Raw genomic sequence first — 52,206 nt, forward strand, 5'->3', positions numbered from 1 at the left:
GCGCATGCTCGACGGCCTGGCAGGCTTCATGGAGCGCGGGGCGCAGCAGGGCCTCTTGCGGCCCGCCGTGCCCGTGCGCCTGGCCGCGCAACTGCTGCTGGATGCCGTGGAAAGCGATGCGCTGCGCTTTGCGCTGGCGGTGACGCCGCAAGAAGACGCGGGGGCGGATGAAGGGGTCGATGTGCTGCATCCCGCCTTGCTGGCCTGCCTTCTTGGAGGCGAGGCACGGGGGGACGCGACATGAGGCACGCCACCGGCAGGGGCGCCCGCCTGGCGGGGCTGGACCTGGCGCGCTACCTGGCGCTGGCAGGCATGGTGTTCGTCAACTTCAAGCAGGCCATGCATCCTGCGCTGCAGGAGCCTGGCTGGCTGCTGTCGTTCTTCCATTTCCTGGAGGGCAAGGCCTCGGCCACCTTCGTGGTGCTGGCAGGCCTGGGCCTGGTGCTGGCCACGCGCTCGCTGGAGCCGGCCACGGCGCGCCTCTGGACGCTGCGCCGCGCGCTGTTCCTGCTGGTGGCCGGTGGCATGAACCTGCTGATCTTTCCGGCCGACATCATTCACTACTACGCGGTGTATTTCGTGTTGGCCATCGCCTGGCTGCAGGCCGGCGCACGGGCGCTGCTGGCCGGCATGGCGGCCGTGGCCTTGCTGTCCGCCTGGGCCTTGCTGCAGCTGGACTACAGCCAGGGCTGGGACTGGGCGAGCCTGTCCTACCAGGGCCTGTGGGAGCCGGCCGGCTTTGCGCGCAACCTGCTGTTCAACGGCTTCCATCCGGTGCTGCCCTGGTTTGCGTTCTTCCTCTGCGGCATGCTGCTGGCACGCCTGCCGCTGGCCGAGCCGCGCGTGCAATGGGGTCTGGTGGCTTGCGGTGTTGCGATGGTGGGCTTGGCCTGCGCCGTCTCGGCAATTGCGGCACAGAGTGAATGGGCTGCCTGGCTGGCCACCGGCCCCATGCCGCCCGGCCCGGCCTACCTGCTGATGGGCCTGGGCTGCGCCAGCATTGCCATAGGCGCCTGCCTGCGGCTGGCCGACCGCTGGCCCGCTGGCCCGTGGCGCGGCCTGCTGCCGGCCGGGCGCATGACGCTGACCCTGTACCTGGCACACATCCTCATCGGCATGGGCCTGCTGGAAGCCATGGGCGCGCTGGACGGATCACGCAGCCTGCGCGAAGTGGCCGTGGCCGCCGCGCTGTACGTGATCATCGCCAGCCTGGCCGCCTGGGCCTGGAGCAAGAAGGTGGCGCAGGGGCCCGTGGAGTGGGTGATGCGGCGGCTGACGGCACTGGATTGATCCACAGTCTGGAAATTGCGCTCGAATGAAGTCATCGTTTTGATGGCCGCAATGCCTTGTTTGTCTACACTTGCCTCCATTCAAAAATGGGGGAGATTCAATGGCTGAGGCGGTTTGCAAGAAATGGCTCAGGGCTGTGATCGGGCTGCAATGCCTGCTGATCCTGGCCTTTGTCTTTCGGGGGTGGCTGTTGCCCGACCCATTGGGCCCCAGGCTTCCCTCAATCCAAGGCAATACAGTGTGGATTCAAAGCCATGGCGCTTTGCATCAGTTTGATCGGCAGGGCACACGCCTGCAGCGTCTGGAGTTGGCGCAATTGGGTTTGACCCCATCGGTCAGCAGCCTTCAGTTCATTGGAGAGAAGACGCTTTGGGCGCATGACCAGGGACGTGTGCATCGCTGCGATCTGGCAATGCAGCGCTGCGTGGCGCTGGATCTGCCCGATTTGTCCACACGCGGTGGCTATCGCTGGATGCGGGTAACGGCCGATGAAGCGCAGATTGTGGTCTCCGACGCATCCAATCACCGCGTTCTCGTTTACCAGCGCGACGCCGCTTCCAGTGCAGCGCAAGCCTATGTGCTGCTCAAGACCTACAGCGAAGGCCTGCGCTTTCCGAATCAGACGCTGCAGGTAGGCGAGCGCATGTGGGTGGCCAATACCAACCGCCATCAGATTGCGCAAATCGATACGGCACAGAGCACCCAGGCCGCGCCTGCCGTATTTCCCGTGGAATATGCGGGCCTGCGTTCCGGGCGCCGCTTCCCGTTCGCCATGCAGCTGGATGGCCAGCAGCGTCTATGGGTGCTGGTCGCAGACTCGGGCATGCGAGGAGCAGATCTGCTGTTGATGGATTCCCAGTTGAGGCCTGAACGGGTGCTGCCGCTTTCGCCCGACCAGGACCCGAACGCCATCGCCATGGTGGGTCAGGAGTTCTTGCTGCCGGACATGACCCAATTCATCGTCCATCGCGTGGATCTGGACGGCCGCGTGCTGGAGCCTTTCGGGGATGCTCCATTCCGCGGCGAGCTGGCGTCTGCCCGCTCGTCCTATGAATGGGGCAGGCGGTTGCCTTCGTTCCTGCTGGGCAGCATCGGGGTATTGATGGCTCTGGGACTATGGCTTGCCTGGAAGGCGGGGGAATTGCGCCAATTGGGCGGCAAACGCTGGCAGGAAGTGGGCGACACCGAAGCCTCCAGCGCGGCAGTGGCTCCCTCACCGTCCCAGCACGCCGCGCAGGCTTCTCAAGCCTCGGAAGGAAAACCGCTGGTCACTTCGGTCACGGCGCTTGCGGGCAGCACCGTGAAGCGCAGGCGTGCGCTTGCCATGGTTGGCGTTCTGCATTGCCTGGTCGCTGGCGGGATGGTCTATTGGTTCTTGCCGCTTTTGCACCAGCGCGACTGCGGTCCGGACAAATCGTGCGATCCAACGGGCATGCTCGGTGTCCTGCTGGTGCTTTTGGCCGTGTTGCCGCTGTGTCTGTATGCATGGCTCTGGCGCAAGCTCAAGCAGCTGGAGACCATGCGCATAGCCACGGACGGGCATCGGATCGCGGTACGCATGGCACGCAGGACCCGCAAATTCGATGCCAGTCGCGTCACCTGCACGCGCCAGCATCTGTGGATGGGCCTTCGCGCCATTCCCCTGCGACTCAATGGCAGTCCCCTGTTCGACGAGGCCGCGTTCAGGCGCGAGATCCTGGCGCGGTTGCCGCAGCTGCAGGTGCGCGATGGCGCCTGGGACTTCGCCGTGGCACGCCACTTCTGGTCCAACAGCGGTGTGCTGGGCAAGGCCTTGGTGCTGCTGTACGTCGCGACCTTGCTGGGTTTTGTGGTTCGCCTGCTGGCCTGACGGGGTTGGCGACCCTGCTGTAAGATAGCCCTCCGCTCCGGGGTGCACGCCAGTGCTGAGATCCACACCCGAGAACTTGAACCGGGTCATTCCGGCGGAAGAAGAGCTTGCACCCCTGCGTGGCCGCCCATGCGCCACGGGCGGGGGAGCCTTCGGAGCATCACGTCCCAGCTCTCGAAGGAATTCCATGGACAAGGCCCGGCCCCAGGCGGCTTCTCTGGTCGCAGACCTGCTTGCATTCATCGCCATGGACGGCTGCACCGACGAGCAGTTCGATGCACTGGCCCTGCGGCTGTTTGCCTACCAATACGAATCGAATGCGCCGTTTCGCAGCTTCTGCCAGCGGCGCGGTGCCACGCTGCGCAATGTGAAGACCTGGAGCGACATTCCAGCCGTGCCCATTGACGCGTTCAAGGCCATGGAGCTGCGCAGCGAGCCGGCCTCGCCCGCGGAGCGCGTGTTCATGACCAGCGGCACCACGGGCCAGGCCAAGGGACTGTCCGCGCGCGGGCGCCACTTCCATCCCGCGCTCGATGTCTACGATGCGTCGATGACGCGCAACTTCGCGCAGCGCTTCATGGCCGGGCACGAGCGCCTGCCCATGGGCATCCTCTTTCCCGACGAGCAGGCCATGCCCAACTCTTCGCTGGCCCACTACCTGGCGCTGGCCAAGACGGAATTCGGCACTCCTGACAGCCGCTACTTTCTGACGCCCGACGGCCTGGACATGCCCGGCCTGTGCGCCGTGCTGGAGGAGTCCGAGCGCAGCGGCCGCCCCTATGCGCTGCTGGGCGCCAGCTTCAGCCTGGTGCATGTGATGGATGCGCTGCGCGAGCAGGGCCGCAGCTTTTGCCTGCCGCCGGGCAGCCGCATCCTGGACACGGGCGGCTACAAGGGCCAGTCGCGCGAGCTGCCGCTGGAGGATTTCTACGCCGACCTGTCCCGGCTGCTGGGCGTGCCGCGCAGCCACTGCATCAACATGTACGGCATGACCGAGTTGAGCACGCAGTTCTATGACGACGGCAATGCCACGCTGCCCTCGGTCAAGTCGGGGCCGCACTGGATACGCTCGCGCCTGGTCGAGCCCGTCACCGGCCGCAGCGTGGCGCCCGGCGAGCGCGGCATTCTCGTGCACTGCGACCTGGCCAACTACAACGCGGTCACCACCATCCTCACCGAGGACGTGGGCCTGTGGGCCGGCCATGGCGAGAACAGCGGTTTCCTGTTGCTGGGGCGTGCCGAGGGCGCAGCGGCCAAGGGCTGCTCGCTGGCGGTCGATGAATTCGTGAAGGCCGCTGCTGCATGAACATCGAGCGGATCACGGCCGGCTACCTGCCCGAACTGCCTGGTTTGCGCGAGGACGAGGTGCAGTGGCATGTGCTGCCCTTCGAACGCGGCGGCGTGCGGCTGGAAGTCTCCGTGCCCCTGCTGACCGGCCCGCAGATGCATGCGCTGGCAGCCCATGTGCGCCGTGCCGCCGACCGCCACCTCAGGGCCATGCCCGTGGCCGAGATCATCGACGCCATCGACCGCGCCATTGCCCGCCTGCTGGACCGCAGCGATCCCTATCGGCGGCAGGCCGAGACCTGGCTGCCCGTGGTCAGCGGCTATGACGCCGACATGGTGCGCCTGGGGCTGACGGGCTTCTTCAAGACCTTTCGCGCCGCGCAGCTGCGGCGCTTCGTGGCCGAGGACTTTGCCAACCCGGCCGTGCTCGACGGCTTCCAGCCCGCACCCAAGGGCGGCGCGGTGCGTGCCTTCGGGCCGGATCTGCTGATGCACAGCTGGGCGGGCAATGTGCCTGCGCTGTCCCTGTGGAGCCTGGTCTGCGGCCTGCTGGTCAAGGCGCCCGCCATTGGCAAGCTGGCCAGCGCCGAGCCGCTGTTCGCGGGCTGGTTCGCACGGCTGCTGGCCGAGGTGCACCCGCCGCTGGCCGATTGCCTGGCCGTGGTGTGGTGGAGCGGTGCGGGGGGTGTGGATGGGGCGGATGGCGGTGGAGCCGCCGCGCTCCACGCCGAGGCCGACACCGTGCTCGCCTACGGCGGCAACCAGACGCTGCAGGCACTGCGCCAGCGCCTGCCCGTGACCACGCGCTTTCTGCCGCACGGCCACAAGCTGGGCTTCGGCATGGTGGGCGCTGCCGCGCTGGACACGCTCAAGGCGCCCGCCGTGGCGCGGCTTGCGGCCTGGGACGTGATGCGCTACGACCAGCAGGGCTGCTACTCGCCCCATGTCTTCTACGTGGAGCGCGGCGCCCCCGTCTCTGCGTGTGCCTTTGCCGACTATCTGGCGGCCGAGCTGGCCAACCTGCAGCGGCGCTTTGCGCGCCGGCCGTTGGAGCTGGAGGAGGGCGCCGCCGTGGCCCGCTGGCAGCAGTCCGTGGAATGGTCGGGCGACGCGCAGCAACTGCTGGGCCCGGTGGATGCGCCCTGGAGCGTGGCGTACAGCGACAGCTTGCAGCCGCTGGCGCCCACGGCCCTGTACCGCACGATTGCCGTGGTGGGCGTGGACCGCCTGGATGACGCCGTGCCCGTGGTGGCCGCGCAGCGCGAATACCTGCAGACGGCCGGCATTGCCGCCTCGCCCGAGCAGCTGTACCGGCTGGCCGGTCTGCTGGGCGCGGCCGGCGTCACGCGCATCAGCGCCATCGGCTCCATGAGCATGCCCGAGGCCGGCTGGCACCATGACGGCCGCTTCAACCTGCTGGACCTGGTGCGCATGACCGAGATCGAGCAATCTGCCGAGGCGGCGGCGCAGCCGTTCGCCCCGTATGCGGATTGACATCCATGCACACCGGCACGACGGGCATGACAGGCGGGACTGACGGCATGGCGTTCCTCGATATCGAACAGGTGGTGTTCACCTACCCGGGCCGCTCGCCGGTGGTGGACGGCGTGGACTGGCGCGTGCAGGCCGGTGAGATCCACTGCCTGCTGGGCCGCAGCGGCTGCGGCAAGACCACCTTGCTCAAGCTGGCGGCGGGGCTGCTCAGGCCGCAGTCGGGCCGCATCCTGCTGCGCGGCGCCGAGCTGGCCGAGCCCGGTCCGCAACTGGGCTTCATGTTCCAGGCGCCCACGCTGCTGGAGTGGCATACGGCGCTGGGCAATGTGCTGCTGCCCGTGTCGCTGCAAAGGCGCCCCGCGCCGCAGGACGAGCAGCGCGCCCTGGCGCTGCTGGAGCAGCTGGGCCTGGCCAGCCACGCGCAACGCCATCCGCGCCATCTCTCGGGCGGGCAGCAAAGCCGCGTGGCGCTGGCACGGGCGCTGGTGCTCGATCCGCCCCTGCTGCTGCTGGACGAGTCCTTTGCCGCGCTGGACGCCATCACGCGCGCCGAGCTGCAGGACGACCTGCTGCGCACCTGCCGCGAGCGCGGCACCACGGTGCTCTTCGTCACCCACGACATCAACGAGGCCGTCTACCTGGGCGACCGCATCGCCCTCATGCACGGCGGGCGCATCGTGGCCGATATGGCGGTCGATCTGCCCGCGCCGCGCACCCAGGCCATGCGCCACGGGCCGGCGTTCAACGAGCACTGCGCCCGCGTGCGCGCAGCCATGGACAGGACGGCGGCATGACGGTGTCCTTGTTCCATGCCCGCCTGCTGGCCGCCGCGCTGGCGCTGGTCCTGCTGGGCCTGTGGGAACTGCTGGTGCGGCAATGGGGCCTGTCCGCCCTGGTGCTGCCGGCGCCCTCGGCCATTGCGGCATCGCTGTGGACGGGGCTGGCCACGGGCTATTTCTGGCCGCACATCCGGGCGACGCTCCAGGCCCTGCTGCTGGGGCTGGCTGTCGGCAGCGCGATCGGCCTGCTGGCGGGCATGGCCCTGGCTGAATCCGAGCTGCTCGAGCGTGTGCTCAAGCCCTATGTGGTGGTCAGCCAGGTCGTGCCCAAGCTGGCGCTGGCGCCGCTGTTCGTGCTGTGGTTCGGCTTCGGCATGCTGCCCACGGTGCTGATCACCGCGCTGATCTGCTTTTTCCCTCTGATGGAAAACACCCTGACCGGCCTGCGCCAGGTCGATGCCCAGCGGCTGCAGCTGTTTCGCATGCTGGGCGCCACGCGGCTGCAGACGCTGCTGCGCCTGAAGCTGCCCACGGGTCTGCCCGCCATTCTTGCGGGCCTGCGCGTGGCCGTGGTGCTGGCCCTGGTCGGCGCCGTGGTGGCCGAATTCATGGGCGCCAGCCGCGGCCTGGGCGCCGTGGTCATTGCCGCCCAGGGAATGATGGACACCACCCTCATGTTTGCGGCCCTGGTGCTGATCGCCGCCATGGGCCTGCTGCTGTACCAGGCCTGCCTGGTGCTGGAGCGCCGGCTGCTGCGCTCGCGCGCCGCCTGACCATCCTGAACACTTCCGAAACCTTTTCCCCAAGCGCCATGCACACTCCGCAATCCCCCTTCCTCACCCGCCGCAGCCTGCTGGGCGCCTCTGCCGGTTTTGCCGGCCTGGCGCTGGCCGGCAATTGCCTGGCCGCTCCTGTGCAAGGCAAGATCCGCCTGGCGGGCTGGAGCAAGCCCATCAGCGAGATCACCAACATCCTGGCCGAGCCCGACAAGGGCTTCTTCAAGGCCCAGGGCGTGGAGCTGGCCTACCTGCCCGGCGCGGGCGGCGGCGACGCCATCCGCAACATGCTCAGCGGCCAGGCCGATGTGGCCTTCACCGACCCCGGCTCCTTCTTCATGGCGCTGGACAAGGGCCAGAAGCTGGTCGCCATCTACGACATCTACCCGCAGAACGTGTTCAACGTGGTCTCGCTCAAGTCGGCGGGCATCCGCAAGCCGGCGGACCTCAAGGGCAAGAAGATCGGCGTCTACAGCCTGTCCAGCGGCACGCGCCAGAACCTGCTGGTGATGCTGCACCAGGCCGGCCTCAAGGAGTCGGACGTGACCATCGTCGTCACCGGCCTGCTCAACTTCGCGCCGCTGATGCAGGGCCAGGTCGATGCCACGGCCGCCACCGATACCGGCCTGGCCGTAGGCCTGCGCAAAGGCATTGGCGAGGTCGATGTGATGCAGGTGCGCGACCACCTCAACATCTCCAGCGACATGTTCGTGGTGCGCGAGGACACGCTGCGCGACAAGAAGGACCTGTTGCGCGCCTTCCTCAAGGGCTACCGCGACAGCGCCGCCTGGATGATGGCCAACCCCGAGGAAGCCGCCACGCTGGCCGGCAAGCACGCCATCGACGGCACCCAGCGCGATATCAACCTGGACGTGATCCGCCTGCGCAATGCGTCTTCGCAGCCGCTGCAGGCCGGCAAGCCGCTGGGCAGCTTCGACCTGGCCGCCCTGCAAAAGGGCGCCGACGCCTACCGCGCGCTGGGCATGGTGCAAAGGCAGATCAAGGTGTCCGACGTGGTGGACACCAGCCTGCTGCCAGGGGCCTGAGATGGCACAGCCGTCTTCCCTGGGCCTGCAAGGCAAAGTGGTGCTGGTCACCGGCGCCGGCCGCGGCATAGGCGCGGCCATTGCCACCGCCTTTGCGCGCGAGGGCGCCACCGTGGTGGTCAACCACCTGTCCAACGACGAAGCCGCCGCCCGCACCGTGGCGGCCTGCCAGGCAGCGGGCAAGCAGGCCGGAGGCGATGCCTGGGCCATCAAGGCCGATGTGGGCTCGCAGCCCGCCGTCCAGGCCATGACCGAGGCCATTGCGCGCGAGGCGGGCGCCATCGACATCGTGGTCAACAACGCCTTCAAACCCTACGCCTTCGACCCCGAGCGCCGCCGCCGCTTCGACGACCTGCAATGGAGCGACTACCAGGCCCAGTACGACGGTGCCGTGGGCGCGGCCTTCAACGTCTGCCGCGCCGTGCTGCCGCAGATGCGCCAGCGTGCGCGGGGCAGCATCGTCAACATCGCCAGCAACCTGGTGGAGCACCCCGTCGTGCCCTACCACGACTACACCACGGCCAAGGCCTCGCTGGTGGCCTTCAGCCGCAACCTGGCCAGCGAGCTGGGGCCCGTGGGCATACGCGTCAACTGCGTGGCGCCTGGCCTGGTCTATCCCACGCAGGGCACGCAGGACACGCGCGAGTCCTTCCGAGAATCTCTGATGGCCGCCACGCCGCTGCGCCGCCTGGCAAGCCCCGAAGACGTGGCGGGGCCGGTGCTGTTCCTGGCCTCGGAACTGAGCGGCTTCATGACGGGGCAGGTACTGTTCGTCGATGGCGGCCTGGTGATGCGCTGAGCCTGTTCTAGAACTGCTCCCACTCCTCCGCCATCTCGGCTGCCGTGGCGCGGCGGGGTGCCGTGGTCCTGGCAGGCAGCGCCACAGGCGCGCTGGAGGCCGCCGCCGCTGCCGCACGCAGGTGCTTGGTACGGGGCGCGGCGGGGGCCAGCGCTGGAGACGGCCTGGCGGTCTGTGCGCGCGCCGGCACGGCCGCTGCCACCGGCGTGGACTTGGACAGGGCGGCCTGCGGGCGGGTCGTGTTCTCATCCAGGCGGAACACGCTGACCAGTTGCACCAGCTGCGCCGCCTGCTTGTTCAGGCTGTCGGCGGCAGCGGCAGACTCTTCCACCAGGGAGGCGTTTTGCTGCGTCACCTGGTCGAGCTGCTGCACGGCGTCGCTGACCTGGGTCACGCCCTGGGACTGCTCCTGCGTGGCGGCACCGATGTCGGAGATCAGTTCGGCCACGCGGTGCGTCTGGGTGACGATGTCGTTCATGGTGCTGCCGGCCTCGGCCACCTGGCGGGAGCCGGCGGCGACCTTGCCCACGCTCTCGCTGATCAGGCCCTTGATTTCCTTGGCCGCGTTGGCGCAGCGCTGGGCCAGGGAGCGCACCTCCGAGGCGACCACCGCAAAGCCCTTGCCCTGTTCCCCGGCACGCGCGGCCTCCACGGCGGCGTTGAGCGCGAGGATGTTGGTCTGGAACGCAATGGCGTCGATCACGCCGATGATTTCCTCGATCTTGCGCGAGCTGTGCGTGATGTCCTCCATGGTGCTGACCACGCCATGCACCACCTCGCCGCCGTGCACGGCTGTGGCGCTGGCCGACTGGGCCAGGCCCGAGGCACTGCGCACCGTGTCCACGTTCTGCTGAATGGTGGCGGTCATCTGCTCCATGGAGGCGGCCGTCTCCTCCAGGTTGGCGGCCTGCTCCTCCGTGCGAGCGCTCAGGTCGGCATTGCCGGAGGCGATCTGGCTGGCGCCCGTGGCAATCGATTCGCTGCTGTGGCGCACCTGGCTGACGATGTCTGCCAGGCTGGCGCGCATGGAGTTCAGCGCCGCCAGCAGGCTGGTGGTGTCACCGGGCCGCAGCGCCACGGCCACCGCCAGGTTGCCTCTGGCGACTTCCTGCGTGATCTGCGCCGCGTAGGCGGGCTCCCCGCCCAGCAGGCCCGTGATGCGCCGCGTGATGGCCCAGCCCACCAGCGCGCCTATGGCCAGTGCGGCCAGCGCCAGGGACAGCATCAGCCGCCCGGCAGCCAGGGATTTGTCCTCGGAGGCCTGCGCCGTTTCCGTGGCGCGCACCTGCTGGTGAGCCAGGATGTCATTGATGGAGTTGAAGAACGCGTCCTGGCGTTTGCGGAACTCCCCGCTTTCGCCAAGCATGGCCGAGACGGCCTGCAGGTCGTGGCGCGTGGCCGCCTCCATGAATTGGTCGAGCAGCGGCAGATAGGCAATGCGCGCGTTCTTCATGTTGTCGTACAGCGCAACGCCCTGCGGTGTGCTCAGGCCTTCGCGGAATTTCTCCATCAACTGGCTGATCTTCTGGCGCTGTGCATCCAGCGCGGCCTTGGCCAGCTTCTTTTCCCCGGCGTCCTCCATCAACGCCATGCTGCGCACGCCGCGAAAGATGAACTCCACCGAGCCCTTGATCTCCACCAGCCGGAGCAGGCTGGTGATCCGCTTGTCGGCCAGGTAGGCCACATCATCGGAGGCCTGTACCAGCTGGGCGCGGCCATACAGCGCAATCGACAGCGCGATGGCAATCAGAATCGAAAATCCCAGACCCAACATGGAGCCCGTCTTCATGTTTTTCAGGTATTTCATGCGTATTCCTTTCTGTATTCAATATGGCTGCGTGCCACACAATCGGGCCGCATCGCATAAAAATCCGGATCACGCCAATCGATGATGGCGCACCCAGACAGACGGCGGTATTCCATAATGTCCGGAGAAATCTCTGGAAAATGACGAGAGCGAGGAATAACCAAGCTGCGAGGAAATCTGTCCTATGCTCTGGTCGGTGGTCAGCAGCGATTCGGCCGCAAGATGGATACGGCTTTGCCTTATATATTCACCGATACTGCACGACCGGCTGTTGCGAAAGGAAACCTCCAAAGTGCGCCGGCTGACGCGGCAATGGTCGGCAATGGTCTGGATCGGTAGTTTCTTGTCCAGGTTTTCTTGTATGTATTGGAGGGCGCGCTTGACATAGGCGGGTTCCAGATCGTGCAGCCGTGCCTCGTCCATGGCCGTGAATCTGGATTTCTCCAGATAGGGGCTGATGGCCATGCTCTTGAGCCGCATGATGTTCAGCGCCTTCAGCGTGGACAGGGCGCCTGCAAAATCGCCCTGCGTTTCCTGTATGTGGTACTCGTAGACTAGGGCATTGCGGCACAGGCCTTCGAGCTGGTAGGTCTGGGCCGTGGACTTTGCCAGCATCACCGCCTGCAGGGCCTGGGCATATTGGCGCTTGCTGCAGTGCACCAGTGCGCTGCTCAGCCAGGCCCAGCCGGCAATCGGCGGGTTCTTGATCTGGTGGCGGACGCCGATGCGTTCAATGGCACGGATCACGCCAGCGGCTTCGCGGCGACCCGCATCCAGCCCTTTGACCGAGAGCTGCAGCAAATCGCTGTAGGGCCAGGCCAGGCCCGTTGGCAGCTGGCGGCCGACCCGCTCCAGCAGCGCCTGCAGGTCGGCGCTGTCGGGGGCGGCGGCACCGAGCTGGACCAGGCCTGAATCCGGGGGCGGACCGCACCACAGACTCTGGTGGTTCTTGTAGAGATAGATCTTCCACAGGATCTGCGCCCTGGCCCAATTGATCAGGGCGGACAGCCAGGGCGTGATGCCCGGCGCCATCAATGCGAAATCATGGTCCTTGCCTTCGATCAATTGCAAGGCGGTATCGAGCTCGCCCAGCCGGCTGTGCGCCAGCGCCCTCACATAGGTGGCGCAGGCCATGGATTCCGGCTGCAGCAGCGCGGGATTGGCCATTGCCGCAGTGGCCAGTGCAATCGCATTGCGCTCTTCGCCCAGCTGGCAATGGATGAAGGCGGCTGCAATGCGGCATGAGACCACGCGGTCAGGCATGCGGTGCAGCTCGAAAATGGCCTGTGCTTCCTGCACATATCTGAGCACCAGCAGGGGATATATGGAAGGCTCTGGCCATTTGCAGGCCTGTAGCAATTCCTCGGCCCGGCTGATCTTGTTATATCCAGTATCGGCTTGCTGGTGATGGGCGGATATTATTCTCCATAATCTGGATGCGCTCTCATCTTGGTGGCCGTGGATGTGGTGCGTCAAAAGATTGAATGAGTAAGAATTCTTATATGAAAAAATCAATGGCCAGGCGGGTGCGATGCATTTTCCCGATGAATGCATCGGCAAGGTGCTTCACAACACTCTCCTGGGGAAACACTGATTGACTGGAAGAATCTTACAGGCCAGATAAACAATTGTTTACATTTGGATTTTATTTTTCTTGCCGGATCGCGCAGGCACTTGTCTTTTTGCGAAACTTTCTCTCTTGCGAATCGCCTAATTCGCTGATTGGACAGACTTTTTCTGATTGGAAAAATCCATTCAAATAGGGGAAATATTCCCTGGGTTCCATGGGGTTGTTACAACGGCCAGACTCCAGCCGGGCCGCCCTGTCGGCATGGCAGGCGCTGGCCGCGCCTGCCCCGGCAATCAGAAGGCGTGCGATATGCCCAGCACCACCGAGCTGGGCCGGCTGCCTGCCTGGACCACCGGCCCCGCATTGCTGGCGGTGTTGATGGTGAAGGCGGCGCCTGCCTCGTTGTGGATGCGGCCCACGCCCGCATAGAGCTTGGTGCGCTTGGACAGCGAGTGGTCGTAGCGCACGCTCAGCGCACGCGCATCGCTCTGGGCGCGAGCCTGTCCGTGGTAGGCGCCATAGGACAGCAGCCACTGCCCCGCCATGCCCATGGGCACGGTCACGCTGGCCTCGTAGAAACGGCCCTGGCCGCTGGTGGCGGCAGGCAGGTCGTCGCGCCGCGTGGACAGCAGCAGCGCGGCGCGCGCCACGCCGAAGTCATAGGCCGCGCCCAGCAGCGCATAGCGGTCGGTATTCACGGCCGTGGTACGCCGCTGCATCCACGATGCACCCAGTGCCCAGGGCCCGGCCGCATAGTCCACGGAGCCGCCGTACAGGCTGGCCACGCTGGAGCCCGCCGCCTCGCCGAACGAATACATGCCGCGCACCGTGAAGCCGCCCATGTTCGGCGACTGGTAGCGCAGCGAATTGCTGGCGCGCAGCACCGTGCCGTCGCGGAAATAGTTGGCCGCGTTGCCCCAGATCAGGCCGGTGAGCGCATAGCTGGCCAGCGAGGTGTGCAGCGTGGTGTAGTGGCGCCCGGCCGTGAGCTGGCCCCAGCCGCCGCCCAGGCCCACGAAGACCTGGCGACCAAAGGCGAGGCCGCCCTGGCCGCTGGCACCCGTGTCGCCGTTGAATCCGGCCTCCACTACATAGAGCGCGCGCTGGCCGCCGCCCAGGTCCTCCGTGCCGCGCAGGCCCCAGCGCGACCCGGCGATCACGCCGCTTTCCAGCCGCTGCAGGCCGCCATTGCCCGTGCGCGCCGACTCCACCGCCATGTCCACGACGCCGTACAGCGTCACGCTGCTGCTGGGGATCGCGGGCGGGGCCGATGTCTGCGCTTGTGCCTGTGCCTGTGCCTGCGCATGCACCTGGCTTGCCAGGGCCAGGGCTGCGGCGCCCACGGCCCAGCCTCCTCGTTGCAAGGTATTCATGATGTCTCCTCTATGGGGTATGGAAAAAATGGGGCGCTGGCCGTTGCTTGCTGCCTGGTGTTGCCTGGTGCCGCCTGGCGCTGCCCCGTGCTGCCTCGATTGGCGTTGTCCGCTCAGTCGAGCCGGATGTTCTTCTTGGCGATCAGCGCGCCGTAGGTGCGGTTGTCCTGCGCCATGCGTGCGGACAGGGCGGCGGGGCCGACATCGTCCACGCGCCAGCCCTGGGCCAGCAGCTTGTCGCGCACTTCGGGCGAATGCAGGATGCGCTCCAGCGCCTGCGACAGCCGGGCACGGTGGGCTGCGGGCATGGAGGCCGGCGCCATCACGGCATTCCACACCTCGATGTCCACCGCGCCCGCACCGATCTCGCGCATGGACGGCACGCCGGGCGCCAGCGGGCTGCGTTCGCTGGAGGTCACGGCCAGCGCCGCCAGCTTGCCCGACTGCACCAGCGGCATCACGGTGGAGGCCGGCAGCAGCGCCATCTGTACCTGGTCGCCCAGCAGGGCGTTCACCACGGCCGGGCCGCCGTTGTAGGGCACATGGGCCAGTCGCAGGCCCATGGATTCCTTGATCAGTTCGGCCCCCAGGTGCGTGCCCGAGCCCTTGCCGACCGAGCCGAAGTTGAACTGCCCGTTCTCGGAACGCAGGGACTGCAGGTAGGCCGCCGTATCGGTGGCGGCGGCGCGCGGCGCCACCCAGACCAGCGGCGCCGATCCGATCATGGCGATGGGCGCAAAGTCCCGCCCCGGGTCGTAGGGCAGCCGGGCGTAGAGGTATTTGGAGCTGGTCAGCGGGCCGTTGCCGATCACGCCCAGCGTATGGCCGTCGCCGGCCTTGGCCACGGCATCGGCGCCGATGTTGCCGCTGGCGCCGCCCTTGTTCTCTACCACTACGGGCTGGCCCAGGGCGCGGCCCAGCGGCTCGGCCAGCAGGCGCGCCTGCACGTCGGGCGAGGAGCCGCTGGCATAGCCCACGATCAAGCGCAGCGGGCGCGTGGGCCACGCATCCTTGTCGCCTGCGGCATGGGCGGGGAAGACCGGCGAGAGCGCGGCAGCGCACCACAGCAGGGCGGCGCGGCGCGTTGACGGCTGCAGCAGCGGCTGCCTGCTTGTCTGGGGCTTGTTCATGTTCTTGTCTCCTGGAATGTTCATCTGCAATCTGGCTTCAGCGCGAAAAATACCGGTTCATGGGCCCCAGGCGCGGCGGCAATCGGGAGTGCGGGCGCTGTGACACATCCGCAGGCAGGTCGCCGCGCACCGCCTGGCTTTGCAGCACAAAGGATTCGGCCTGCGCGCCCGGCAGGCTCCAGGGCGCAAGCCGCTCCAGCAGCCACTGCGCACCCTGGCGCGCGCCCTCGGCCGTGCAATGCTCGGCCAGCAGCACCACCGTGGTCTGGCCGGCCACGGCCTGGGCAATGCGTTCGCCGCCCACGGGGTAGGCCAGGTCCAGCGCGGGCGGCACGGCGCCCGCGCTGGCGCGCACCAGCAGGGCGCTGTCCTCGGCCTCGGCCAGCGCCTGCGTGGCTGCGGCGGACCAGCCGGGCAGGTCGGCGGTGGTGGCGCGCACCGCCACCAGGTGCGCGGCGGTGGAGGCGCCTGCCGTGGCCACCAGCGCGCAGGGCCGGCGTACAAAGGCGCTCAGCCGGGGCCGCATGCGGGCGGACCAGGGCGTGGGATGGGCGATCACATCGGCATACTGCGCCGTCTGCAGCGCATCCAGCCCCTGCAATCCATAGACCGTGAAGTAGCTGCTGCCTGCGGCAGATGGCTCACCGCCTGCATCCGAGCGGCCTGTATCCGAGCCGCCTGTATTCGAACCGCGTACATAGCGGCGCGCCCACAGAAATCCCGGCAGGCCCACGCGCTCGGGCACATGTTCCATGGCGTGCCAGGCCTCGTATTCCTCACGCGCATCGCTGCGGTCCAGTCCGTTCCACAGCGCAAGAAAGGCGTTGCTGCCACTCATGCCTGGTGCTCCGGCTGCACCAGCACCTTGCTGGCATGGCGCGCGCGCGCCAGCGCAAAGCCTTCCTCGGCACGCGACAGCGGCACGCGGTGCGTGATCATCTGGCGCAGCAGGGGCTGGTGCTCCTGCATGAAGCGCACGACCTCGGGCCAGGCGCTCTCGGGCGCGCGGTAGGAGCCGCGCAGCTCCTGGTGGTTGCGCACCAGCGCCGTCAGGTCGATGGGCACGGGCGCTGCATGGATTCCCGTGATCACCAGCACGCCATGCACCTTGAGTGCGCGCAGCGCCGGCGCAATCACGGCGGCCGCGCCCGTGGCCTCGATCACGGCATCGAACCGGCCCCGGGCCAGATAGGGGGCAAGGGCCGCATCCATATCGCTGCCCTCGAAGTCCAGCACATCGTCAAAGCCCATGGCGCGCAACACCGCCAGCCGCGGCGCATCGCCATGCCCGGCCACCACCACCTGGGCGGCGCCTGCGGCCCGCGCGAACAGCGCAATGCCCTGGCCGATGTTGCCCGGCCCCAGCACCAGCACGCGGTGGCCGGGGCGCACGCCGGCCGTGCGCACGGCCTCATGGCTCACGGTCAGCGGCTCGGCCAGCGCGGCCACATCGCCCTGCACACCGGCCGGGACCGGCACGCAGTTGCGCAGCGGCACGGCGGCCCAAGGGGCAAAGCCGCCATTGCGCAGCACGCCAATGCCGCGCCGCGTGGTGCAGCCATCGAAGTTGCCGCTGGTGCAGGCCGCGCAGCGGCCGCAGGTGACCGAAGGCCGCACGGCCACCATCTGGCCCACGGTCAGGCCCGGGGCCAGGTTCTCGGCACCTTCGCCCAGCGCGGCAATCTCGCCGCTGAACTCATGACCGATCGTCACGGGCAGGGCGGGGGTCAGGAAGTGGTAGCTGCGGGTCCATTCGGCAATGTGCAGATCGGTGCCGCACACACCGGCCGAATGCACGCGCAGCAGCACTTCGCCAGGGCCGGGCGCGGGCATGTCCGCTTGGGTCAGTGTCAGGCCGTGGCTCGGCTCGGTCTTGCGCAGTGCTTGCATGGCGTGGGGGCCGCTGGCCCGTTGGAAATTGGCGATGGCGGCAGTGTCTCCATACGCCAGAGGTATGTCCAAGACTGAATTAGTATCTGAAGCATACGAAGCAAGTATGTTTTCAAAGGGTGAACACCTATGGAATTGCGCCATCTGCGCTATTTCGTCGCCGTGGCCGAGCAGGGCAACGTCAGCCGCGCCGCTCGCAAGCTTTTCATTGCCCAGCCGCCGCTGTCGGCCCAGCTCAAGCAGCTGGAGGAAGAGGTGGGCGCCGCGCTGTTCACACGGCTGCCGCGCGGCGTGCGGCTCACGCCTGCGGGAGAGTCCCTGCTGGAAGACGCGCGCGCCATTCTTGCGCGCGCCCAGCAGGCCCCGCTGCGCGCCCGCGAACGCCAGCAAAGCCGCCAGGGCGTGGTTCGCCTGGGCCTGGTTCCGTCGGCCATGCACTCGGTGCTGCCCGGCCTGCTGCGCCGCATTGCCGACGCCGGCTGGAACCTGCGCGTGGAAGCCCGCGAGATGATCACCTCGCAGCAACTGCGCGCCCTGCGCGCCGGAGAGCTGGACCTGGGCTTCGGGCGCCCCGGCAAGGGCGAGCCACTGGCCGAGGAAGTGGCCGGCATGGACGATCCCTACTGCCTGGCCATGGCGCCGTCCCACCCGCTGGCGGCTGGCGAAGGCGCGCTACCGCTGCAGTCGGCTGCGCATGAGCCCTTCGTGGGCTTTGCACGCTACGAGGACGCCGACTACTTCGACCGCACCGTGGCCCTGTGCCTGGACGCGGGCTTCACCCCCTCCATACGCCACGAGGCCGGCCAGTTCGTCAACGTGCTCGCCCTGGTGGCCTGCGGCCTGGGCGTGGCCATCGTCCCCTCGTCCTTTGCCTCGCTGTACCGGGGCAAGCTGGTGTTCAGGCCGCTGCAGCAATCGCGCTACCAGAGCCGGCTGGCGGTGCTGGCCGTGGCCGGGGCGGCTGATGGCGAAAGCGATGCAGGACGCGTGGCGCAGGCTGCCGCGCTGGAGTTGAAGCAGTTCGGCAGGCGGTTGGCGCGGCTGCGGTGAGGGGGAGCTTTGTGGATGTCTTTGTCTGGTCGCTGGGAGATCAGGGGGCGGCTATTCCGGTGCCGCCACGGATCAGCAGATCATCACGCAGCTGCTGACCAACAGCAAATTGATCGTGGATTGACCGGCGCTGGTCCTGTGGCCATCGGGTCCGTTTCTCGTGCCTACATGAAATTGCGCGTATGCAGCGAAGCCAGCCGCTCCGCATGCCCACGCTCGAACCCCAGCCGCAGCAGCTTGGAAAACCGGCCGTCGGCCATGTCACGCATGAGCTGCTGCACGCGGGCGGCGCCGCGGGCCAGGGCTTCGGGGGTGAGGGCGCCGGCGGCGATGAGGATCAGGGCGTCGAAGACTTCCTCGTTCAGACCCGAGGTGCCGGCCAGGTTGTCGAAGCGCTGCTCCACGGCCTGGGCCAGCTGGTGCTGGAAGCCGGGCTCGTGCTGCAGGCGGTACAGCAGGTGGGACATGCCCAGGGCCACATGGCGCGCCTCGTCGCGCGCGGCCAGGCGGCAGATCTGGCGTGTGAGGGGGTCGGGCGCCTCGGTCTGCAGGAACTGCAGCAGGTGCACGAAGGTGCCTTCGCCCAGCACCGACAGCAAAAAGCCCGCCACGGAAAAATCCGTCTCGTCCAGCAGGCTCTTGAGCGAGGCCTGTCCACCCGCCGTGGACAGCGCGGGCTCGCGGCCGTGGCGGCGGATGCGGCGCGTGAAGACATCGATGTGCCGCGCCTCGTCGGCCACCTGGATGGCCAGCGCCGCCTGCAGCTCGCGGTAGTGCGGGTGCAGCTGGCCCAGAAAGCGCGCAGGCACCAGCAGGGCCGCGTTCTCGTTCTCCACCATGTAGGTCATGAGCTGCACGATGGCGTCTTCCACGGGCGCGGGCAGCTCGGGTGCATCGCACCAGTCGATGTCGGTGTCGGCATTCCACTGCGCGGCCACGGCCTGAGCGTAGAGGTCGGCGGCGCTGTCGGTCCAGACCTGCAGCTTGTCGCTGAGCCGGAAATGGAAGGCCGGCGCCCCGGCTTCCACCTGCGCGCCACGCGCGGCCAGGCCCCAGAAAGGCTGGGCCTGCGCGGCCACGGCACCGTCGCCCGAGCGTGCATCGCTGCGGCCCGTGTGCGCCGCGCCGCGCCAGCGCCCGGACTGCGCGCTGCCGCGCGCCACGATGGCCATGGCCTGTGCAGCACCCGCGCCATCCTCCCAGCGCAGGCCGTGGCCCTGGTCGCTGCACCAGCCCGACAGCTGGGCCTGCCAGCCCGGCGCGCTGCCAGTCACGCGCAGCTGCCCGCCCACGGGCAGGGCGGCCAGCGCGTGCTTGACCAGAAGATGGGCGCCGGCATCGAAGCCCAGGCCCTGCAGGTCGATGACAGGCAGGGTGGCGGCGTGCAGGGTGGAGGCGTGCAGGGTGCCGCTGTCGGAATCAGGCATGGCCATGGCGCGTATCAGTAACGGTAGTCCTGCACGGTGATGCGGCCTTCGGCGTCGTAGAAGGCCTCGTCCGTCACCGCGCGCTCCAGCAGGCCGTAGCCCGTGCCGCGGCCCGGGTGCCAGACCTTCAGGCCTTCCAGTTCCAGCAGCGGGCGCACGGCCGCGTCGTCCCAGGACATGGCCAGCAGGATGTCGCGGAAGGCGGCGGCGCGTTCGGCATCGATGTGCGGGCCGGCCGTCATGTTGCAGTGGTCGAACGCGCCCGAGGTGGCCAGCACGCGCGTGCCGCCGGCCGGCAGCGTGCCTTCGCGCGCAAAGGCCTGGTAGTTCTTGCCCACCATCCATGAAGCCTGTATCTCGCCGGCCACCATGGCGGCGGCGGCCAGGCGCTCGCCGCCGATGTGGTCGCCATGCTTGCCGCCCAGCACGTCAAAGCGGCGCGCCGTGTAGTCGCGCCCGGCCAGCAGCCCTTCCTGGCGCAGATGGTCCAGCGGGATCAGCGTGGCCTGGGGCGAGTCCACCGCACCGAAGCCCACGGTCTTGCCGCGCAGGTCCTGCACGCTCTGGATGGGGCTGTCGGCGGGCACGACCAGCAGCGAATGCAGGTCCAGGTCGGTATCGCGCATGGCGATGGACTCCACGCGCAGGCCGCGTGCGCGGGCCATGCGGTCGGCGCGGACAAAGGCCAGCGGCGAGTTCCAGGCCAGGTGCACATCGCCTGCGATCAGCGCCTCGGTCAGCGACTCGTAGTTGGAATAGAGCACGTAGTCGAAGTAGCAGCCGCGCTCGATGAAATACGCCTTGAAGCCTTCCCAGATGGTGATCACCTTGGGGGCGTAGGCCACGGCGCCGAGCTTGATCACGGGGGCGGTTGTCGTCATGCGGAAGTCCTTTGCTGGATGGGGAAGGGGGTTGAGGCTATTGGCAGGATCTGCGGCGCAGGTTCAGGCAGCGGCTTCGCACATGGCCTTGCCGAGCATGTCGTAGATCACGTCGGTGGTGGGCGCCATGACCGAGGCGGCACGCGCATCGCGGAACAGGCGCTCTATGCCCAGCTCCTTGCGGAAGGCGGCGCCGCCGCACACGCGCATGGCAATGTCGGTCACCTCCAGCGCGGCTTCGGCGGCGGCGGCCTTGGTCTGCAGCAGGCGCGTGCGCGTGTCGGGGCGGGCGGCCTGCACGGCGGCCACGGTGTCGTCGCGCAGCAGGCGCGCCTGCTCCAGGCGCAGCTGGGCGCGGGCCAGGTAGGCGCGGATGGTGGGCAGGTCGGCCAGCGAGCTGCCGCTTTCCGCAAAGCGCGTGCCGGCCACATGGGCCACGGCGCGGCGCAGTGCGCCCTGCATCAGGCCGATGGAGGTGGTGGCGATCAGCGTGGGGAAAAACGGCATCAGGTGGCGGCCCTTCACGGCCTCACCCTCGCCATCGGCGCCCAGCATGCGGGCGCGCGGCACGCCCACATCGCGCGCCTCGATGGGCGACGACGCATTGCCGCGCAGCCCCATGCCGTTGAAGCGCCCGGGAATGGACAGCCCCGGCAGGCGGCTGTCCACCAGCCACAGCGTATTGCCCTCGCCCTGCGTGGCGCGCGAGATCCAGACATAGGAATCGGCCTCGCCGGCCGAGGTGATCATGCTCTTGAGCGCATTCAGGTGGACGACATCTTCAGCGGCGGTGGCCGTGCCCGTGGGTGCCCAGATATGGCTGCGCGAGCCGGCCTCGGACACGGCCAGCGTGGTGATGTGGCGGCCGGCGGCAATGTCGCGGCGCACCTCGTCATCGGCAAAGGGCTCGATCAGTGCCACGCCGCAGTAGTGCATGGTCAGCACCATGGCCGTGCAGGGGCAGTCCTGGGCAATGCGTTCGATGACCTGTACCGCCTCGGCCAGGCCCTTGCCCAGGCCGCCCACCTCGCTGGCGCTGATCAGGCCCAGCAGGCCGGCTGCGGCCAGCGCATCCAGCGCAGCGCGCGGGTAGCGCGCCTGCTCGTCAATCTGCGCGGCCTGGGGCGCGATGATCTCGCGCATGAGGGGTTCGAGTTGCTGCAAAACTTCCATCTGGGTTCACCGTAGGCATGCCCATGGCCGCCTGCCGAGAGGCACTTGCTGGAAGTCTGGGGAAATGCTGGAGCGCCGCGATGGCCGCTGGGCGCGCCTGCCGCATGCAGACCTGCAATGGCGGATGGGCTGGGGGAAAGAATGCGAAAGATTATGCGCCGGGTGCGCGACGGCCGGGCGCAATTGCCGGTGGCGCTTGATTTCGGTCAATTGGTGGCTGGGTACTGCCTTCGGCGGTTTCGGCCAACAGGCGGCCGGCAGCCAGACGAGGATGCCTGCTGGAAGATCGTGGTCTATATTGCAGCGCCCATTGCCAGCGCCTCTTGCGGCCCTATCGGCTTGGCAAAAAAGTAGCCCTGGGCCAAATCCACGCCCAGGCTCGCCAGAGTGTTGAATTCCTCGGCTGTCTCCACACCCTCGGCAACCACCACGCTTCCTATCTCGTGCGCGAAGCTCGTGAGGCCCTTGGCCAGCGCACGGCGGCTGCGGTCGGTATCGACATCGTGCGTGATGCTCATGTCCAGCTTGATCATGTCTGGTTGCAGATGCAGTATGTGCCGCATGCTGGAGTAGCCGGCCCCCGCATCGTCTACTGCCAAGGTCGCGCCCCGGCGCCGCAGCGGCGCCAGTGCATCGGCCAAAGCCCTGTAGTCATCCACGGCGGCATGCTCCGTGATTTCCAGCGTCACGCGCGAGAGATCCCGGTCCGAACCCAGAAGCCTGGGCAACTGCCCCGACTGGATCAGCTGCGGCGAACAGTTGACGGCGAGCAGCCAGTCGGTGGGCAGGCTGCCAAGTGCGCCAAGCGCTGTATCGATCGCATGGCGCTCCAGCTCTAGCCCCAGCCCCACCTCGTGCGCTGCCTTGAACCACTGGTCGGGCGGGCGACGTGGCTCCAGGTCAAAGCGTGACAGACATTCGAAACCGTGCAGCTTTCCGGTCGCGACGGTGTATACGGGCTGAAATACGGGGCGCAGCGCATTGCCTTGCATTGCAAGTCGAATTTCGTGAGTCACTTTGTCTCTTGCATGCCGGACGGCAGAAGTCGCACTGAAATGAAGTCCCAATAAATCGGAGAATGCCCGCAGCAGTGACATATCGTGCACATTCAGCGCAGGATTGGGCTGGTGGCTGAAGCAGCACAAGGTGCCGAACAATTGGTTGTCATCCAGGCGGATGGGAACGCTCAGGTGCGAGCCGATAGGAATGGTGTGCGTTTCCGGTATCTCCTGGGCAGCGGCCAACAGGGAGGTGTCGGGAATCAACTCCGGCAATTCGCCATTGACCACTTTCTGGCAATAGCCCTCGCTCAATGGAATCTTCTGATGCTGGAAAATCACCCCGGCAGTGCTCTCGTCCACATGCTCCAGCACCCGATCCTCTTCCCGGAATCGGGCCACAAAGGCGACATCCATGCCGAGATGCCGACGAACGACAGACAGAACACGGTCGATTCCATCCAGTTCAATGGCAAAAGCAAAAATTCTGCTCAAAGGTGCGAATGTGGATTTACGAAGGGTCATTTCGTTGATCTGCTCTATCAGATGTGTACGCACATTGAATTCACACGCTGCCTGCGGGCTGGCTATCCTAGGTTCCGAGTGCGATGGCCAAGCGGTGCGATATGAATTGATAAAAGGAATGAATTATCATTAACCCGCTCCATTGAGCGATACGCGGCAAATCGTGGCTGCCACGCGATAGAAAATCCCAATCGCACCTCCAGTTGCAACCTCAGTGGCAACCCCGTTTGCAACCCAAAGCAGTAGTGAGAAGAACAGACTTAAGTATGCGCGGTTGAAGTGCGCAGGTCGAGTCCGTCTGTTCGGATTGACAATAGTTATGAAAATCCAACACGGGCAGCTGAAAGGGCCCGGCACTCCCTGGAAAGCCCGTCAAGCCCTGTGTCCTGGCTGTGGCTATGGCTGTGGCTGTCTCAGGTGCTCCATCGGTCATTGCTTGCCCGTGTGACGAATGCGGGCCAGGTACTGGCTGGGCGTCAACCCCAGAGTCTTGCGGAAAGCGGCGCCCATGTGCGACTGATGGCTGAAGCCGCAATCGTGGGCGATACCCGCCAGGGAATGGGTGTCTGCCCGCATCATGGAGCGGGCCGCCTGTACGCGGGTTTCCACAAGAAAGGCATGCGGCGTCATGCCCAGCAGCTGGGAAAACTCGCGCAGAAACTGCAACGGCGTGCGATGGATCATCCGTGCCAGCCGGGCAATGCTCAACGGCTGTGCAAACTCGGCCGCCATGCGCTCCAGGACAGGGCGGTACACCGGGCGCAAGGCCTCGACGCGGGCGGTGGGCGCATGGCATTCCATGAAGCACACTGCGGGCATGAACTCAAACCACACGGAAATTCACCGCGTCATCGGTCTCATCGGTGGCATGAGCTGGGAGTCCAGCGCCGAGTACTACCGGCTCATCAATCAGGGCGTGCGTGACAGGCTGGGTCCGCTGCGCTCCGCAAAACTGCTCATGTACAGCGTGGATTTTGGCCCCATCGAGCAGGCCCAGCATGAAGGCCGATGGGACGACGCCGCCGCCTTGCTGGAGGATGCCGCCCGGCGGCTGCAGCAGGGCGGGGCGGACGGCGTGCTGCTGTGCACCAACACCATGCACAAGCTGGCAGACCGCATTGCGGCAGCGGTGCGCATCCCTTTTCTTCACATTGCCGACCCGGTAGCCGACGCAGCCCGCACACGCGGCTACCGGAAGCTGGGGCTGCTGGGCACACGCTTCACCATGGAGCAGCCCTTCCTGCGCGAGCGGCTGCAGCAGCAGGGTCTGGAGGTGCTGGTGCCGCAGGAGGCAGACCGCGCCGAGGTGCACCGCATCATCTACGAGGAACTGTGCACGGGCCGGATTCTTGAAGAGTCGCGGCGCACCTATCAGCGCATCATGGCGCAGCTGGCCGGGCAGGGCGCGCAGGCCATGGTGCTGGGCTGCACGGAAATCAGCCTGCTGGTGCAGCAGGAGCATTGCCCTGTGCCCGTGCTGGATACCACCGCCCTGCATGCGCAGGCGGCGGTGGACTTCGCTCTGGAGCCTTGAACGGCCAGCGAGCCATGCCCAGGCCTGCTTTCAAGGGCGTGCACCCCCCGGGTTGCCGGGGCGCCTTGAGCCGTTGTGGCAACCCATCGGCGCAACGCCTCACGCCTCACGCCTCGATGCGCGCTGAACCACTAGACCACGGCGGCGCTGAACGACTCGGGCAGGCGCGCAAGCAGATGCGACAGCCGTTGAAGGCCCGCCTGCAGGCGCCCACGTTCCTTGATGCTGCCCAGGGAGATGCGGATGGCATTCACGGATTCGCTGCCGGTGGCAAAGGCCTGCGCCGGCGTGACGGCGATGCCCTCGCTGTCGGCGGCACGCGCAAGCTGCGAGGGGCTCCAGTAACTCGGCAGCTCCAGCCATACATGCAGGCCGTCTCCCGCGCCGCTGTACCGGCCGGCCAGCACATCCCTGGCCATCCGGTGGCGCAGGCGCGCCTCCTTGCGCACGCCTTCCATCAATTTTCCGGCCGAACCGTCGAGGATCCACTGCGTGGCCAGGGCGGCCGTCAGCGGCGTGGCCATCAGCGCAAACGATCTCAGCGCGACCAGGAAACGCTGGCGCTCGTGCGGGTCAGGCAGGAGCACGAAGGCCACCCGCAAACCGGGCGTCAGGCATTTCGAGAGGGTGGAGATGTAGTACACCTGCTCCGGGGCAAACCTGGCGATCGGCGGCGGCGGGGCATCGGCCAGCAGCCAGTAGGGATCGTCCTCGACGATGCGCACATGGCAGCGCTTTGCGATGCTGGCGATCTCTTGGCGCCTGTCCTCGGCAAGCGTGATGGCGGTCGGGTTCTGCAGCGTCGGGTTCAGGTAGACCAGCCCGGGCCTGTGCTGTCGGCATGCCTGCTCAAGCCGCTCGGGCATGATCCCCTGGCTGTCCGCTTGCACCGCAATGATGCGCCGGCCGAACTGGGCAGCTGCGGCACGCAGGCCGGGATAGCTGGTGGGCTCGGTCAGGATCACATCGCCCGGCTCCGTCAGCGCAAGCACCAGGGCGGCAATCGCCGCCTGCGCGCCCGGGCAGACCACCAGCTGCCGGGCATCCACATCTCCGAACATGGGCTGCAGCCACCTGGCGCCCGCCTTGCGGTCGGAGTCGCTTCCCCCGCCCAGGTGGTAGGTCATCAGCAACTGGGCATCCGCACCCATCAGCACTTGCGACAGGCCCTGCTTCAACATGTCGTCCAGGTCCACGCCAGCCGGCGGTGGCGGGGTGTTCATGCTCAGGTCCAGCACGGCGTTCAGCTCCACCTTGGGCGCCGCGACATAGGTGCCTCTGGCGCCGCGTCCCTCCAGCAGCTGGCGGCGCCTGGCTTCGTCGTAGGCGCGCGTGACCGTCGTCAGGTCCACATCCAGCTGGGCCGCCAGCCGGCGTTGTGGGGGCAGGCGGTCACCGGGCTTCAGCGATCCGTCTGCCAAGGCTGCCTGCAAGGCATCGGCGATCTGCAGGAATCGGGGGCCGCCCTGCACGGCCAGTTGCGGCAACCAGAGGGGCAAAGGCTCATCTTGCATGGATTTAAGCGGCAACGTATGGGTTCATGTATGGAAATTGCTTTTGGGTAGTATGCGCCACAAGGTGTGGCAGCACCGTGCTTGCATGGCCGTCGCTGACGCTCTCGCCTCCCATGTCCGGGAGGGAGGCTCCCCACCATGGACAGTGCCAAGTCATTGGCTGGAAGCTCTCAAAATGATCGATTGGGTCCCCATAGTCTTCGTCACCTTCAAGGTGCTCGTGTTCGGCACGGCCATGTTCTTCGCCATCAAGTGGCATTACGACCAGGGCAAGAAGAAGGGGGCGAGCCGGCGCGAGTTGCTCGTTGCCAGCGGCAAGATCGTTGCCGTCTTCACGCTGCTGCTGCTGTGCGTGCTGCTCTTCACCTTCGGCCTGGCCACCATGCTGGGCATGGACCTGAGCCTTTGATGGCAGGTGGCGCTGCCAGCGCCGGGCCTGTGCCCGCAGGCCGTGCCCAGCGCGGCAACCATCCTCCAGCTGCCTACTTCGGTGTGAGCCGATACAGACCGCCCTTGCGGTCGTCCTCGATCAGCCACAGCGCACCATCCGGCGCCTGCGCCACGTCGCGGACACGAAAGCCTACCGTCCAGTGCTCGGCAGGCGTGGCGCTCGCGCCGTTCACCTCGATCCGGTGCAGGGCACGGGTCAGCAGGCCGGACGCAAACGCTGAGCCCTTCCACTGCGGAAACATCTCGCCGCTGTAGAACATCAGGCTGCCCGGCGCGAAGACAGGCGTCCAGTAGATCACGGGCTTGGTGAGGTCCGTTCGCGTATCCGGGCTGGCAATGGGCACGCCGTTGTAGTTCACCGCATAGGAAACCAGCGGCCAGCCATAGTTCTTGCCCGGCTCGATCAGGTTGAGCTCATCGCCGCCGCGCGGCCCATGCTCAAGCTCCCAAAGACGCCCATCCGGCGCGAACGCCAGGCCGTAGGGCGTGCGATGCCCCGTGGACCAGGTCTCGGACGGCGTCAGATTCGGACCGTCAAAGACAAACGTGCGCAACACCGGCGCGGTCTTGGCGGCTTCGGTGTCCTTGGGCGGATCGATCACCGGAACCGACGTTGCGCCGGTCTGCCCCTGCATCGGATTGCCGGGCGCGGGCTTGCCGTCCAAGGTCAGCCGCAGGATCTTGCCGGCCGGCTGATTCGGGTCCTGGGCAGGCGTGAAGCGCTGCCGGTCCCCGGCCGTGAGGAACAGAAACTTCTGGTCCGGCGAAAAAGCCACGGCGGCACCCACCTGCCCGCCCTTGCCCTTGACCGGGTCGCGCCAGATGACCTTGAGGTCTTCCAGCGCAGCGGTGCCGGCACCGATCCTGAGCGTGGCGCGCGCGAGCGCCAGGCTCGACGTGCCGCGGATCTCTCCGGGCTCCGAATAGGTCAGGTAGATGGCCCCGTCGCTCGCATACGAAGGGGCCAGGTAGACACCGAGCAGGCCGTTCTGGTTTTCATGCAGCACGGGCGGCACGCCGGTGACTTCGAGCTTTTGCCCGTCCTGGGCCGCGAGAAACAGCTTGCCAACCTTCTCGGTGACCAGCATGCGCCCGTCCGGCAGGAATGCGATGCGCCAGGGCAGATCGAATTGCGCAACCTTGCTGACCTTGAACGGGGGCGATGCAGTGGCAGGCAGGGTTCCCGCATTGATCTGCGCCAACACAGGGGTTGCAGCCATGAGCAACCAGGGGATGAGTCCAGACTTCGGCAATCGCATGCTTTGCTCCGCAGTGGGGGACGGGACAGTATCCGCGCATCACCGCCGCACCGCAGAATGCACCGCCGAATTCCGGGCTATCTGCGCGGCAGGCCTGAAGTGGCGTCCAGCCGCGTTCAGCCTCGCTCACCCAGCGGATGCAGGCATGGCCGCCGGGTCCATCCACAGCGCCGCCCACATGTGTCCATCAGGATCGGCCAGATCGCGCGTGTACATGAAGCCGTGGTCCTCCATCGGATTCACGTCGGCCTGCCCGCCATGGGCCGCAGCGGCCTCGTTCATCGCATCGACGGCAGCGCGGCTCTCAAGGGCCAGTGACAGCATCAACCCGCAGGAGCCGGCTGGCGGCAACGGGCGCTGCGTGAAGGTGCGCCACTTGGCATGCGTGACCAGCATGACCTGGATCGCCTCGCTCCAGACCATGGCGGAACCATCCTCACTGCTGAACTGCGGGTTCTGGCTGAAGCCCAGCGCCTTGTAGAAGGCGGTGGAGGCGCCGAGGTCGGTCACGGGGAGGCTGATGAAGAGGGACTTGGTCATGCTTGGCTCCGTGGGTTGGGCTGCAGTCCTGGTGGGTGCAGGACTGCTCGGTCAGGACATCCATCATGCAGCACCTGCACTCCGGATGCTGCCCCATTAACTGGAAGAGCCATTGAGCTGCTGAAGCTCAAGTTGCCTGGCCGCACTGGCTTCAAGGTTTGCGCGCTCCGCGTCCAAATACCGATAAATGCTCTTGAGGTCAGTGATTTTCTTTTTGATTTCCGCCATCTTCCTTTCAATAAGTCTTGCACCCCCGGCGCAATCTATTGACTTGTTTCTCTGAGCATTCAGAATTTCGCCTATTTCCCCAAGAGAAAAACCCATGCTTTGTGCCCGCTGGATAAAGACCAGGTCTTGCAGGGTTTGCGGTGTGTAAACGCGATAATTGTTGGTTCGCCGCAAGGGTGAAATAAGGCCGATTTTCTCGTAATAGCGCAAGGTATGGCGCGTGGCGCCGCTGCGGACCTCAAGTTCCCCGATATTCATGGAAAAAATCGCTTGACTGTAGAGTTGAGTCGACAGTCTACACTTGGTTTTTTCATCGTGCCAAGGAGCAGAAGAATGAGCGTGGAGTGCTTTGTTACGGGAGGGACGGGCTTCATCGGCCAGCATTTGCTGTCGTACCTGAGCGCGAAAGGTCACACCATTCGGGTGCTGATGCGTCGCCCGGAGCGCCTCGCTGAACTGCGCCAGCAGGTCGATGGCTTGGGTGGCGTTGCAGCCCGCGTCTTTGCCGTAGCCGGCGATCTGGAGCAAGAAAACCTCGGTCTGAGCCTTGCGGACAGAGAGGTCCTGCGGCAGGCCAAGGTCGTATTCCATCTGGGAGCCCACTTCGCCTGGGGCCTTTCGATGGAGCATGCACGTGCAGTGAATGTGGAAGGGGCAAGGCGCGTGGCGCAGTTGGCGGCCGAGCAAGAGAGCCGGTTGGTGATGATTGGCGGCTACATGCTGAAAAACAATGAACATCTGCAACGCATCGGGATTGATCCCGGCCATCCGGAGCTGACGGATTGGCCTGCCATCTATCGCCAAGTCGGTGCTTACGAGGCGAGCAAACTGGAGGCGCACTTCGCGACCCTCTGCTTCATGAATGCCAAGGGTGGAGAGATGACCGTTGTACACCCCGCCACGGTTTGCGGTCATAGCCGAACGGGGCATATCGCGGATGGCCAGCCGCTGGTGGATCTGATACGCAATCTGGTGCAAGGAAAGCTGGCGGCAGTACCCGGTACCGGCGCGCACTGGTTGCCACTGGTCACTGTGGATTATCTGGTCGAGTTGGTGGCGGCATGCGCCTTTGATCCTTCCATGGGGGGCCAGGAACTGCTGGCCCTCGATGCACAGAGCCCCGGCTTGCAGGAGCTCCTCACGCAGGTGGCGCAACCTCTTGGGCTGAAGGCGCCCGGGCATCATATTCCGCTGGGATTGCTGAAATGGCTTCTGGGTATTCGTCCCATTGCGAGGTTTTTGAATACCAGCGCCGAGGCCCTGGATTTTATCCAGACAACCCGTTTTGACACGACGGAAGTGGAGCAATTTACCCGAAGACACGGAATCACAAAGCCGGATATGCGCCAGTCGTTGAGGAATACTGCAATATATGTCAACTCATATTGCATTCCAAAAGGCAAGGCCCGCCGACTTGCCCCTCCGCTGCGCAGAACATCATAATCACCGCTTTCAATGGTGCATGGGTTGCCGCTGCGCACCAAAATCCAAGGAGCTCGTTTCAGTGAATCAACCAACCCATCCACGCATCGCGGTGCTGGGGCCCGGGGCAATCGGGACAACGGTTGCTGCTGCGCTGCATGAAGTCGGTCGCACGCCGTTGCTGTGCGGTCGTACGCCGCGCGACAGCCTGACGCTGCACGGCAGCGGTCTTCGCATCGTGGTTCCCGGCCCGGTCAGAACGGATCCGGCCCAGGTCGAAGGTCCGGTGGACCTTGTTTTTCTCGCGGTCAAGGCGACTCAAACTGCTGCGGTTGCGCATTGGCTGGCGGCGTTGAGCGGTCCGCAAACCGTGGTGTGTGTCCTGCAAAACGGGGTTGAGCAGGTGGAGAGTGTCACCCCGCTGTGCCCGCAGGGGCGAATCGTTCCCGCAGTCGTGTGGTTCCCTGCACAGGCGCAACCCGATGGGTCGGTGCTCTTGCGCAGCGACGCCCGGATCAGCCTGCCTGACGAGGCTGCGGCCCTCGTGGTCGCGCAGGCACTGCAAGGCACCCGATGCTCGGTAGACCTGGTTTCGAATTTCAAATCCCTGGCGTGGCAAAAGCTGCTGCAGAACGCAGCGGCCGGGCTCATGGCACTCACGCATCGCCGTGCAGGCATGTTCGGCCGGCACGATATTTCGAAGCTCACTCTGGACTATTTGCGGGAGTGCCTGGCCGTGGCACGTGCCGAAGGTGCTGAACTGGGCGATGAGGTCCCCCAGGCGATCCTCGACAAGTTCCAGGCATTTCCGGCCGACCTGGGCACGTCCATACTGGCGGATCGCGAAGCAGGCCGGCCGCTCGAATGGGATATCCGCAATGGTGTCATCGCGCGCCGCGGCCGGGCGCACGGAGTTCCGACACCGATTGGTGATGTCCTGGTGCCGCTTCTCGCCGCAGCGAGCGACGGCCCCGGCTGATCATTCGTGCCTTGACCACAATGCCCGCGATCGCAAAAGCAAGGCTTCAGCCCATGAACCCCAGATCGATGGGATACGCCGAGCCGCCGAAGTTGCCGATGTGTGGCAGCACCCCCGCCAGCTCGGTATTGGCCACGCCGAACCAGCGCGCCAGGGTGGCGGCGTACTGGTCCACGGCGGTGCTGGGCAACAGGCGCCCCTGGCCGACATGCCACTGGTCTTCGCTGCCGCTGCCGTTGCCCACGCTGATGGGCGGTGGCGCGCCATAGAAGGACGCGCCACGCACCGCGCCGCCCACGACGAAGTGGTGGCTGCCCCAGCCATGGTCCGAGCCGTCGCCGTTGGAAGTCAGCGTGCGGCCGAAGTCCGACGCAGTGAAGGCCGTGACCTTGTCGGCCACGCCGAGCTCGGCCGTGGCGTTGTAGAAGGCCGTCATGGCACTGCTCACCTTGTCGAGCAGCTGCGGCTGGTTGGCGATCAGGTTGTCGTGCAGGTCGAACCCGCCCAGCGAGACGAAGAACACCTGCCGGCGCGTGCCCAGCGCGTTGCGTCCGGCAATGAGCCGGGCCACCACCTTGAGCTGGTCGGCCAGCGGGTTGTTGGCAGGGAAGGCGGTGGACAGGCTGCCGCTGGAGAGGGCCGAAGAGATCTGCCCCTCGGCACTGATTGAGCGCTGCGTGACGCGGGCGTACTCGGCCTCCATTGCGTGGCTGCCGGCCGTCTGCACCAGCTCGCTCAGCAGGCCGCGCACGGCGGTCGAACCATAGACGTTGGCGCCCTTGACGGCGTTGATGGGCACGGCGCCGCCCGGGCTGATCTGGTACTGCAGCGCCTGGTCGCCCGAGAGAAACACGGCGTTGCCCGTGGCCGAGATGCAGGTGAAGAGCGACGTGGCGTTGGACGACAGCGCCAGGTCGCCCAGGTTGCCGCCCCAGCCCACGGTGGAGCCTTCGGCGCCCTGCGACTGCCAGACCGACTGCTGGTCGTTGTGCGAGAAAAGCTTGGGCGGCAGCGGGTAGCTGCGCCGGTCGCCGGTGGCATATTGGGCCCGCGTGAGCGGCACCAGCAGCGGGCCGACGTTCAGCTGCACCGCCGCACGGCCCGCGTTGAAGAGGCCGGCCAGGCCCGTCATGGACGGGTGCAGCGCGTACTGCATGCCACCGGCCAGCGCCGTGCGGGGTTGCAGCAGCGTATTGCCCAGCGCTGCGCGGGCCAGGGCAATGCCACCGGCCGTGCCATCGCTGTTGCCGCCGCGGATGGCGGAGTACTGCCCGTAGCGGGTGCTGTCGTAGGGCACGACGGTGTTGGCGTAGTCGCAGCCGCCGTAGAGGAAGACGCAGACCAGCGCCTTGTAGTCGTTCGCCTCGAAAGCGGCGGCCTCGCCCAGCGCGGCGAGGTTCAGGGCGAAGGGCAGGGCGGTACCGGCGGCGGCCAGTTGCGTGCTGCGGCGCAGGAATGCGCGGCGCGTGTGGCGGGCGGGGTCGATGAAGTTCATGGCGATATCGCTTTGCTTTGCAGACGTTCGGTCACCTGTTCGGTCGCTTGTTCGGTCACTTCTGCACCAGATATTCGGGACTGGCCATCACCAGCAGCACGGCGGCTGCCACGCGGTTGAGCTGGGTGGCGGCGTTGCTGGTGGCCGTCACCGGCGTGGCATTGAGCGCTGCCACGATGCGCGCCTGCGTGGCGGCCGATACCTGCCCTGCCGACAGCAGCAGCGCCACCTTGCGCACCAGCGCGGCGGCGTCGGCCACCAGGGGCAGCAGGTTGGCGTAGCTGCAGGTGATGTCGAAGCCGTTGGCTGCGCTGCTGCCGCCCTGGGGCAGGTCTGGCGCGTTCACGTAGTAGCCGAAGCGGATCACGTTCTGCATGAAGTTCAGGTAGCCGCTCACGCTGGTCTCGGTGACGATCTGGAACTCCGGCGCCACCTGGCCCGTCGTGGCCAGGGGCGTGGAGGGAGGCACGTAGCCCGGGCGGAAGAAGTTGAACACCGAGCCCGAGCGCAGCGGGCTCTGGCCCAGGCGCGTGGCCGGGTCGCTCAGGTTGTCGATCTTCCAGGTGCCGCGTGCCGACCGCAGCCCGAAGGTGCGGCCCCACTGCACGAAGCGCACCATGGGCTCGCGCAGGCGGCCGTACTGGGGGCTGGCAAGCCCTGCCGCGCCCCGCGCCTCCGGGTCCAGCAGCACGGTGGCTATCACGGCGCGCAGGTCGCCCCGCGTGCCGCTGCCGTTGTCGGCAAAGGCGGCGGCCACGCGCCCCACATAGGCGGGGCTGGGGTTGCTGGTGACCAGGCGCTGGATCAGCTGGCGCCCGATGAAGGGCCCGACGTTGGGGTGGTTGAACAGCGTGTCCAGCGCCGCCTTCAGCGCCGCTGGCCCAGACGTGCCCGCAGCCACGGTGGTGCCCAGGAAAGTGGCGGCCAGCGTGGAATGGCGCGCGGCGTTGAAGGCCATGGGCAGCAGCGCCTGCTGCAGCCCCGTCACCGTGCTGCCGCTCAGGTTGGTGGGCTGGTTCTTGCTGGTGTCGTAGTCGTAGCCGGTGAAGACGCGCGCCAGATTGCTCACGTCGGCTGCCGAATAGGTGTCGATGCGGTTGCCGCTGCCGTCGCGCTGCTCGGTGCCGTCGGGGTTGAGGCGGTAGAGGCCGATGGTGAAGAGCTGCATCACCTCGCGGGCGTAGTTCTCGTCGGGCTGGCGGCCGCTGCGGGCGTCTTCCTTCTGGTTGCCGCGCGTGCTCAGGTAGATGCCCATGGCCGGGCTGAGCGTGACGGCCTCCAGCAGCGTGCGGAAGTTGCCGAAGGCATGCTGGTTCAGCAGATCCCAGTAGCCGGAGGCCAGGAAGATGCTCCAGGGCTGCTCCAGCCCCGTGGTGGAGACCACCATGATCTCCGACAGCGCCAATGCCACACGCTTGCGCACGGCGTCGCGCTCCGTGAAAAGCTGGCTCCAGAGCATGAAGTCGGAGGGATACGAAACGTTGTCGTAGCGCGTGCCGGCCTCTGCCACGCCGTAGCCGCGCTGTATCAGCCAGGCCGTGCCCGTGGTGTCCACGGGCAGCGCGAACTGCTCGGCCAGCCAGGGGCCGTAGCCCTTGGCGCGCAGCGCTGCGATCTCCTCGTCGGTGGCCGAGAACTGCGCCTGCAGCAGGAAACGCGCGGCTTCTTCGTCGCTGGCGGGGGTGGCCGTGGTGCCGGTACCGGTTCCGCCACCAGGGCCGGTGCCCGTGCCGCCGTTGCCTCCATTGCCGGTACCGGGTGCCGTATCGCCCCCACCGCCCCCGCAGGCCACCAGTAGCGCGGCCGCCAGGGAGGCGGCCATGGCGGGGGGCATCAAGGAACTCTTGGCTTCATGGCCGAGGTGGCCGGGCTCTGCGCAGGCAGGCAAGGAGTCCGCGGGCGCGCGGTCGGGCGGCTGCAGCGGGGAGGCTGCAGCCTGTGGTGTGGGGTGCATTGCGGGCTTTCAGGCAGTGGCCGGGGCGTGGCAATGAACTGCCTCGCTCTTCGGCGCGTGGCGCAGAGTGTTCCAAGGTTTTCGGATGTGAGCGGACACTTTGCAGCCCTAAAGCGTGTCAAGATGTTATGCGTTGCAGGGGCGGCATGCAGAAACATGGCGTTGGGCCAAGACGCATGGGTCTCGCCAGGGCCGTCGCCGGTTGACGCGTCTTTTGCCATCCATGGCTTCAACCCCCCGCTGGCCGTCCTCTCGCACATGCTGGCAATTGCCCAGCATGCCTCCTGTTCTTTTCAGTGACCAGCGTGTGCGCTTCGGTCTTGAAATCGCCAACTTTAAAATGCCCCCCCATGACTCCTCCCTCGGCTTCCCCCCATTCCTTCGACAAACTTGCGCTTTCGCCGGCAACGCTCGCCAATCTTGAGCGGCTCGGCTACCTTGAAATGACGGCGATCCAGCTCGCCAGCCTGCCCCCTGCGCTTGAAGGCAAGGATGTGATCGCTCAGGCGAAGACCGGCAGCGGCAAGACCGCAGCCTTTGCACTGGCGCTGCTGGCCAAGCTGGATACGCGCAATTTCTCGGTGCAAGGCCTGGTGCTCTGCCCCACCCGCGAGCTGGCCGATCAGGTGACGACCGAGATCCGCCGCCTGGCGCGTGCGGAAGACAACGTCAAGGTGGTGACCCTGTCCGGCGGCGTTCCGCTGCGCGGCCAGAACGCGAGCCTGGAGAACGGCGCGCACGTGATCGTGGGCACGCCCGGCCGTGTGATCGATCACCTGGACCGGGGCAATCTGAACCTTGATTCGCTGAACACCTTGGTGCTCGACGAAGCGGATCGCATGCTCGACATGGGTTTCGTCGATGACATCGCCAAAGTCGCCAAGCAGTGCCCCCCGCAGCGCCAGACCTTGCTGTTCTCCGCCACCTACCCTGAAGGCATCGCCAAGCTGGCCGCGCGCTTCATGCGTGACCCGGTCACGGTCAAGGTCGCCGCGCAGCACAGCGGCGAGCAGATCGAGCAGCGCTGGTACGAGGTGGACAAGGAAGAGCGCTTGCCTTCGGTGGCTCGCCTGCTGGAGCATTTCCGGCCCGAGAGCACGCTGGCCTTCTGCAATACCAAGGCGCGCTGCCGGGCCCTTGCCGAGCTGCTGCAGGCCCAGGGCTACAGCGCGCTGGAGCTGCACGGCGATCTGGAGCAGCGTGACCGTGACCAGGTGCTGGTGCGTTTCGTGAACGGCAGTTGCTCCGTGCTGGTCGCCACCGATGTGGCGGCTCGCGGGCTGGATGTGACCAATCTGGGCGCCGTCATCAACGTGGACATCACGCCCGACCCTGAAGTGCACGTGCACCGCATCGGCCGCACAGGCCGCGCCGGCCAGAAAGGTTTGGCCCTGAGTCTTGCGACGATGGACGAAATGGGCGCGGTCGGAAACATCGAACAGATGCAGGGCAGCCCCTCCGTCTGGTACCCGCTGGACGAACTGACACCGGCTCCCGGCGGCCGGCTCCTGCCATCCAAGGCCACCATCCACATCAATGCCAGCCGCAAGGACAAGATCCGCCCGGGCGACGTGCTGGGCGCTCTCACCGCAGACCTGGGCTACTCCCGCGAGCAAGTGGGTAAGATCGACATCAACGAGTTCGCAACCTATGTCGCCGTGGACCGCAAGATTGCGCATGACGTGGTTGCCCGGCTCAATAGCGGGAAGATCAAGGGGCGAACGGTGAAGGCGCGCTTGCTCAAGGATTGAGGGGTTTCAGGCGCATCAGTCGGCGTGCGAATGTCTGCACTTGGCTGAACGCGTTCCGGTCCTTCAAGCAGCCCTGCCTAACCCGCAGGCCCCCTCATGACCTCCCGGGCCTGCACCGCCTCAACAGCCCCCTGCAGCGCCTCCCGCTGTGCAATCAGGAAGCTCAGCAACGCTTCAGTCCCGACCGTGGTCTGCACGGCAGAAATCCCGCAGCCCAGGTCCACAAGCAGCGATATCTGCTGCATGCAATCCTGAACCACTTGCAGCTCTTCCTCGGCAATCGGGTAGTACATGCCTGCCCCTTTCAGCAATGAGCCAGCACGGCCTGCTGGTGCCTTGAGACAGGAACGAGAACTGGCGCGCCAGCATGCGCTGTGCGGGGGAGGGTGGTGTCGGTCAATGGCGGCTCCTGTGCATGGATGTTTCGCATGGCTGCATTGAAATGAAGCCATGTCCAGCGCAGCACTGGGAAAACTGAAAGCCGCACACCATCAAGAGGGTGGCGGCTGCTGCGCCTGTGTCCGGGCCGCCAAGCCCGTGTCCGCTGAGGGACGGCGAAATGTTATCGCAAATACGTTGCCTACCCAGCCGGCAGCACCCCCCAATCCCAACCCTGCCGGCTGATTTTTCCGAAGCCGGGGACAATACCGGGTTCGCGGGTTTTTCCGGCTTGACTTGAGTCAAGGCCGGAAATGCCCGCGCAAAGACGCTGCCCAGGTGCTGAGCCGGATGCAGAAAACCCAAGATCGGACGGCAGCAGGACTGCCGAGATGGCGCAGGTGCATGTGATGGAGAGGGATTGGTGGACAAAGGCCTGGTGCGGGGGCAGAGGCCGGCCCGTGAAGCGTGATGCCCGCCTGGTGGCCTGGTTGCTGGCGGTGGTGTTCGTATCGGTTTCTGCTGCCACGGTCTGGCAATTGGTGGCGGCGCGCCAGCGCACGCTGGCCGAGGTCGATACCAGCAACCGCAACCTGGCCCAGACACTGAACACCTATGCCGAGGGCGTGATCACCCAAAGCTCCATGCTGCTGCTGGGCATTGCCGAGCGGCTTGAGGTGGATGGCACCAGCCCCGTGCTCCTGGAGCGGGTGCTGTATCTGGTCAACCGGCAGGAGCATCTGCTGAACCAGCTCAACGAGCTGCTGATCGTGGATGCGCAGGGCCATTGGTTGATGTCATCCAAGGGGGCGTTCCCCGAAGGATCGGAAAGCTCCGACCGGGACTACTTCACGCACCACCGTGACGACGCATCGTCAGGCATCTACATCGGGCCGCCGATCCGCAGCCGCTCCACGGGCGAATGGGTGATCACCATCAGCCGGCGCTATACGGACGCCGAGGGCCAGTTTGCAGGCGCGGTGGTGGTGGCGCTGGGTGTGGAGAATTTCCTGCGGCTGTTCGGCAAGATCGATATCGGCGAGAAGGGGGCCATTGCGCTGAGCACGCCGGGCGGGCAGTTGCTGGTGCGCCACCCGTTCCGCGAGCAGGACCTGGGGCGGGACTTCTCGCAGTCGCCCAATTTCCTGCGCCACTACGTGGGGGCGATGTCGGGCACGGCGTCGTTCCGCTCGGCCCTGGATGGCACGGAAAGAATCTACGCCTTTCTGCGCAGCGAGCGCTATCCGCTGGTGACCACGGTGGCCCTGGGCCGCGATGAGGCGTTGAGCTCCTGGCGGCGCCAGGCGCTGCTGACGCTGGCCGTGGTGCTGGGACTGTTTCTGGCGATTGCGTTGATCGGCTGGCGCCTGACGGCCGCGATGCGGCTGCGTTCGCGCGCCGAATGCTCCCTGGTCAGCGCGCGCGAGGAATTGCTGGACGCCAATCGCCGGCTGGAAGTGCTGGCCGCCCAGGACCAGTTGACGGGCCTGGCCAACCGCCGCCGCTTTGACGAGGTGCTGGAGCGCGAGGCCCGTCGCGCTGCGCGCGAGGGCACGCCGCTGTCGCTGCTGCTGATCGATCTGGACTACTTCAAGGGCTACAACGATGCCTACGGCCATGTGGCGGGCGATGCCTGCCTGCAGGCCGTGTGCAGCGCGCTGGCCCAGGCGGTGCAGCGGCCCGGCGACATGGCGGCGCGCTATGGCGGGGAAGAGCTGGCCGTGGTGCTGCCCAATACCGACAAGGCCGGCGCGCGGCAAGTGGCCGAGCGGCTGCGCGCGCGCATCGAGGGCCTGGCCCTGGAGCACCGCATCAGCCGCTTTGGCCATGTGACGGCCAGCATTGGCGTGGCCACGACGCAGGGCGATGAGGCTGGCGCGACCCAAGGCGCGACACAAAGCGCGACCCAAGGTACTACCCACGGCTCCACCCAAGGTGCCGCCGTGGCGCTGGTGGAGGCGGCCGACCGTGCGCTGTACCGCGCCAAGGCCGCAGGGCGCAACTGCGTGCAGGGCTGAATGGGCTTGGGTCTGTGCGCGCTCAGTCCGTGGGCGAGCGGTGGGCCACCACCTGCTGCTTGAGGTCGCCCAGCGCCTGGTACAGGGCGTTGCGGCTGGCCTGCGGCATGTCGCCGAACATGCCCATGACCCAGGACTCATGCGCCTTGGCCATGCGCGCAAAGGTCTTGCGGCCCAGCGGGGTGAGGTGCAGCACGGAGCTGCGCCGGTCGGACTCCACCTTGGTGCGCACCACCAGGCCCTCTTTCTCCAGCTGGTCGGTGATGCCGGTGATGTTGCCGTTGGTCACCATCATGTGGCGCGACAGTTCGCCCATCTTCATGCCCTCGGGCGCGCGCTGCAGCTGGGCCATGAGGTCGAAGCGGGGCAGGGTGGTGTCGAATTCGCTGCGCAGGCGGTTGCGGATCTCGCCTTCGATGAGGTTGCAGCAGGTGAGCATGCGCAGCCACAGGCGCAGCGCATGGTGGTCGTCGGGCGCGGCGCGCGACTCCAGGTCGGGAGCGTGGGTCATGGCTGGTTCTGCGGTGTGGGGGCGCTCAGGCCCATCTGCGCGAGGATGGCGCGCGTCAGCGGGCTGGCCGGGTCGTTCAGGGTGAGCACGATGTCGAAATGGTTGGTGCCGGGCATGGCCACGTACTGGCCTGACGATGGACCGGGGCCACGGCGCTGGTTCCAGGCGGCCAGGTAGTCGTCGCTCTGGCGCTTGAATTCATCGGTCTCGCTCTCGCCGTAGCTGACGATGAGCGGGCAGGCCGCGCCGTGCGGCAGGAGGGCGGGGCTGTTGCGAATGGCGTCCTGCTCGCTCAGGCGCATCCATTCGTTGATGTGGGTGTGCACCAGCGGGCGCAGGTCGAACAGGCCCGACAGCGGTGCGGCGCCGCGCACCACGTCCTCGGGCACGCCGTAGTCCGCATGCCAGCCACCGGCCAGCAGCATGCCCGCCAGGTGGCCGCCGGCCGAGCTGCCGCAGACATGGATGCGGCCCGGGTCGCCGCCGTAGCGGGCGATGTGGGCATGCACCCAGGCCAGTGCGCGGCGTGTCTGGTCCACGATGCGGTCCAGCGTGACGGCGGGCGCCAGCGAGTAGTTCAGGGCCACCACCACGGCGCCGGCGCGCGTGAAGGTGGGCGCCATGCTGCTGGAGTCGTCCTTGGACAGCAGCCGCCAGTAGCCTCCGTGGATGAAGAAGAGAACAGGGGCGCCTGCCGCCTCGGTTGCTGCCGGGAAAATGTCCAGCAGCTCGTCGGCATGCTCGCCATAGGCCACGTTCAACGCGCAGGGCAGGCTCTGGCGCGCGGCCCGGCTGTCGTCGGCATAGGCCTTGATGATGGGGGTGATGTCGGGTACCGTCGCGCGGGCGTTGTACTGGACATCGAGTCCGGCGCGGTCGTAGTGACGGTAGAGTGCTGGCATTGGAACGGAGATGGCGCGAAATGGTTTGTATGGCAGGTATTGGTACAAGTCCCAGACTTGTTCTGCAAAATACTTTAAACCTAAACTAAGACCCGCGCCAACCGTTCCAGCCCTTACAGAGTTTCCCGTCCAGCGTGACGGAAGACTGCCTCACCACCGATTGCCATCCGCGCGGCCCGCGCAAGGAGCACAGCAGCATGCGTTTCCTCACCCCCTTCCTGGCCGCAGCGGCCCTGGCCCCTGCCTTTGTTCCCGCGCTCGCGCAGGCGGACACCATCAAGGTCGGTATCGCCAACGATATTTCCGGACCGTTTGCCGCGCTGGGCGCCGAGGCGCGTGACGGCTTCAACCTCGCCATCAAGCAGCTGGGCGGCAAGCTGGGCGGCCAGCCGGCCGAGTTCCTGCAGACCGACATGGGCGGCAACCCCGACCAGGCGCGCCAGCTGGTCACGCGCTACATACAGCGCGACAAGGTGGATTTCTTCACCGGGCCCATCGGCTCCAACGTGGCCCTGGCCGTGGGCCCGGCGCTGTTCGGCGCCAAGGTGCCCTACCTGTCCAACAACCCCGGCCCCAGCCAGTTCGCGGGCGCGCAGTGCAATGCGTTCTGGTTCGGCACGTCCTACCAGAACGATGCCTTCCACGAGGCAGCCGGCAAGCTAGCCGCCGACCGTGGCTTCAAGAAGATGTTCATCATGGCGCCCGACTATCCCGCGGGCAAGGATGCGCTGGTCGGCTTCAAGCGCGGCTACAAGACCGCGCCCGGCGAGGAGGTCTACACCAAGCTGGGCCAGATCGACTACGCGGCCGAGCTGGCCCAGATCCGCGCGGCCAAGCCTGATGCGGTCTACATCTTCCTGCCGGGCGGCATGGGCATCAACTTCGTCAAGCAGTTCGTGTCCACGGGGCTGTCGCAAAGCGTCAAGCTGATCGGCCCGGGCTTCTCGGCCGACGAGGACGTGATCCAGGCCGTGGGCGAGCCCATGCTGGGCATGGTCAACACCGCGCAGTGGGCGCATGACCTGGACGTGCCGCAGAACAAGGCCTTCGTCGAGGCTTTCCGCAAGGAGTACAAGGGCCGCAACCCTTCGGTCTACGCGGCCCAGGCCTATGACGTGATCATGGCCATGGATGCGGCGGTCAAGCAATCCGGCGGCAAGGCCTCGGACCGCCAGGCCATTGTCAAGGCGCTGGAGAAGGCCGACTACGCCTCGGTACGCGGCCCCTTCACTTACGGCAAGAACCACTATCCCATCCAGGCCTACTACCAGCGCGTGATCGAGAAGGACGGCAGCGGCCGCATCACCAACAAGCTGGTGGGCAAGGTGTTCGATAAATATCAAGACGTCTACGTCAACGACTGCAAGATGTGACCCCGCCGCCGCGCCCCCGTCGGGCGCGGCGTGCCTTGATCTTGATTTTCAAAGCCGGATGATTTGTTGACCGCGCGCGGGCCACTGCGCCTGCGGCAGGGGGCGTGTGGATGACGTGGACGCTGCTCTTGGAGCAATTGCTGAATGGCCTGCAGTTCGGGCTGATGCTGTTTCTGATCGCGGCCGGGCTGACCCTGGTGTTCGGCATCATGGACATCATGAACCTGGCCCATGGCTCGCTGTACATGGCGGGCGCCTATGTGGCGGCCGAGACCATGCAGCGCACGGGCTCGTTCACCGCGGCCGTGCTGGTGGCAGCCGTCGCCACGGGCGTGGCGGGTGTGGTGCTGGAGCTGGTGCTGATACGCCGCCTTGCCGTGCGCGACCATCTGGCCCAGGTGCTGGGCAGCTATGCCGTCATCCTCATTGCCAATGACCTGGTCAAGATGGTCTGGGGCCCGGCGCCGGTGATGCTCAACATGCCGGCCGCGCTGTCCGGCCCGGTGCAGTTGCTGCCCGATCTCATGTACCCGGCCTACCGGCTGATGATCATCGTCTTCGGCCTGGCCGCCGCGCTGGGCCTGTACTGGTTCGTGACGCGCACGCGCGCCGGCGTGCTGGTGCGGGCAGGCGCCTCCAACCGCCAGATGGCCACGCTGATGGGCGTGCGCGTGCCGCTGCTGTTCCTGGGCGTGTTCACGCTGGGCGCCATGCTGGCGGCGGTGGCGGGGGCGCTGCTGGGGCCCATCACCTCGGTGCAGGTGGGCATGGGGGAGGAGATCCTCATCCTGGTGCTGGTCTGCATCGTCATCGGCGGCATAGGCTCCATACGTGGGGCCCTGGTTGGCGCCTTGCTGGTGGGCATGGTGGATACGGCGGGGCGGGCCTTTCTGCCCATGCTGCTGCGCCAGGTTTTCTCCCCGGCGGTGGCATCCAGCGTGGGGCCCACGCTGGCGGCGATTTCCATCTATGTGCTGATGGCGGTGGTGCTGGTGTACCGGCCTTCCGGCCTTTTCCCTGCGCGAGGCTGAGCATGGAACACAGCACATTACAGGGCAGGTTCCAGGCCCGGTTCTTCTGGACCGTACTCGCGCTGCTGGCGCTGGCGGTGTTCCCGCTGGTGGCTCCGGCGCTGGGGCTGGACTTCTACATCTCCTTCGTGCGCCGCGTACTGATCTACGCGCTGGCCGCCACCAGCCTGAACCTCATCCTGGGCTATGGCGGCATGGTGGCGCTGGGGCATGCGGCCTTCTTCGGTGCGGGGGCCTATGCGGTGGGCATTCTGGCGATGAACGGCGTGACCTCGGCCCTGGTGGCCTGGCCGGCCGCCGCGCTGCTGGCCGGGCTGCTGGCCGCCGCCACGGGCGCCGTGTCGCTGCGCACGCGCGGCGTGTACTTCATCATGATCACGCTGGCCTTTGCGCAGATGCTGTTCTACATCTTCATCTCCCTGCGCCAGTACGGCGGCGAGGACGGGCTCAACCTGCCCGGCCATTCCGTTCTGCCCGGGCTGGACCTGGGCCACGATGTCTCCTTCTATTACGTGGTGCTGGCGCTGTTCGCGGTGCTGATGGCGGTGTTCGGGCGGCTGGTGGATTCGCGCTTCGGCAAGGCGCTGCAGGGCGTGCGCGAGAACGAGTCGCGCATGGAGTCGCTGGGCTACCCGGTCTACCGCATCAAGCTGGCAGCCTTTGTACTCAGCGGCGCCGTGGCCGGGCTGGCGGGCGCGCTGCTGGCCAACCACAACCTGTTCATCTCCCCCAGCCTCATGCACTGGACCCAGTCGGCCAACCTGCTGATCATGGTGCTGGTGGGGGGCGTGGGCCTGCGCTGGGGCGGCGTGGCCGGCGCCGTCGTCATGCTGACGCTGGAGGAAGTGCTGCGCATGTGGACCGAGTACTGGCACCTGCCGCTGGGCCTGCTGCTGCTGTGCGTGGTGTTCGGTGCGCCGCGCGGCCTGATGGGCCTGTGGCCCGCACGCGGGAGGCAGGCATGAGCGGCGCGGCCACACCTATCTCCATTCCCACTCCAGCCCTGGAGGCCAAGGGCCTGGTGCGCCGCTTTGGCGCGCTGCTGGCCACCGACCATGTCTCGCTGTCGCTGGCGCCTGGCGAGATCCATGCGCTGATCGGCCCCAATGGAGCGGGCAAGTCCACGCTCATCCATCTGCTGTCCGGCACGCTGGCGGCCGATGCGGGCACACTGGTGCTGGCGGGGCGCGATGTGAGCGCGCTCAACGCCCACCAGCGCGTGGCGGCGGGGCTGTCGCGGTCTTTCCAGATCACCAACATCTTCAAGCAGTCCAGCGTGCTGGACAACCTGGTGCTGGCCGTGCAGGCGCATGCGGGCAGCAGCTTCAGCTTCTGGCGCCCGCGCGCGGCCGAGACCGCGCTCTACGAGCAGGCCCGCGAGCTGGCGCGCGAATGCGCCATTGATGCCAGCCTGCTGCAGCGCCCCGCAGGCACGCTGCCGCATGGCGAGCAGCGCAAGCTGGAGTTTGCGCTGGCCCTGGCCGCGCGCCCCGGCGTGCTGCTGCTGGACGAACCCATGGCCGGCATGGGGCCTGATGAAACACTGCGCCTGACCGAGCTGATCGAATCCCTGCGCGGCCGTGCCGCCATGCTGCTGGTGGAGCACGACATGCAGGCCGTGTTCCGCCTGGCCGACCGCATCTCCGTGCTGGTCTACGGCCGCATCATCGCCACCGGCACGCCCGACGAGATACGTGGCAACGCCGACGTGCGCCAGGCCTACCTGGGCGACGAAGAAGTGAAGGAGGGCGCGTGATGCTCGAAATGCAAGCCGTGCAAAGCGGCTACGGACCCAGCCAGGTGCTGTTCGGCGTGGACCTCCGCATCGAGGCAGGCCAGGTCGTCACCCTGCTGGGCCGCAACGGCATGGGCAAGACCACGCTGCTTCGCACGCTGCTGGGCCAGCTACCCCTGCGCGCCGGCCGGATGGTGTTTGCCGGGCAGGACATCGCCGGCTGGGCCACCGACCGCATCGCCCGCGCCGGCGTGGCCATCGTGCCCGAAGGCCGCCAGTGCTTTCCCAATCTCACGGTGCGCGAGCACCTGACGGCCTTTGTGGCCCAGCGCAATTCGGGCAGCCCCGGCGCGGCCGAGCCCTGGACGCCCGAGCGCGTGTTCGCGCTGTTTCCCCGCCTGCGCGAGCGCGCCTCCAACATGGGCAACCAGCTGTCAGGCGGCGAGCAGCAAATGCTGGCCATAGGCCGCGCCCTGGTCACCAACCCGCGCCTGCTCATCCTGGACGAAGCTACCGAGGGCCTGGCCCCCCGCATCCGCGAAGAGATCTGGTCCTGCCTGGCCCAGCTGCGTGCTGCCGGCCAGACCATCCTGGTCATCGACAAATACGTGGAGCGCCTGCTGGGCCTGGCCGACCGCCACCTCATCCTGGAGCGCGGCAAGGTCGTGTGGAGCGGAGACTCGGCTGCGCTGGATGGGGACAGAGCGCTGTGGGAACGGTATTTGGGAGTGTGAGCACGCGCAATGCATTCGCAGTTCAAGGCGAAATTCAAGGCGCGATGGAGGGATGAATGGCATTGAAGATCAATGGGTGGCATGCCATTCAAATACATGCCTGTATCCAAGATGGGCAATTGCTTACATTTACAGGATGTATCTGGCCCTGCATTTGATTGCCCTATGGCCATCGGCTTGTCTATGATCCCCGCTCACCAAGAGCAGGGAGGCCGCCCGCAGGGCGGCGCGCACTATGACACGCCGAGTCACCATACACACGCCATTGGGCGAGCAGCTGCATTTCCGTGAATTGCGCGGCCAGGAAAACATCAGCCAGCTCTTCAGCCTCGATGTGGAAATGCTCAGCGAAAGCGAAAGCATCGATCCCAAGGCCCTATTGGGCAAAAACGCCACCATAGAAATAGAAACCCAGGGCGGCGGCAGGCGCTTCATTGACGGCATCGTCACCCGCTTTGGCATGCAGGGCCAGGACCACCGCCACTATGCCTACAAGGCCCGCCTGAGCCCCTGGCTGTGGCTGGCCACGCGCAAGAGCGACTTTCGCATCTTCCAGAACCAGACCGTGCCCGACATCATCGAGCAGGTATTGGGCGTCTATGGCCATCCCCTGCAAAAGAAACTCACGCGCGCCTATCGCAGCTGGGACTACTGCGTTCAATACAACGAAAGCGATTGCGACTTTGTCTCGCGATTGATGGAGCACGAAGGCATTTACTACTTCTTCGAGCATGCCTCAGGCCAGCACACCCTGGTGCTGTGCGACGACATCATTGCCTCGCACGGCGCATTGCCAGGCGGCGAATCCATTCCCTTCTATCCCCCCGAAAAAGCCGCTGCCGGAGACCAGGAAAACATCCACGCCTGGCAGCTGGAGCAGGAAATCAAATCGGGCCGCCATTACAGCGACGACTACGACTTCAAGAAACCCCGGGCCGACCTCACCCACCTGCGGCGCGACCCACCGGGCCACGCCCATGACGGCCACGAAATCTACGAATGGCCGGGCGGCTACACCCAGTTGAGCGACGGTGAGGACTACATCCGCGTGCGCCTGAAGGAAAGCCTCACGGGCCAAAGCCGGGTGCGGGGCCAGTCCTGCCACAGGGCGCTGGCCACGGGCTACACCTTCAGCCTCTACAACTACCCGCGCGGCGACCAGAACCAGCAGTACCTGATCACGGGCCTGAGCTACCACTTGAAGGAGAATCCCCGCGTCAGTGCCGTGGCCCCGGGCGCCAAGGGCAGCGCCGCGGAGGACGGCTCCTTCCAGCGCTACGAGCTGCAGGCCCAGCCCACGAGTCTTGCCTACACGCCCGCGCGCACCACGCCCAAGCCGCGCACCACGGGCCCGCAGACCGCCGTCGTCGTGGGCCCGGCCGGAGAAGAAATCTGGACCGACGAATACGGCCGCATCAAGGTGCAGTTTCACTGGGACCGGCTGGGCGGCATGAACGAGAACTCCAGCTGCTGGATCCGCGTGGCCACGAACTGGGCAGGCCCGGGCTTCGGGGCCATCTCCATTCCGCGCATAGGGCATGAAGTCGTCGTCGACTTCCTCAATGGCGACCCGGACTACCCGCTGGTCACGGGCTGTGTCTACAACGCGGCCAACATGCCGCCCTGGGCGCTGCCGGCCAACGCCACGCAATCGGGCATCAAGACCAGATCGAGCAAGGGCGGTGCCGCAGGCGCGGGCCTGAAGAACGGCCCGGGCGACGCCAACGCCATCCGCTTCGAGGACAAGGCGGGCGCCGAACAGCTGTGGCTGCACGCGCAAAAGGACCAGCTCACCGAAGTCGAGAACGACGAAGACAAATGGGTGGGCAACGACCGGCGCAAGACCATCGATCGGGACGAGACCAACGTCATCCACCGCGACCGAACGGAGACCGTGGACCGCGACGAAACCATCACCGTGCACAACAACCGCACGGAGCGGGTGGACCACAACGAGAAGATCAGCATCGGCGACAACCGCAACGAGGATGTCGGCATCGACGAGAACATCTCCATCGGCAAGAACCGCAGCAAGACCGTTGGCAAGACCGAGACCGACAAGATAGGCCAGAACTGGCACGTCACGGTGGGCCTGCTCAAGACCCAGACCATAGGCATGGCCTACATGCAGAACGTGGGTGTGATGAAGATGATGAACATCGGCGTCAACTACATGGAGAACATCGGCGTGGCCATGCAGACCACGGTCGGCATGAGCCAGAACCTCACTGTGGGGCAGGAGCGCCAGGTCAAGGTCGGCAGCAAGCAAAGCACGGAAGTGGGCTCGCAGTACTCGCTGACCGTGGGCGGTGGTGGTGGCGCGGGAGGCGGAGGCGGAGGCGGAGGCGGAGGCGGTGGCGGCATGGCCATGAACATCACGTCGCCCGGTGGCGGTGGGGGCGGCGGCAGCGGTGGGGGCGGTGGAGGCGGAGGTGGCAAGGCCTCCCAGCTCACCATGGATGGGCAAAGCATTGAGCTCAACGCCGCCAAGATCCGGCTCGAGGCCCAGCAGGAAATCCTGCTGACCTGCGGCAAAAGCACCATACGCATCACGCCCGGCGACATCCAGATCCTCTCGCCCACGGACCGGCTCAACTGCTGAGGCCCGCATATCCTGCAGCCCCTGCATTCCCCGCATCCGCCGTCCCGTTCTCTCTCACCTCTCCAGGAGCAGCCTCGCATGAGTGGCAAACCCGCAGCCCGCATCACCGACAGCGTCGTCAAGGGCAAGATCGTCACCGGCTCGCTCACCGTGCTCATCGGCAGCCAGGGCGGCCTGGCCTGCTCCGTCTGCCCGGGCGGCATCACCGTCAGCTCCCCCGTCAACCCACAACTGGGCGCCAAGGTCCTGCTGGGCGCACAAGACCTGGACTTTGCCCTGCCCTCGGCCGCGCTGCCTGTGGCCTGGCAGCGCCAGTACAGCAGCTACGTCAACCCCGAGCACGGCGCGGCCTGCGGCCTGCTGGGCCATGGCTGGCACCTGCTGCAGGAGCTCAGCATCCGCCTGCAGGACGAGGTCACCTTGCTGCTGGATGCCAGCGGCCGCGTCATCACCTTCGACCAGCCCCTGGTGCCGGGCGGCCAGCTGCACAGTGCCAGCGAAGACATCTGGCTGCTGCGCGGCGGCAGCCCGGAGCCGGAAGGCGGCACAGCGCCTTGGGCGGCGAACCCACGCTGGAGCCATGTGGAACAGGCACTGGTGCGCAACCCCGAAGCCATCCTTGCGGTCAGCGGCGATGGCGACACGCTCTGGGGCTTTGGCCCTGCGCCCGGTGAACCTGTCGCCGGTCCCTGGCGCCTCATGGCCCAGATCGACCGCTTCGGACGCCGCCAGCTCTACCACTACAGCGACGGCACCACGCCCGAAGCCGGCCACAGTGCGAGCAAGGACCCCATCCCCGCAGGCCGCCTGGTCTCGCTGAGCGACGGCACAGGCCGGCGCTACCGGCTGCTGCACCAGCGCATCCATGGCGGCAGGGATGCGCTGGGTTTGTGGGGCGCCGACGACGGCTGGCGGGTCACAGGCGTGGACCTCACACAGGACCCGTTGAACCCCCTGTCCACCCCCATCGCCCTCGTGCGCTACGGCTACAGCAGCGCAGGCGACCTCATCACCGTCCACGACCGCGCAGGCCAGCTCGTGCGCGAATTCGAATGGGACCACCACCGCATCAGCGCCCACCGCCATGCCAGCGGACCCTGGCACAGCTACCGCTACGAGAGCGCCCAGCCCGGTGCCCGCGTCATCGAGCACAGCAACCAGGAAGGGCTCAGCTACCGCTTCGACTACCTGGCCCAACCCCCGGGCCCGGACGGCCAGCCACGCGCCGCCACCCGCGTCAGCGACAGCCTGGATCGCATCGAGATCTACTACTTCGAAGGCGCAGCGGGCCTGTCGCGCCTCATCGCCCACCACAAGGCCGATGGCAGCCGCTGGCTGCAAAGCTACGACAGCTTTGGCCGGCTGGCCTCGCGCACCGACCCGCTGGGGCGCAGCGTCCACCTCAGGCGTGATGGCCAGGGCCGGCTCATCGGCGTGCAGCTGCCCGACGGGCGCAGCACCCAGCAGGAACACGACGAAGCCACCGGCCGCCTTCTGCAAAGCACTGACACCGCAGGGGCCACCACCGGCTACGAATACGACAGCTGGGGCCGTCTCATCCAGATCACCCAGGCCGATGGCAGCACCGAGCGCTACCACTACCCCGACCCCCAGGAAGCGCCGCTCACCTGCGACAGCCCCCGGCGCATCGAAGACGCCCAGGGCGGCAGCAAACAGCTGGCCTGGAGCGACGCGGGCCAACTGCTCAGCTACACCGACTGCTCGGGCCACAGCACGCACTACCACTACGACCGCTGGGGCGCGCTCATCGAAGTGGACAACGCCCTGGGCCAGCGCCAACGCCACCAGCGCGACGGCCAGGGGCGCATCGTGGCCAGCGAACTGCCCAACGGCCAGATCGAGCGCTACCACTACGACAGCGCAGGCCACCTCACGCGCATCGATCCGGCCCAGCCTGCGGGCACCTCCAGCGACACCCAGACCGCCGACTCCAGCATCCACCTGCGCTACGACCTCTGGGGCAGGCTGGTCCAGCGAACACATGGCGGCCTCACCCTGGCCTTCGAATACGACAGCGCCGGCCGCCTCCTGCGCCTCGTCAACGAGAACGGAGCGCAAAGCCGCTTTGCCTGGGACGCGCTGGACCGGCTCGTGCAGGAAGAAGGGTTTGACCAACGGCTGCAGCGCTACCGCTGGGACGCGGCAGGCCAGCTCATGGAAGCCACGGACGGCAACGCCGCACAGCAAAGCAGCAGCTACTACCGCTGGGATGAAGGCGGCAGATTGGTCGAACGCCAGCTGCCTGCCACGCCCCATGCGCCCGCACAAACCCACCGCTACGAATGGGATGCGGCCGGGCGCCTCACGGCGGCCAGCGTCTGGCAGCACACCGGCGAGAACACCGCAGAGAACACCATCCAACGGCAAAGCCGCATAGCACTGGAGCGCGACGCCCTTGGCCGCATCACCGCAGAAGTGCAGCAGCTGTACCGCCCAGGCAAGGACGGGAGCGCAGAGCAGATCGAATACGAACACCGCATCGCCCACACCCTGGACCCCCTGGGCGCACGCCAGCACAGCCAGCTGCAAGGCCTGGGGGATATCGCCTGGCTCACCTACGGCTCAGGCCATGTACACGGACTGCAGCTCAACGGAGCCAGCCTCATCGACTTCGAACGCGACAACCTGCACCGCGAAGTCCGCCGCAGCCTGCACCCACCCACCCCTGCAGCAGACGCACACAACCCCCTGCAGGTGCAACGCCAATGGGACAGCCTGGGCCGCCTCACGGCCCTGGGCACCACGGGCCTGCAAAGCACGGAAGGCCGTGATCACCTGGTCCAGCCCCTCATCGGCCAGATTCTCGGCCGCCGCTACCACTACGACAGCCTGGGCCAGCTCGTTGCCATCGAACAGGCCGGCGCCCCGGGCCAGGCCGCGCAACTGCTGCGCTACGGCTACGACAGCGCCGGGCGCCTCAGAGCGGCCACCGACAGCCAGCAACCCCAGACCACCACCCGCTGGCAGATCGACCCCGCAGGCAACCGCCTGCCAGCACCCGGTGCACCCGGCGCACCGGGCCAGACGAACACCCAGGACAACTGGGCTGCCCAGGTCCACGCCCACTGGCGGCACACAGACTTCAACCTCATGGGCCTGGGCCACCTCGCAGGCCAGCGGCAAGGCACCGTGCAGCGCTGGGAAGACAACCGCATCGGCTTCACTGAGGACCGCGTCTGGCGCTACGACCCCTGCGGCAACCGCATCGCGCAAATGCAGGCAGACCACAGCCAGCAGCAACTGCACTACGACGGAGCCCACCAGCTCATCGCCGTGCGCAGCAGCCAGATCCAGGGCAACGCGGAGCAGTTGCGCCACCACAGCCGCTACACCTACGACGCCCTGGGCAGGCGCCTGAAGCAGCAAGTGGAAAGCGCAGACCCCGCAGAATCCACCCGCACCCACTACTACGGCTGGGACGGCGACCGCCTCATCCACACCGAACGCCTGCAGCACGGCAGCGACACGCGCCACATAGAACACACCATCTACGAACCGGGCAGCTTCACGCCCCTGGTGCGCCTGAGCACCACGGCCAGCGGCGACCCGCAGAGCGAGCCCCACCTGCTGGTGCAAGCCATCACCGCAGGCCTGCCCGACCAGGACGACCCCAACCACACGCCGGCCCTGGCCCTGATGCAAACCATGCTCAGCGCCATGCCGCGCGACATGCAGCAAGACGCCGCCCGCCACCTGCGCCACACCCTGGAGCACGGCCTGCCACCCGGCGCCCAGGCCATGCTGGGTGAACAGGCCGAAAGCACCGCCCGCCTGCTCAGCGGCATGCAGGCAAAGCTGCAGGCACAGGAAAAAGAACAGCACGCCCGCATCGCCATCCACCACTACCACTGCGACCATCTGGGCACGCCCATGGCCCTGACGGACCAGACCGGCCAGGTGGCCTGGGCCGCAAAGCTGGATCCCTGGGGCAATGTGCTGCAGGAGTACAACCCGCAAGGCATCCACCAGGCGATCCGGCTGCCGGGGCAGCACCATGACAGGGAAACGGGGCTGTATTACAACCGGCATCGGTATTACGATCCGGTGGTGGGGAGTTATATCAACCAGGATCCGATTGGTTTGGCAGGTGGTGTAAATAAAATTTTGTACTCAGAGTCTTCTCCAACATCAAAAATTGATCCCACAGGATTGAATACAGTCGCTATAGGGGCAGGAGTCGGGGCTTCTGTTGGTGGACCAATAGGTGCAGTAGTGGGGGCTGCGATTGGTGTCGCGGTTCTGGGGGTTCTTTGGATGGCATCCAGGCCAAGTTCAAATACGACTTCTGTATCAAAAACGGCAAGTGAATTATCTATTGCACACAATAATGCAGCCCAGATAGGTGATCGCTCATCGTATCAAGGGTACGGAGGGAATTGCACGCCAGATGATCATGACAAACTTGACGATGAAAAGAAAGATGCATGCGATAAATCAAAAGGTCTTACGTGCGGAAAAAATGAAATTGATTATGGGAAGGCGGATAAGATCAAGAAATGTATTGATGCTCGAATAAACATTGCAAGAAAATGCTTTAATGGTGGTGATAAAGGGCATAATCTGTCTCTTATACACATCTAAAAGAGGGGGGGGGGGGGGGGGGGGGGGGGGGGGGGGGGGGGGGGGGGGGG

At 66.5% G+C, this 52,206-nt stretch carries 42 protein-coding genes, 1 pseudogene and 1 riboswitch; of the genes and pseudogenes, 23 read left to right on the forward strand and 20 right to left on the reverse strand.

What is annotated here, in order from left to right; all coding sequences use genetic code 11:
* The 9 genes and pseudogenes from JHD82_RS15605 to JHD82_RS15645 all read left to right on the forward strand — a co-directional run.
* Positions 1-244 (forward strand): annotated as a pseudogene (locus JHD82_RS15605) (TetR/AcrR family transcriptional regulator); the annotation flags it as partial.
* Positions 241-1,290 carry a DUF418 domain-containing protein gene (locus JHD82_RS15610; RefSeq protein ID WP_199137321.1) on the forward strand — a complete coding sequence of 350 codons (1,050 nt, stop codon included), beginning with the start codon at positions 241-243 and terminating at the stop codon, positions 1,288-1,290. The pseudogene JHD82_RS15605 and the gene JHD82_RS15610, both read left to right, overlap by 4 nt.
* Before the next feature lie 100 nt (positions 1,291-1,390).
* On the forward strand, positions 1,391-3,139 hold the full coding sequence (locus JHD82_RS15615; protein ID WP_199137323.1) for a YncE family protein: 1,749 nt from the start codon (positions 1,391-1,393) through the stop codon (positions 3,137-3,139).
* A 28-nt stretch (positions 3,140-3,167) separates the two neighbouring features.
* A riboswitch (TPP riboswitch) is annotated at positions 3,168-3,259 on the forward strand.
* A gap of 67 nt (positions 3,260-3,326) precedes the next feature.
* The gene (locus JHD82_RS15620) at positions 3,327-4,445 is read left to right on the forward strand and encodes a hypothetical protein (protein ID WP_016453240.1); all 1,119 of its coding nucleotides are present in this window, start codon (positions 3,327-3,329) and stop codon (positions 4,443-4,445) included.
* Complete coding sequence (locus JHD82_RS15625; RefSeq protein ID WP_199137324.1) at positions 4,442-5,920, forward strand: acyl-CoA reductase; 1,479 nt, start codon at positions 4,442-4,444, stop codon at positions 5,918-5,920. Before JHD82_RS15620 ends, JHD82_RS15625 begins: the two co-directional genes overlap by 4 nt.
* 5 nt (positions 5,921-5,925) lie before the next feature.
* On the forward strand, positions 5,926-6,714 hold the full coding sequence (locus JHD82_RS15630; RefSeq protein WP_199137326.1) for an ABC transporter ATP-binding protein: 789 nt from the start codon (positions 5,926-5,928) through the stop codon (positions 6,712-6,714).
* Entirely contained in the window at positions 6,711-7,472 is a 762-nt protein-coding gene (locus JHD82_RS15635) for an ABC transporter permease (protein ID WP_199137328.1), read from the forward strand. Before JHD82_RS15630 ends, JHD82_RS15635 begins: the two co-directional genes overlap by 4 nt.
* Positions 7,473-7,510: 38 nt before the next feature.
* Entirely contained in the window at positions 7,511-8,521 is a 1,011-nt protein-coding gene (locus JHD82_RS15640; protein WP_199137330.1) for an ABC transporter substrate-binding protein, read from the forward strand.
* Between the two features lies 1 nt (position 8,522).
* The gene (locus JHD82_RS15645) at positions 8,523-9,320 is read left to right on the forward strand and encodes an SDR family oxidoreductase (protein ID WP_199137332.1); all 798 of its coding nucleotides are present in this window, start codon (positions 8,523-8,525) and stop codon (positions 9,318-9,320) included.
* Between the two features lie 7 nt (positions 9,321-9,327).
* Here the strand turns inward: JHD82_RS15645 and JHD82_RS15650 are convergent, their stop codons facing one another.
* The 6 genes from JHD82_RS15650 to JHD82_RS15675 all read right to left on the reverse strand — a co-directional run bounded on the left by JHD82_RS15650 (position 9,328) and on the right by JHD82_RS15675 (position 17,090).
* A complete protein-coding gene (locus JHD82_RS15650; protein WP_199137334.1) occupies positions 9,328-11,127 on the reverse strand; it encodes a methyl-accepting chemotaxis protein in 1,800 nt (599 codons plus the stop codon).
* A gap of 69 nt (positions 11,128-11,196) precedes the next feature.
* On the reverse strand, positions 11,197-12,603 hold the full coding sequence (locus JHD82_RS15655; protein ID WP_233174758.1) for a helix-turn-helix domain-containing protein: 1,407 nt from the start codon (positions 12,601-12,603) through the stop codon (positions 11,197-11,199).
* Positions 12,604-12,990: 387 nt separating this feature from the next.
* Complete coding sequence (locus JHD82_RS15660; protein WP_199137336.1) at positions 12,991-14,070, reverse strand: porin; 1,080 nt, start codon at positions 14,068-14,070, stop codon at positions 12,991-12,993.
* A gap of 113 nt (positions 14,071-14,183) precedes the next feature.
* Positions 14,184-15,200 carry a tripartite tricarboxylate transporter substrate binding protein gene (locus JHD82_RS15665; RefSeq protein ID WP_012206320.1) on the reverse strand — a complete coding sequence of 339 codons (1,017 nt, stop codon included), beginning with the start codon at positions 15,198-15,200 and terminating at the stop codon, positions 14,184-14,186.
* 37 nt (positions 15,201-15,237) lie between these two features.
* Positions 15,238-16,038: a hypothetical protein gene (locus JHD82_RS15670; RefSeq protein ID WP_012206319.1), complete on the reverse strand. Its 801-nt coding sequence runs from the start codon at positions 16,036-16,038 to the stop codon at positions 15,238-15,240.
* Positions 16,035-17,090 (reverse strand): zinc-binding dehydrogenase, encoded by a 1,056-nt coding sequence (locus JHD82_RS15675; RefSeq protein ID WP_012206318.1) that lies wholly within the window; start codon positions 17,088-17,090, stop codon positions 16,035-16,037. The genes JHD82_RS15670 and JHD82_RS15675 overlap by 4 nt, the downstream gene beginning before the upstream one ends.
* A gap of 129 nt (positions 17,091-17,219) precedes the next feature.
* Between JHD82_RS15675 and JHD82_RS15680 the strand changes: the two genes are divergently transcribed.
* On the forward strand, positions 17,220-18,140 hold the full coding sequence (locus JHD82_RS15680) for a LysR substrate-binding domain-containing protein (protein WP_199137338.1): 921 nt from the start codon (positions 17,220-17,222) through the stop codon (positions 18,138-18,140).
* Between the two features lie 164 nt (positions 18,141-18,304).
* On the opposite strand, the gene JHD82_RS15685 is transcribed toward JHD82_RS15680, so the two are convergent.
* The 5 genes from JHD82_RS15685 to JHD82_RS15705 all read right to left on the reverse strand — a co-directional run bounded on the left by JHD82_RS15685 (position 18,305) and on the right by JHD82_RS15705 (position 23,876).
* The gene (locus JHD82_RS15685) at positions 18,305-19,573 is read right to left on the reverse strand and encodes a ferritin-like domain-containing protein (RefSeq protein ID WP_199137340.1); all 1,269 of its coding nucleotides are present in this window, start codon (positions 19,571-19,573) and stop codon (positions 18,305-18,307) included.
* A gap of 8 nt (positions 19,574-19,581) precedes the next feature.
* Positions 19,582-20,448: a phosphate/phosphite/phosphonate ABC transporter substrate-binding protein gene (locus JHD82_RS15690; protein ID WP_180319205.1), complete on the reverse strand. Its 867-nt coding sequence runs from the start codon at positions 20,446-20,448 to the stop codon at positions 19,582-19,584.
* A 63-nt stretch (positions 20,449-20,511) separates the two neighbouring features.
* The gene (locus JHD82_RS15695) at positions 20,512-21,621 is read right to left on the reverse strand and encodes an acyl-CoA dehydrogenase family protein (protein WP_199137342.1); all 1,110 of its coding nucleotides are present in this window, start codon (positions 21,619-21,621) and stop codon (positions 20,512-20,514) included.
* A gap of 293 nt (positions 21,622-21,914) precedes the next feature.
* A complete protein-coding gene (locus JHD82_RS15700) occupies positions 21,915-23,144 on the reverse strand; it encodes an EAL domain-containing protein (protein ID WP_199137344.1) in 1,230 nt (409 codons plus the stop codon).
* A gap of 429 nt (positions 23,145-23,573) precedes the next feature.
* Positions 23,574-23,876 carry a helix-turn-helix domain-containing protein gene (locus JHD82_RS15705; RefSeq protein ID WP_233174760.1) on the reverse strand — a complete coding sequence of 101 codons (303 nt, stop codon included), beginning with the start codon at positions 23,874-23,876 and terminating at the stop codon, positions 23,574-23,576.
* Positions 23,877-23,961: 85 nt separating this feature from the next.
* On the opposite strand from JHD82_RS15705, the gene JHD82_RS15710 reads away from it, so the two are divergent.
* Positions 23,962-24,678: an aspartate/glutamate racemase family protein gene (locus tag JHD82_RS15710; RefSeq protein ID WP_199137345.1), complete on the forward strand. Its 717-nt coding sequence runs from the start codon at positions 23,962-23,964 to the stop codon at positions 24,676-24,678.
* Positions 24,679-24,809: 131 nt separating this feature from the next.
* Here JHD82_RS15710 and JHD82_RS15715 read toward each other — a convergent pair whose 3' ends face one another.
* Positions 24,810-26,192 carry a PLP-dependent aminotransferase family protein gene (locus tag JHD82_RS15715; RefSeq protein ID WP_199137347.1) on the reverse strand — a complete coding sequence of 461 codons (1,383 nt, stop codon included), beginning with the start codon at positions 26,190-26,192 and terminating at the stop codon, positions 24,810-24,812.
* A 175-nt stretch (positions 26,193-26,367) separates the two neighbouring features.
* Here JHD82_RS15715 and JHD82_RS15720 point away from each other — a divergent pair, with 175 nt between their 5' ends.
* Positions 26,368-26,601, forward strand: a complete 234-nt coding sequence (locus JHD82_RS15720) for a hypothetical protein (RefSeq protein ID WP_034395554.1) — start codon at positions 26,368-26,370, stop codon at positions 26,599-26,601.
* A 73-nt stretch (positions 26,602-26,674) separates the two neighbouring features.
* On the opposite strand, the gene JHD82_RS15725 is transcribed toward JHD82_RS15720, so the two are convergent.
* From JHD82_RS15725 to JHD82_RS15735, 3 genes are all read right to left on the reverse strand, one after another.
* Positions 26,675-27,901, reverse strand: a complete 1,227-nt coding sequence (locus JHD82_RS15725) for a PQQ-dependent sugar dehydrogenase (RefSeq protein ID WP_065347521.1) — start codon at positions 27,899-27,901, stop codon at positions 26,675-26,677.
* Positions 27,902-28,027: 126 nt separating this feature from the next.
* Positions 28,028-28,441 carry a VOC family protein gene (locus JHD82_RS15730; RefSeq protein ID WP_034395560.1) on the reverse strand — a complete coding sequence of 138 codons (414 nt, stop codon included), beginning with the start codon at positions 28,439-28,441 and terminating at the stop codon, positions 28,028-28,030.
* 96 nt (positions 28,442-28,537) lie between these two features.
* Positions 28,538-28,927, reverse strand: coding sequence for a MerR family transcriptional regulator (locus JHD82_RS15735; protein WP_199137348.1), 390 nt, complete (start codon positions 28,925-28,927; stop codon positions 28,538-28,540).
* A gap of 75 nt (positions 28,928-29,002) precedes the next feature.
* Here JHD82_RS15735 and JHD82_RS15740 point away from each other — a divergent pair, with 75 nt between their 5' ends.
* Together JHD82_RS15740 and JHD82_RS15745 are read left to right on the forward strand one after the other, a co-directional pair.
* Positions 29,003-30,112, forward strand: a complete 1,110-nt coding sequence (locus JHD82_RS15740) for an SDR family oxidoreductase (RefSeq protein WP_199137349.1) — start codon at positions 29,003-29,005, stop codon at positions 30,110-30,112.
* A 61-nt stretch (positions 30,113-30,173) separates the two neighbouring features.
* Positions 30,174-31,070 carry an oxidoreductase gene (locus JHD82_RS15745; RefSeq protein WP_199137350.1) on the forward strand — a complete coding sequence of 299 codons (897 nt, stop codon included), beginning with the start codon at positions 30,174-30,176 and terminating at the stop codon, positions 31,068-31,070.
* A 46-nt stretch (positions 31,071-31,116) separates the two neighbouring features.
* Here JHD82_RS15745 and JHD82_RS15750 read toward each other — a convergent pair whose 3' ends face one another.
* Together JHD82_RS15750 and JHD82_RS15755 are read right to left on the reverse strand one after the other, a co-directional pair.
* Entirely contained in the window at positions 31,117-32,565 is a 1,449-nt protein-coding gene (locus JHD82_RS15750) for a DUF1501 domain-containing protein (RefSeq protein WP_099733287.1), read from the reverse strand.
* Between the two features lie 55 nt (positions 32,566-32,620).
* Positions 32,621-34,519: a DUF1800 family protein gene (locus JHD82_RS15755; RefSeq protein ID WP_199137351.1), complete on the reverse strand. Its 1,899-nt coding sequence runs from the start codon at positions 34,517-34,519 to the stop codon at positions 32,621-32,623.
* Positions 34,520-34,869: 350 nt separating this feature from the next.
* Here JHD82_RS15755 and dbpA point away from each other — a divergent pair, with 350 nt between their 5' ends.
* Positions 34,870-36,270: an ATP-dependent RNA helicase DbpA gene (gene dbpA / locus JHD82_RS15760; protein ID WP_199137360.1), complete on the forward strand. Its 1,401-nt coding sequence runs from the start codon at positions 34,870-34,872 to the stop codon at positions 36,268-36,270.
* A 77-nt stretch (positions 36,271-36,347) separates the two neighbouring features.
* Here the strand turns inward: dbpA and JHD82_RS15765 are convergent, their stop codons facing one another.
* Positions 36,348-36,563, reverse strand: a complete 216-nt coding sequence (locus JHD82_RS15765) for a hypothetical protein (RefSeq protein ID WP_034395578.1) — start codon at positions 36,561-36,563, stop codon at positions 36,348-36,350.
* Positions 36,564-37,040: 477 nt separating this feature from the next.
* Between JHD82_RS15765 and JHD82_RS15770 the strand changes: the two genes are divergently transcribed.
* Positions 37,041-38,666 (forward strand): sensor domain-containing diguanylate cyclase, encoded by a 1,626-nt coding sequence (locus JHD82_RS15770; protein WP_199137352.1) that lies wholly within the window; start codon positions 37,041-37,043, stop codon positions 38,664-38,666.
* Between the two features lie 22 nt (positions 38,667-38,688).
* Here JHD82_RS15770 and JHD82_RS15775 read toward each other — a convergent pair whose 3' ends face one another.
* Both JHD82_RS15775 and JHD82_RS15780 read right to left on the reverse strand, forming a co-directional pair.
* The gene (locus tag JHD82_RS15775) at positions 38,689-39,177 is read right to left on the reverse strand and encodes a MarR family winged helix-turn-helix transcriptional regulator (RefSeq protein ID WP_063325691.1); all 489 of its coding nucleotides are present in this window, start codon (positions 39,175-39,177) and stop codon (positions 38,689-38,691) included.
* Positions 39,174-40,079, reverse strand: a complete 906-nt coding sequence (locus JHD82_RS15780) for an alpha/beta hydrolase (protein WP_199137353.1) — start codon at positions 40,077-40,079, stop codon at positions 39,174-39,176. Before JHD82_RS15780 ends, JHD82_RS15775 begins: the two co-directional genes overlap by 4 nt.
* Before the next feature lie 197 nt (positions 40,080-40,276).
* Here JHD82_RS15780 and JHD82_RS15785 point away from each other — a divergent pair, with 197 nt between their 5' ends.
* The 7 genes from JHD82_RS15785 (at position 40,277) to JHD82_RS15815 (ending at position 52,156) form a co-directional block, all read left to right on the forward strand.
* Entirely contained in the window at positions 40,277-41,452 is a 1,176-nt protein-coding gene (locus tag JHD82_RS15785) for an ABC transporter substrate-binding protein (protein ID WP_199137355.1), read from the forward strand.
* A 110-nt stretch (positions 41,453-41,562) separates the two neighbouring features.
* Positions 41,563-42,483, forward strand: coding sequence for a branched-chain amino acid ABC transporter permease (locus JHD82_RS15790; protein ID WP_013801787.1), 921 nt, complete (start codon positions 41,563-41,565; stop codon positions 42,481-42,483).
* Positions 42,484-42,485: 2 nt separating this feature from the next.
* Positions 42,486-43,448, forward strand: a complete 963-nt coding sequence (locus JHD82_RS15795) for a branched-chain amino acid ABC transporter permease (protein WP_012206285.1) — start codon at positions 42,486-42,488, stop codon at positions 43,446-43,448.
* Positions 43,445-44,239, forward strand: a complete 795-nt coding sequence (locus JHD82_RS15800) for an ABC transporter ATP-binding protein (RefSeq protein WP_013801789.1) — start codon at positions 43,445-43,447, stop codon at positions 44,237-44,239. Before JHD82_RS15795 ends, JHD82_RS15800 begins: the two co-directional genes overlap by 4 nt.
* A complete protein-coding gene (locus JHD82_RS15805) occupies positions 44,239-44,952 on the forward strand; it encodes an ABC transporter ATP-binding protein (protein WP_199137356.1) in 714 nt (237 codons plus the stop codon). The genes JHD82_RS15800 and JHD82_RS15805 overlap by 1 nt, the downstream gene beginning before the upstream one ends.
* Before the next feature lie 235 nt (positions 44,953-45,187).
* Positions 45,188-47,554, forward strand: a complete 2,367-nt coding sequence (gene tssI / locus JHD82_RS15810) for a type VI secretion system tip protein TssI/VgrG (RefSeq protein WP_199137357.1) — start codon at positions 45,188-45,190, stop codon at positions 47,552-47,554.
* Positions 47,555-47,632: 78 nt separating this feature from the next.
* Positions 47,633-52,156 (forward strand): RHS repeat-associated core domain-containing protein, encoded by a 4,524-nt coding sequence (locus tag JHD82_RS15815; RefSeq protein ID WP_199137358.1) that lies wholly within the window; start codon positions 47,633-47,635, stop codon positions 52,154-52,156.
* Positions 52,157-52,206 lie beyond the last annotated feature (50 nt).

The sequence above is a fragment of the Delftia sp. ASV31 genome (assembly GCF_016428765.1).
Lineage (GTDB): Bacteria > Pseudomonadota > Gammaproteobacteria > Burkholderiales > Burkholderiaceae_C > Comamonas > Comamonas acidovorans.

Coding starts and splice junctions, on each gene's coding strand:
- JHD82_RS15610 (WP_199137321.1), top strand. CDS start 241: ATGAGGCACGCCACCGGCAGGGGCGCCCGCCTGGCGGGGCTGGACCTG.
- JHD82_RS15615 (WP_199137323.1), top strand. CDS start 1,391: ATGGCTGAGGCGGTTTGCAAGAAATGGCTCAGGGCTGTGATCGGGCTG.
- JHD82_RS15620 (WP_016453240.1), top strand. CDS start 3,327: ATGGACAAGGCCCGGCCCCAGGCGGCTTCTCTGGTCGCAGACCTGCTT.
- JHD82_RS15625 (WP_199137324.1), top strand. CDS start 4,442: ATGAACATCGAGCGGATCACGGCCGGCTACCTGCCCGAACTGCCTGGT.
- JHD82_RS15630 (WP_199137326.1), top strand. CDS start 5,926: ATGCACACCGGCACGACGGGCATGACAGGCGGGACTGACGGCATGGCG.
- JHD82_RS15635 (WP_199137328.1), top strand. CDS start 6,711: ATGACGGTGTCCTTGTTCCATGCCCGCCTGCTGGCCGCCGCGCTGGCG.
- JHD82_RS15640 (WP_199137330.1), top strand. CDS start 7,511: ATGCACACTCCGCAATCCCCCTTCCTCACCCGCCGCAGCCTGCTGGGC.
- JHD82_RS15645 (WP_199137332.1), top strand. CDS start 8,523: ATGGCACAGCCGTCTTCCCTGGGCCTGCAAGGCAAAGTGGTGCTGGTC.
- JHD82_RS15650 (WP_199137334.1), bottom strand. CDS start 11,127: ATGAAATACCTGAAAAACATGAAGACGGGCTCCATGTTGGGTCTGGGA.
- JHD82_RS15660 (WP_199137336.1), bottom strand. CDS start 14,070: ATGAATACCTTGCAACGAGGAGGCTGGGCCGTGGGCGCCGCAGCCCTG.
- JHD82_RS15665 (WP_012206320.1), bottom strand. CDS start 15,200: ATGAACAAGCCCCAGACAAGCAGGCAGCCGCTGCTGCAGCCGTCAACG.
- JHD82_RS15670 (WP_012206319.1), bottom strand. CDS start 16,038: ATGAGTGGCAGCAACGCCTTTCTTGCGCTGTGGAACGGACTGGACCGC.
- JHD82_RS15675 (WP_012206318.1), bottom strand. CDS start 17,090: ATGCAAGCACTGCGCAAGACCGAGCCGAGCCACGGCCTGACACTGACC.
- JHD82_RS15680 (WP_199137338.1), top strand. CDS start 17,220: ATGGAATTGCGCCATCTGCGCTATTTCGTCGCCGTGGCCGAGCAGGGC.
- JHD82_RS15685 (WP_199137340.1), bottom strand. CDS start 19,573: ATGGCCATGCCTGATTCCGACAGCGGCACCCTGCACGCCTCCACCCTG.
- JHD82_RS15690 (WP_180319205.1), bottom strand. CDS start 20,448: ATGACGACAACCGCCCCCGTGATCAAGCTCGGCGCCGTGGCCTACGCC.
- JHD82_RS15695 (WP_199137342.1), bottom strand. CDS start 21,621: ATGGAAGTTTTGCAGCAACTCGAACCCCTCATGCGCGAGATCATCGCG.
- JHD82_RS15700 (WP_199137344.1), bottom strand. CDS start 23,144: ATGACCCTTCGTAAATCCACATTCGCACCTTTGAGCAGAATTTTTGCT.
- JHD82_RS15705 (WP_233174760.1), bottom strand. CDS start 23,876: ATGGCGGCCGAGTTTGCACAGCCGTTGAGCATTGCCCGGCTGGCACGG.
- JHD82_RS15710 (WP_199137345.1), top strand. CDS start 23,962: ATGAACTCAAACCACACGGAAATTCACCGCGTCATCGGTCTCATCGGT.
- JHD82_RS15715 (WP_199137347.1), bottom strand. CDS start 26,192: ATGCAAGATGAGCCTTTGCCCCTCTGGTTGCCGCAACTGGCCGTGCAG.
- JHD82_RS15720 (WP_034395554.1), top strand. CDS start 26,368: ATGATCGATTGGGTCCCCATAGTCTTCGTCACCTTCAAGGTGCTCGTG.
- JHD82_RS15725 (WP_065347521.1), bottom strand. CDS start 27,901: ATGCGATTGCCGAAGTCTGGACTCATCCCCTGGTTGCTCATGGCTGCA.
- JHD82_RS15730 (WP_034395560.1), bottom strand. CDS start 28,441: ATGACCAAGTCCCTCTTCATCAGCCTCCCCGTGACCGACCTCGGCGCC.
- JHD82_RS15735 (WP_199137348.1), bottom strand. CDS start 28,927: ATGAATATCGGGGAACTTGAGGTCCGCAGCGGCGCCACGCGCCATACC.
- JHD82_RS15740 (WP_199137349.1), top strand. CDS start 29,003: ATGAGCGTGGAGTGCTTTGTTACGGGAGGGACGGGCTTCATCGGCCAG.
- JHD82_RS15750 (WP_099733287.1), bottom strand. CDS start 32,565: ATGAACTTCATCGACCCCGCCCGCCACACGCGCCGCGCATTCCTGCGC.
- JHD82_RS15755 (WP_199137351.1), bottom strand. CDS start 34,519: ATGCACCCCACACCACAGGCTGCAGCCTCCCCGCTGCAGCCGCCCGAC.
- dbpA (WP_199137360.1), top strand. CDS start 34,870: ATGACTCCTCCCTCGGCTTCCCCCCATTCCTTCGACAAACTTGCGCTT.
- JHD82_RS15765 (WP_034395578.1), bottom strand. CDS start 36,563: ATGTACTACCCGATTGCCGAGGAAGAGCTGCAAGTGGTTCAGGATTGC.
- JHD82_RS15770 (WP_199137352.1), top strand. CDS start 37,041: ATGGCGCAGGTGCATGTGATGGAGAGGGATTGGTGGACAAAGGCCTGG.
- JHD82_RS15775 (WP_063325691.1), bottom strand. CDS start 39,177: ATGACCCACGCTCCCGACCTGGAGTCGCGCGCCGCGCCCGACGACCAC.
- JHD82_RS15780 (WP_199137353.1), bottom strand. CDS start 40,079: ATGCCAGCACTCTACCGTCACTACGACCGCGCCGGACTCGATGTCCAG.
- JHD82_RS15785 (WP_199137355.1), top strand. CDS start 40,277: ATGCGTTTCCTCACCCCCTTCCTGGCCGCAGCGGCCCTGGCCCCTGCC.
- JHD82_RS15790 (WP_013801787.1), top strand. CDS start 41,563: ATGACGTGGACGCTGCTCTTGGAGCAATTGCTGAATGGCCTGCAGTTC.
- JHD82_RS15795 (WP_012206285.1), top strand. CDS start 42,486: ATGGAACACAGCACATTACAGGGCAGGTTCCAGGCCCGGTTCTTCTGG.
- JHD82_RS15800 (WP_013801789.1), top strand. CDS start 43,445: ATGAGCGGCGCGGCCACACCTATCTCCATTCCCACTCCAGCCCTGGAG.
- JHD82_RS15805 (WP_199137356.1), top strand. CDS start 44,239: ATGCTCGAAATGCAAGCCGTGCAAAGCGGCTACGGACCCAGCCAGGTG.
- tssI (WP_199137357.1), top strand. CDS start 45,188: ATGACACGCCGAGTCACCATACACACGCCATTGGGCGAGCAGCTGCAT.
- JHD82_RS15815 (WP_199137358.1), top strand. CDS start 47,633: ATGAGTGGCAAACCCGCAGCCCGCATCACCGACAGCGTCGTCAAGGGC.